Genomic DNA, 55784 nt, shown 5'->3' on the forward strand with positions numbered 1-55784 from the left:
GACGAGATCGGCATGGGCGACAACATCTGGCTCGGCGACCGGGACGCCGTCCGCACCCCCATGCAGTGGACGCCCGACCGCAACGCCGGCTTCTCCACGTGCGACCCGGGACGCCTCTACCTCCCCACGATCATGGACCCGGTCTACGGCTACCAGGTCACCAACGTGGAAGCCTCCATGTCCTCCCCGTCCAGCCTGCTGCACTGGACCCGCCGCATGATCGAGATCCGCAAGCAGAACCCGGCCTTCGGACTGGGGTCGTTCACGGAACTGACCTCCTCCAACCCGGCGGTCCTCGCCTTCCTGCGCGAGTACGGCGACGACCTCGTGCTGTGCGTCAACAACTTCTCCCGGTTCGCCCAGCCCACCGAACTCGACCTCAGGGCCTATGACGGACGGCACCCGGTCGAGCTGATCGGCGGGGTCCGCTTCCCCGCCATCGGTGAACTGCCGTACCTGCTCACCCTGCAGGGTCACGGCTTCTACTGGTTCCGGCTCACCCGAGTCGCATCCCGCATCGGCCGCCGCCGCTGACCCGCCCGGCGCCGAGGAAAGGACGCGTCACCATGCCGAAGACCATCACCCCCCGACCGCGCACCGCGGCCGGCCTCGACGGGCCCCTCGCCTCGCTGGGCGGGCTGCTGCGCGACTGGCTGCCGAGGCAACGCTGGTTCGCGGGCAAGGACCGGCCCGTCACCGATCTGACGGTGCTGTCCGTGACGGAACTGTTCCCGGGGTGTCTGCACCTGCTGGTCCACGCCTCGCACGTGCCGGTGCCCACCCCCGGCGGCACCGCCCCGTCCGGGGACTGCTACCAGCTGCTGCTGGGGCTGCGCCCGCACCTCGCGCCACGGCTGGAGCGGGCGTTCATCGGGCGCGCCGTGGAGGGTCCGCTGGCCGGGCTCGCGGTGTACGACGCGCTGCACGACCCGCGGTCGGCGCATCTGCTGCTGGAGCGGCTGCGGCACCCCGGCGCGGCGGGTCCGCTGCGCTTCGAGGCGGATCCCGGTGCCCTCGTGCCCGGCGGCCTGCCGCCGCGGCTGCTGGACGCCGAGCAGTCCAACTCCTCGATCGTGTACGGCGACGCGTACATCCTGAAGCTGTTCCGCCGGATCCAGCCGGGTGTCAACCCGGACCTGGAGGTGCCGGCGGCGCTGGCCGCGCAGGGCTGCGCCCGGGTACCGGCGCCGGTGGCGTGGTTCAGCACGACCGCCCCCCGCCCGGCGACCCTCGGGGTGCTGCAGCCGTTCCTGCCGGACGCCACCGACGGCTGGACGCTGGCGCTGCGCGCGCTCGCCGCGGGCGACCACTTCACCGCCGAGGCCCGCGCGCTGGGCCGGGCCATGGCCGAGGTGCACCTGGCGCTGGCCGAGGCCTTCCCGCCGGCCGGGCCGGGCGAGAACGGCCGTACCGCCGAGGCGATGTGCGCCCGGCTGGACGCCGCCGCGCACGCCGTACCCGGGCTGCTGCCCTTCGTGCCCGGGCTGCGGGCCGCGTTCGGGGCGCTCGCCACGTGCGACACCGGGCCGCCCGCCCAGCGCATCCACGGCGATCTGCACCTGGGGCAGGTGCTGCGGGCCGGCCGCGACTGGTTCGTGATCGACTTCGAGGGCGAGCCGTCCCGTCCGCTCGCCGAGCGGTGCGCCCCGCAGTCCCCGGTGCGGGACGTCGCCGGGATGCTGCGCTCCTTCGACTACGCGGCCCGGCAGCGCCGCCCCTGGCGACCCGAGTGGGCGCGCCGCTGCCGGGAGGCGTTCTGCGCGGGCTACGCGGCCCGCGCCGGCTGGGACCCACGCAAGAAGCACGCGCTGCTGCGCGCGCACGAGACGGACAGGGCGGTCTACGAGGTGCTGTACGAAGCGAGACACCGGCCGGACTGGCTTCCGGTTCCGATGGCGGCGATCAAGCGGCTCGCGGTGTGGGGAGGCTGACCCATGGCACTGCGCACCACGCGCCCCGAGGCCGCGGGCCCCAGGCCGCCCGCGGACCTGGCCCTGGACCCCACCGACCGCGGCCGGCTGCTGGCCGGCGCGCACCATGATCCGCACGCCCTGCTGGGCGCCCACCCGGTGCAGGGCGGGACGCTCTTCCGGGCGCTGCGCCCGAACGCCCGCGCGGTGAGCGTCGTGGTCGACGGGACGCGCACCGAGCTGCGCCCGGAGGGCGACGGTCTCTTCGCCGGCGTGCTGCCGTGCGCGGAGATCCCGTCGTACACCCTGCTGGTGGCGTACGACGACACCGAGCAGGAGGTACACGACCCGTACCGGTTCCTGCCCGCCCTCGGCGAGCTGGACCTGCATCTGATCCGGGAGGGCCGGCACGAGCAGTTGTGGCGGGCGCTCGGGGCCGAGCCGATGGTCCACGAGGGTGTGGCCGGCACCCGCTTCACCGTGTGGGCGCCCAACGCCCAGGGGGTGCGGGTGGCCGGGGACTTCACCTTCTGGGACGGCACCCAGTACCCGATGCGCTCGCTCGGCGCGTCCGGGGTGTGGGAGCTGTTCCTGCCCGGGATCGGCGAGGGCACCCGGTACAAGTTCGAGATCACCTCCCGGTACGGCCACCGGTTCCTGAAGGCCGACCCGATGGCCCGGTGCACGCAGGTGCCGCCGGACACGGCGTCGGTCGTGACGGCCTCGCGGTACGCGTGGGGGGACGCGCAGTGGATGGCGCACCGGGGTGACACCCCCGTGCACCAGGCGCCGTTCTCGGTGTACGAGGTGCACCTGCCGTCCTGGCGTCCGGGGGCGACCTACCGCGAGCTGGCGGAGGAGCTGCCGGCGTACGTGAAGGGGATGGGCTTCACGCACGTGGAGCTGATGCCGGTGGCCGGACATCCCTTCAGCGGTTCGTGGGGCTACCAGGTCACCTCCTACTACGCGCCGATGCCCCGGCTCGGCTCCCCGGACGACTTCCGGTACTTCGTGGACGCCTGCCACCGGGCCGGCCTCGGGGTGATCATGGACTGGGTGCCGGCGCACTTCCCCAAGGACGACTGGGCGCTGGCCCGGTTCGACGGGGACCCGCTGTACGAGCCCGGGAACGCCCTGCGGGCGGAGCACCCGGACTGGGGGACGTACGAGTTCGACTACGGCCGGACCGAGGTGCGCAACTTCCTCGTCGCCAACGCGGTCTACTGGTGCGAGGAGTTCCACATCGACGGGCTGCGGGTGGACGCGGTCGCCTCGATGCTCTACCTGGACTACTCGCGGGACTCCGGACAGTGGGAGCCGAACGTGTTCGGCGGCCGGGAGGACCTGGACGCGGTGGCCTTCCTGCAGGAGATGAACGCCACCGTGTACCGGCGCTGCCCGGGCGTGGTGACCATCGCCGAGGAGTCCACCGCGTGGGACGGGGTGACCCGGCCGACGGACAGCGGCGGGCTCGGGTTCGGGCTGAAGTGGAACATGGGCTGGATGCACGACTCGCTGGAGTACATCCAGAAGGAGCCGGTGCACCGCAAGTACCACCACAACGAGATGACCTTCTCGATGGTGTACGCCTACAGCGAGAACTACGTGCTGCCGATCTCCCACGACGAGGTGGTGCACGGCAAGCAGGCGCTGGTGTCGAAGATGCCCGGCGACTGGTGGCAGCGGCGGGCCAACCACCGGGCCTACCTCGGCTTCATGTGGGCGCACCCCGGCAAGCAGCTGTTGTTCATGGGGCAGGAGTTCGCCCAGGGGGCGGAGTGGTCCCACACGCACGGGCCGGAGTGGTGGCTGCTTAGCGACGACTACCACTCGGCCGGCGACCACCGGGGCGTGCAGGAGCTGGTGCGGGAGCTGAACACCGTCTACCGGGCGACCCCGGCGCTGTGGCAGCGGGACACCGACCCGGGCGGTTTCCGGTGGGTGCTGTGCGACGCGGCGGACGACAACGTGCTGGCGTTCCTGCGGTTCGCCGCCGACGGCGGCCCGCTGCTGGCCGTGTCGAACTTCTCCCCCGTCGTCCGGCCCGACTACCGGCTGTGGGTGCCGGACGGGATCACCGCCTGGCGCGAGGAGCTGAACACCGACGACGTCCGCTACGGCGGCGGGGGCGTGCGCACCGAGGGGCCGGTCAAGCCCGAGGAGGGGGCGCTGCGTCTCACCCTGCCGCCGCTCGCCACCGTCTGGTTCGTGCCGGAGAGCTGAAAGCCGCAGGTGTCGGCGACCGTGCCGGGGGCAGTCGGGGTCGTACAGACCCACGACTGCCCCCAGCGGCACGGACAGAAGGGCGGGACCAGGTGCGCACCGTCGGAGTGGAGGAAGAACTCCTTCTGGTCGATCCGGACACCGGCGACCCGAAGGCGCTGGCGGCGGCCGTCCTCGCCCGTGCCGCCCAGGACGATCCCGGGCAGGACGTGTTCGAGAAGGAACTGTTCGGGCAGATGCTGGAGTTCGCCACGCATCCGCAGTCGGACATGGCGGCCCTCGGCGACGAGATCGTGCGCTGCCGCAAGGAGGCGGCCCGGCACGCCGGGCAGATCGGCTGCGGGGTCGCGGCGCTGGCCAGCTCGCCCCTGCCGACCAGCCCCGCCCTCAGCGTGAACGAGCGGTACCAGTGGCTCGCCGAGCGGTTCGGGATTCCCACCTGGGACCAACTGGTGTGCGGCTGTCATGTGCATGTAGCAGTGGAGTCGGACGAGGAGGGCGTCGCGGTCCTCGACCGGATCGCTCCGTGGCTGCCGGTGCTGCGGGCGATCAGCGGCAACTCCCCGTTCTGGCAGGGCCGGGACTCCGGTTACGCCAGCTACCGCAGCCGGGTGTGGAACCGGTGGCCGTCGGCCGGGCCGACCGAGCCGTTCGGGTCCGCGGAGCGGTACCACCGGCGGGTGGCCGACATGGTGGCCACCGGCGTCATCCTGGACGAGGCGATGGCCTACTTCGACGCGCGGCTGTCGGCGAACTATCCCACGGTGGAGATCCGGGTCTCGGACGTGTGCCTGTCCGCGGAGAGCGCCCTGCTGATCGCCACGCTCTGCCGGGCCCTCGTGGAGACGACCGCCCGGGAGTGGCGGGCGGGCCGTCCGGCACCCGACCCCGGGGTGAGCCTGCTGCGGCTGGCCGACTGGCAGGCCGCCCGGTTCGGCCTGGAGGAGGACCTCCTCGACCCGGTCACCCTGCGGCCCCGGCCCGCCCCGCACGTGCTGCGCTCCCTGCTGGAGTACGTCGGGGAGGCGCTCGACGAGAGCGGTGACGCGGCCCGCGCCGAGCGGACCGTCGCGGAGCTGCTGCGGACGGGCAACGGCGCACGGGAGCAGCGCGGGCTGCTGGAGCGCACCGGCAGCCTGCGGGACGTCGTCACCGAGTGCGTGCGCCGCACGCAGGCCTGAGCGGGCCGGTCAGAGGATCAGCACCAGGGCGTACACCAGGAAGAAGGCCGCGATCAGCACGACCAGCAGCAGGATGAGGGTCATCGGTGCCTTGGCCCAGCCCCTGCGCTGGGCGTGCGGCTCACGGGGGCCGGCCTCGGGCAGACTGCTCTCGGCCGGCGGGGTCTCGCCGGGCGGAACTCCCCCGCCTGGTTCCAGGCCGGTCGTACGCTCGGGGTCCGGATCGGGATTCACATAGCTCATGCCCCCCGAGTCCCCAGGACACGGCCACATCATCAGCCGATCACGATTCTCCGTTCCCGTCACCGAACGCGGCTGCCTGGGCTACATTCGAGCACCGCCGACACCGAGCCGATCGGCGGAGTGGCCCTCCGTACCCCAGGAGCAGCGCATGCGGGACGTCGCCCTCGCTCCAGCCGTTCTCCCGCCGCTCACCGGCGGCCTCGCCGACAGCGTCTTCGAGCGGGCCGAGCGCGATCCGGCGCTGCCGGTGCTGGCGCGCCGGGCCCGTCCGCCCGCGGCCGGGTGGCAGGAGGTGACGGCGGTCGAGCTGCGGGACGAGGTGGCCGACCTGGCCAAGGGCCTGGTCGCCGCCGGGATCTCGCCCGGCCACCGGGTCGCCGTGATGGCCCGGACCCGCTACGAGTGGACGGTGCTCGCCCTCGCGCTGTGGGCCGTGGGCGCCGAGGTCGTACCGATCCATCCGGCCTCCTCGCGCGAGCAGGTCGAGTGGATCCTGCGGGACGCCGGCTGTGTGGCCGTGGTCGTGGAGGACGAGCAGGGCGTGATGACCGTCGGCACCGTGTGCACCCGGCTGCCGCGGCTGCGGCACGTCTGGCAGCTCGACGCGGGCGCGCTGCCCGACCTCGTGGAGCGGGGCGCGGAGGTCTCGCCCACCACCGTGGAGTCGCTGCGGCGGATCGTGCTGCCGGACGCCACGGCGGCCGTCGTCTACACCTCCGGCACCTCCGGCCGGCCGATGGGCTGCGCGCTCAGCCACCGGAACCTGGCCTACCCGTGCGACACCCTGCTGGCCGGCTGGGCGCACACGGCGGCACCGGCGGGCGAACAGCCGTCCGTCCTGGCCTTCCTCCCGTTCTCCCACGTGTACGGCATCATGATCATGCTGATGTGTGTGCGCGGCGGAGTGCTCATGGCGCACGAGCCGGAGCTGACCGGGACGGCCCTGGCCTCGGCCCTGACCACGTTCCGGCCGACGTACCTGTACGGCGTGCCGTCGGTGTTCGAGCGGCTCTACAAGACTTTCCTGCGCACCGCCCAACAGACGGGCCGGGGCGCGCTGTTCGAGCGGGCCGCGCAGACCGCGCGGGAGTTCGCCGCGGCCGAGGAACGCCGCCGGCTGGGCACCGGACCGGGCCCCGGGCTCGAACTGAGGCTGCAGCACGCCGTGTACGAGCGGACGGTGTACCGCAGGCTGCGGGCCGCGCTCGGCGGCCGGGTGGTGCGCGGCACCTCCGGCGGCAGTGCGCTCAACCGCGAACTGTGCCTGTTCTACGAGGGCATCGGCGTGCTCGTGCACGACGGCTACGGACTCACCGAGGCCTCCGGCGGGATCACCATGCAGCCGCTGGGCCGGGAGAAGTCCGGGACCGTGGGACTGCCGCTGTCGGGCACCGAGGTCCGGGTGGCCGACGACGGGGAGATCCTGGTGCGCGGGCCGTCGGTGTTCCAGGGCTACGTCAGCGACGAGCGGGCGACCCGGGCCGCGCTGCGCGGCGGCTGGCTGGCCACCGGGGACATCGGGCGGCTGGACGCCGAGGGCTATCTGACGATCACCGGGCGCAAGAAGGACATCATCGTCACCAGCGGCGGCAAGAGCGTGGCGCCGGCCCTGCTGGAGCATCGGCTGCGCATGCACCCGCTCGTCCACCAGGCGGTGGTGCTCGGCGACGACCGGCCCTGCGTCGGTGCCCTGCTCACCCTGGACCCGGAGTTCCTCGCGCACTGGCGGGGCACCCTGGCCCTGCCGGGCGACTCCCGCGCCCGGGAGACCCGGGAGGAGAACGCGCTGCGCGAGGAGATCGCGCGGGCGGTGGCCTCCGCCAACAGCGCGGTGTCCCGCGCCGAGTCCATCAGGGTCTACCGTGTTCTGCAGGAACCGTTCGCGCCGGACAACGGGCTGCTCACCCCCTCCATGAAACTGCGCCGGGACGCCGTCGTCCGGCACTACGCGGCCGAGATCGAGGCGATGTACCAGGCGCGGTCGCGGTCGCGTCCGGTGGTGCGGGAACCGGTCGAGTGGGACGAACCGGACGATGTCTTCCGCTGAGGAGACGCGCCGTCGGCACGGCCGGTCCGAGGGGGGACGGATAGCCTGCGCCGCTGGGGGAACCCGCACGCAGCGAGAGAGATCAGCAACGACGACCGTCCTGGTCGCGGGGACCGCACCGGTCCCTCGCCGGCCGGGGCCCGGGGAATGCGAGATGGTGACGGAGCCGCGCTGGGACGACACACCGCCCTCGGAGGAGAAGTACGAGCGTACGTTCTCCTTCCCCGGGGAGCTGCGCAACGTCACGGGGGCGCGGCTCGCCGCGGAGGAGTTCCTCTGCGCGCTCGCCCGGGACGCACCGCCGGGCGCGCACGAGTACTGGGACGACATCCTGCTGGTCGTGACCGAGCTGGCCGCGAACGCGATCCAGTACGCGCCCGGGCCGTTCGACCTGCGGATGCGCCGCACCTTCGACGGGGTGCACGTGACGATGCGGGACACGAACACGACCAGGCCGGAACCGCGGCCGTTCCACCCGCGTACGGGCGGAGGCGGTATCGGCTGGCATCTGGTGCACACGCTGTGCACCCAGGTCAGCGTCGTCGTGCACGAGCGCGGCAAGGACATCCACGCGTTCCTGCCCTGGTGAGCATGTACGACGGACGGACGCGCGGCGACCGGTCGGTCCGCGCGGGCGCGGGGGCCTGCCGGTCCCCGCGTGTTCGTCTGCCTGCCGTACCCGGCTGGCGCAACGGCCGGCGACGCGGTGGGATCGGAGTCGGCACAGCGATCCGGGGCAGGCGAACGGCGTGGAGTCGGACCGCCTGGAGCCGCAGAAAGGGATGGACACCGTGACACGACCCAGGATCCTCGTGGTGGGCGCCGGTTTCGCCGGAGTGGAGTGCGTCCGCCGCCTGGAGCGGAAACTCGCCCCGGACGAGGCCGACGTCACGCTGGTGACGCCGTTCGCCTATCAGCTCTATCTGCCGCTGCTGCCCCAGGTCGCCTCCGGCGTGCTCACGCCGCAGTCGATCGCCCTGTCGCTGCGCCGCAGCAGGAGGTACCGCACGCGGATCATCCCGGGCGGCGCGATCGGCGTCGACCTGAAGGCGAAGGTGTGCGTCGTCCGCACCATCACCGACAAGATCGTCAACGAGCGCTACGACTACATCGTGCTGGCACCGGGCAGCGTGACCCGCACCTTCGACATCCCGGGCCTGACCGAGCACGCCTTCGGGATGAAGACCCTGGCCGAGGCCGCCTACATCCGCGACCACGTCATCTCGCAGCTCGACCTGGCGGACGCCAGCGACGACCCGGCCGAGCGGGCCGCGCGGCTGCAGTTCGTGGTGGTCGGCGGCGGCTACGCGGGCACCGAGACGGCGGCCTGCCTGCAGCGGCTGACGCACGCGGCCGTGCAGCGCTACCCGCGGCTGGACCCGGGCCTGATCAAGTGGCATCTGATCGACGTCGCGCCCAAGCTCATGCCGGAGCTGGGCGACAAGCTCGGCCGCAGCGCGCAGGAGATCCTGAAGCGGCGGGGCATCGAGGTCTCGCTGGGGGTGTCGATCGACAAGGCCGGCCCGGAGGAGGTCACCTTCACCGACGGCCGGGTGGTGCCGACGCACACCCTGATCTGGACGGCCGGTGTGGTCGCCAGCCCGCTCATCGCCACGCTCGGCGCGGAGACCGTCAAGGGCCGGCTGGCCGTCACCCCGGAGATGTGCCTGCCGGGCCAGGACGGGGTGTTCGCGCTCGGCGACTCGGCGGCCGTGCCGGACCTGGCCAAGGGCCAGCAGGGCGCGGTCTGCCCGCCCACCGCGCAGCACGCCATGCGGCAGGGCAGGAAGGTCGCCGAGAACGTCATCGCGGCGCTGCGGGGGCAGCCGATGCAGCCGTACGTGCACAAGGACCTGGGACTCGTCGTCGACCTCGGCGGCAAGGACGCCGTGTCCAAGCCGCTGGGGGTCGAGCTGCGCGGGGTGCCCGCGCAGGCGGTGGCCCGTGGCTACCACTGGTCGGCGCTGCGCACCAATGTCGCCAAGGCCCGGGTGATGACCAACTGGCTGCTGAACGCGGTCGCGGGCGACGATTTCGTCCGCACCGGCTTCCAGGCCCGCAAGCCGGCCCGGCTGAAGGACTTCGAGTTCACGGACGCGTACCTGACGCCGGAACAGGTACGGGCCCGGGTCGAGGGCGCGGACGCTCCCTCGTGATGTGACGTGGATCACCGGAAGACCGCCGATCATTCCGTGCCCGACCGGCGGTCTTCTCCTGTGACCATCGAACGTCACACGGAGGGACACCCGGCATGACCGAGAAGGCCGTGAAGGGCCCGGCGAGCTACTTCCCGTCGATCGAGAAGAAGTACGGCCGCCCGGTCGGCGAGTGGCAGGAGCTGATCCGCTCCTCGCCGCTGACGAAGCACATGGAACTCGTCGCCTGGCTCAAGTCCGAGCACGGGCTCGGCCACGGGCACGCGAACGCGCTGGTGGCCGCCACCCTGGCCGGGAGCCGATAGTCCGGACCCGCGTGCGATGCTGGGTCGGAGATCGATTTCCGACACGGGAGAGAGCACGGCGGCGTGAGGACAGCGGGACGGTCGGGACGGGTACGGATGTGGGACCGCCTCGCGGCGTCGGACCCCGGGCTGCTCCGGCTCGCCGCGGGGCTGCGCACGGTCACCGCGATCGCCCTGACCCTCGCCGTCCTGGCCGCGCTGCGCGTCCCGGTGCCCCAGCTGGTCGCCGGGGCCATGGCGGCGATGGTCGCCACGTTCGCCATCCGGGAGAAGCAGCGCGGCCCGCAGGCCGTCACCCTCGCGCTCGGCCTGCCGGTGGCGCTGGCCTCGGTGTCACTGGGCACGCTACTCAACCAGCGGGTGGTCGTCGGCGACCTGTTCTTCGTCGTCCTCATCTTCTGCGCCGTCTACGGCCGCCGGTTCGGCGACCGCGGTACGGCGCTGGGGCTGATCGGCTTCCAGGTCTACTTCCTGTCACTGTTCGTGGGCGCGGCCCCGTCGGCGCTGCCCGCGCTGTACGGCGTGATCTGCGTGGCGTTCGCGTGCAGCGCCACCGCCCGGTTCGCGCTGCTGCCGCAGACCCCGGCGGGCACGCTCGACCGGCTGCGGCGGGCCTTCCGCGCCCGGCTCGCCCAGTTGCTCGCCACCCAGGCCGAGTTGCTGGACGCCGGCCCCGAGGACGCCGAGAAGGTGCTGGAGGAGCTGCGCGAAGGCACCGCTCGGCTGCACGAGGCGGCGCTGATGATCCAGGGCCGCCTGGAGGACGGTGTCCTGGATCCGGCGGTGGCCCGGCTGCTCCAGCGCCGCGTCGCGGACGCCGAGATCGCCGCCGAGCGGCTCGGTCTGCTGCTGCTCACCGCGCGCACCGCCCAGCGCACCGACACCCTCACCCTGCATCTGCCCGGCGCACCGCTGCCCTCCGCGGTGGAGCTGCCGGTGCGGGACGAGGCGGCGGACGCGCTGCGCCGGGATCTGGGGGCGCTGCGGCTGCTGATGCTGCGGCCTGCCGGGGAGGCGTCGGGCACCGCACTCGCCCAGGTGCGCAACCGGCTCCTCGGCTACCGCGAGGAGGAGAACCTGCCCCCGGCCTCCCCGGCCGTGCAGGACGTCTTCCGGGGCCTCGGCGAGGCCGCCCGGGCCTCGCTCGGTCTGCGGGTCGCCCTGGAGGGGCCGCAGGACGAGTCCGACGACACCCCGGCCACCGCCCGCTCACGGGAGGAGCTGGAGGCGGAGAACGCCGCGATCGAGAGCAGCGAGGAGCGTGAGCAGGAGGAGCCGGAGCCGGCCGGCCTGCGGCGGCCCACCACCCGGGCGGCCGTCCAGGTCGCCGTCGGCTCCTCGCTGGCCATCGCCGGCGGCGAGCTGCTGTCCAGCCAGCGCTGGTACTGGGCGGTGCTGACCTGCTGGATCGTCTTCCTGAACACCGCCTCCACCGGCGAGATCCTGGTGAAGGGCTACCGGCGGCTGCTGGGCACGGTGCTGGGCGTGGTGGCCGGCATCGGGCTGGCCGCGCTGGTCGGGCACCACACGTGGACGGCGTTCGCGCTGGTGCTGCTGCTCATCTTCGCGATGTTCTACACCGCTCCCCTGTCGTACACGCTGATGTCGTTCTTCGTGACGGCCATGCTCGGGCTGCTGTACACCCTGCTGAACACCTACAGCATGTCGGTGCTGGTGCTGCGGATCGAGGAGACGGCGCTCGGCGCGGCCTGCGGGGTGTTCGCGGCGGCCGTCGTGCTGCCGATCCACACCGACCGCCGGACCAACGACCTCCTCGTGGCGGTCCTCGACCGGCTCGCCGAGGTGACACGGGGCGCCGTCGACCAGCTGAGCGGCGGGACGGGCGGCGACCTGGTGGAGCAGGCGCGCGAGCTGGACCAGGCGCTGGCCGACCTGCGCGCGGCGACCCAGCCGCTGACCCATCCGATCACGCCACTGCGCTCACGCCGGGACACGGCCCGGTACGTGCTGGCGCTGCTGGAGACCTGCGCGTACCACGGGCGGTCCCTCGCGGCCACGGCCGAGCTGCTGCCGACGCATCCGTCGATCGCGGCGGATCCGCGACTGCGCGGGGCGTGCGGGCGGATCGTGCACAACATCGAGGCGATCGCCGCGCACGTCACGGACCCGAGGGCCGCCGCGGAAATCGAAACCGGCTCCAGCATCGCGTCGATGCTGGAGCCGGGAACCCTGCGCACCCCGCGCTACGGCCGCGTGACCGACCGGGTACTGCGTCATCTGCAGCGGCTCGACGAGGCCGTCTCCGGCCTGGCCCGGCCGCTGGGCGTCGCCGGCGGACCGGCGCAGCCGCGCGGATGACCGTTCACCGCGGGTCGGCGGAGCCGGGGCGACGGCTGCCGAGCACCTCGTCGCGGACCCGCGCGCAGCTGCGGCTGATCAGCCGGGAGACGTGCATCTGGGAGATGCCGAGCCGGTCGGCGATGCGGCTCTGGGTCATGTCCTCGAAGAAGCGCATGTAGAGGATGGCCCGCTCGCGCTCGGGCAGCCGGCGCAGTCCCTCCTTGGCGGCCTCGCGGTCGACCACGACGTCGAAGGAGGTGTCCGTGGCACCGAGGGTGTCGGCGAGGCTGTAGCCGTCGTCCCCGGCGGAGAGTTCGGCGTCCAGCGAGAGGGTGCTGAAGCTCTCCAGCGCCTCCAGGCCGGCCGTCACCTCCTCCTCGCTGAGGCCTGTGTGCGCGGCGATGTCGGCGACGGTGGGTTCGGGACTGCCGGGGTTCTGGGTGAGTTCCCGCCGGGCCACCCGGACCCGGTTGCGCAGTTCCTGCACCCGGCGCGGCACCCTGAGGGCCCACATCCGGTCGCGGAAGTGCCGCTTGACCTCTCCGGTGATGGTCGGCACGGCGTAGCTCTCGAAAGCCCCGCGGGAGGGGTCGAAGCGGTCGATGGCCTTGACCAGACCGAGCGCGGCCACCTGGCGCAGGTCCTCGACGGACTCGCCGCGGTCGCGGAACCGGCCGGCGATCCGGTGGGCCATGGGCAGCCAGGCGGTGACGAGTTCGTCGCGTACGGCGTCCCGCTCGGGACCGTCCTCCAGCTCCGCCAGCCGGACGAACAGCTCCGCGGTGTCGGGAGCGTCGTCGTGGTTCCGCCGGGTGGGTGCCGCGGCGGCGGTGGCGGCCGCGCCGGGACGGCTTGTCGACATGTCGGTCAGCATGCGGAATCGCTCCTGAACGTGGTTTCAGGGCACGGCCGGAACGTGGGTTCCGGGTCCTGGCCCGAACGGTGGTGTCAGGGTTGGCCGCGGGTGAGCTGCCGTGGCCCGCCGGAAGGGGGGCCGAGGCAGCGGTGGTTTCCCCGCTGGGCGCGCGCCTCCGGTCCGAAGCACGAAATTCCGTCTGCCCCTCGGCCCGACGGGCAAACGCCGCTGAGCGGAACTTCGAAAACCGCTTCAACGCCACGGTACGACGGCCGTGATGCGCTTGCCTCCGCAGGGCAGCTCGGCCACCCGGACGTCCCGGGCCAGCCGGCAGACGATGGGCCAGCCCCGGCCGCCGGGCCGGGCGCCGCGCTCGTCGGCGGGCCGGTGGGTCACGGGGAGTGCGTCGCTGCGGTCGCTGACCGAGACGCGGACGCCCCCGGAGTCGACGTCGACGTCGAACCCGGTGATGCCGCCGCCGTGCAGCAGCGCGTTGGTGGTGAGTTCCGAGATCACCAGCATGGCGTCCTCGACGGCTTCGGCCGGGCACGGCAGGGCGCGGGCCCGGCACCGTTCGGTCATGACCCGCTCGACCGTTCGGCGGGCCTCGGCCGGCCGGCTGGGTATCCGGCAGCAGGCTTCCGGCAGGGTCGTGGCGGAGCGGGTCCGGTGCTGTTCGAGCATCCCTTCCTCCCTGAGCGCGGCCCGGATTGCGGGGTTCTCTCCTGGTCCGGCTGACCCTTTCGGGCGTTGTCAAACACCCTCGGTGCCGGTGTCATCACGGCGGACCGACCGGGTACCCGACGGGCATGACCGATGTCGTGGACGCGGACGAGTTGTTGCGGAGGATCCGGCGGGGCCAGGAGCGCGCGGCTCACGAGGAGCGGGCCTGGCGGCAGCGTGCCCTGAGCCTGTCGGCGACGGATCCGGAGGGCGCCCGGGAGGCGGCGGACCGGGCCCGGGCGTTCGAGGCCGTGCTGCGGGTACTGGAGGAGATCGTGTGCCCCGGCCGGGGCCCGGTGCAGACGGAAGGAGTGAAACAGGTCACTTGACCTGGTTTCTGGTTACCGAACGTGCGACAGATGGTTTATCGTTCATCCATACGTGATGCCGGAGCGGCGCGGAACCGTCCTTCCCCCTCCCCGCGTCACCGCAATACGGCCCTGGCTGGTTTCCCCCGTCCAGCCAGGGCTTTTTGCTGCCCCGAGCGCGACACGCGGACGGACGACCACCCGCCTCGACGTGCTCCAGGCGGTCACAGCGGCTGAAATGGGCTGGAGAGCACAGCACCCGAACCGCAACCGCCGCCGGCGAGGAGCCATGCGCCATGACCAAAGCGATCAAACTGCTCACCGCCCTGCCCCAGGCGCAGCGCGAGCGCCTGATGGAGCTGGCGAAGGAGGTCTCCTTCCCCGAGGACACCCGCATCTTCGAGGCGGGCGGCACCGCCGACCGGTTCTGGGTGATCCGCTCGGGCGCTGTCCACCTCGACACCCAGGTCACCTCCCGGCAGCGGGTCACCGTGGCCACGCTGGGCGCGGGCGACATGCTCGGCTGGTCCTGGCTGTTCCCGCCGTACGAGTGGGACTTCGGCGCGGTCGCCTTCAGCAACGTACGGGCCTACGAGTTCGACGGGCCGTCGGTGCTCGGGCTGAGCGTGGAGGACCCGCTGCTCGGGCTCTCACTGGTACGGACGGTGGCCGAGGTCCTCGCAAACCGCCTGGAGACGACCCGCGGAAAGCTGATGGAGCAGTACACGATGCGGCGGCGCAGCGGCCCGCTCTAGGGGATCTTTTCGAAGGTGCCGGGCGCCGCGGACCCTGGCCGGCACCGGCCCCCGTGGGCCGGTGCCTCGGAGCCGGTGGCGCCCCCCGTGGGCCGGCATCTCAGATCCGGTAGCGGCGCAGAGCGGGGACGGCGGCGGCCAGGGCCAGCATCACCACGACGACCAGGACGCCGCCTCCCGCGACGGCGGTCCGCGGGCCGAACACCGAGCCGGCGGTGCCGTGCAGCACGTCCGCCAGGCGCGGCCCGCCCGCGACGACCACCGTGAACACCCCCTGCATCCGTCCGCGCATGTCGTCCGTCGCGGCCGACAGCAGGATGGCCCCGCGGAAGACCATCGAGACCATGTCGGCGACGCCGGCCGCGGCGAGGAAGGCCATGGCGACCCACAGGTTCCCGCTCAGTCCGAACCCGGCGACGGCCGCCCCCCAGCCCACGACCGCACCGATCACCATCCAGCCGTGCCGGCGGGCCCGTGAGAACACACCGGAGAACAGGCCGCCGAGTACCGCGCCCACCGGGATGCCCGCGAACAGCACGCCGAGCGCCAGCCCCTCGCCCCAGGAGCCGTACGTGTCCGCGGCCAGCTCGGGGAAGAGCGCGCGGGGCATGCCGAACACCATGGCGACGATGTCGGCGAGGAAGGACAGCAGCAGCACCTTGTGCCGGGAGATGTACCGGAAGCCCGCCGCTATCTCGCGCAGACCGGCCCGGCGCGCGGCCGCGCCGAGCGGCGGCAGCGCGGGCAGCCGGAAGACGGCCCACACGGTCACGCACAGCGCCAGCGCGTCGATCAGATACAGCTCGGGCAGCCCGATGACCGGGATGAGCGCACCGGCCAGCAGCGGGCCTGCCACCAGACCGGTCTGCATCACCGTCGACCCGAGGGCGTTGGCGGCCGGCAGCTGCTCGGCGGGGACCAGCCGCGCGATGGAGGCGGTGCGGGCGGGCGAGTTGAGCCCGAAGAACGCCTGCTGCAGCGCGAGCAGCACCATGAGGACGACGACCGAGCCCACGCCGGCGGCGGCCTGCGCCCAGAACAGCAGCGAGGTGAGCGCGATACCGCTGTTGGTGACCAGCAGCAGCTTGCGCCGGTCCACGGTGTCGGCGACCGCCCCGCCCCACAGCGCGAAGGCCACCATCGGCAGCAGTCCGGCGAGGCTCGCGTAGCCGACCCAGGCCGAGGAGTGCGTGATGTCGTAGATCTGCTTCGGCACGGCGACGGCGGTGAGCTGACTGCCGACGGCGGTGACGATGGTCGACGACCACAGGCGCCGGTAGGCGGGGATGCGCAGCGGGCGGGTGTCCATCGCCCAGCGGCGCCAGCCGCGCCGCCGACGGTCCTCGGCCGCCGGTGCGTCGGCGGCGGTTTCGGTGCTACTGCTCTCGGTCGCGTCCACGGATGTCCTGGTTGCTCGATACATCTTTTCGGTTTGAGAGCCTAACTATTCCAGGAGCGCCGGTGCACACCGAACGGGTTCGGCTCAGGAGCCGGCGATCAGCGTCGCGCCCAGAGCGAGCATGGTGAGGGCGACCAGGCCGTCCAGCGCGCGCCAGGCGCTCGGGCGGGCCAGATGACGGCCGAGCAGCCGGGCGCCGAAACCGAGGGCGGCGAACCAGCACAGGCTGGCGAGCGCGGCGCCGAGCCCGAAGGTCCAGCGCAGCGGGCCCCGGTCGGCGGCCAGGGAGCCGAGCAGGAACACGGTGTCCAGGTAGACGGACGGGTTCAGCCAGGTCATCGCCAGGCAGGTGAGCACCGCCCGGCGGCGCGACCCCGTCGCCTCCCCCTCCGCGCGCAGCCCGGTGCCGGGCCTGAGCACCCGGCGGGCGGCCAGGGCTCCGTAGCAGAGGAGGTAGGCGCCGCCGACGATCCCGACCGCCCGCAGCGCACCCGGCCAGGCCACCACCACGGCGCCGACCCCGCCGACGCCCAGCGCGATGAGGACCGCGTCGGAGAGGGCACAGATGCCGACGACCGCGAGCACCGCGTCCCGGCGCACACCCTGCCGGAGGACGAAGGCGTTCTGCGCACCGATGGCGACGATCAGGGAGAGGCCGGTGCCGAATCCGGCGGCCGCGGCGGTCAGGGCGTGGTTCATGCCGCCGACGCTAGGAAGGGGGCCGTTCTCAAGTACAGCTAAAGATTTTTACGTACCCTTAGTACTCGTGATGTCAGAGCTCCCCCTGGAACAGGTCCGGACGCTGCTGGCCGTCGTCGACGAGGGCACGTTCGACGCGGCCGCCGCCGCGCTGCACGTGACGCCGTCCGCGGTCAGCCAGCGGGTCAAGGCGCTCGAACAGCGCACCGGCCGGGTGCTGCTCCAGCGCACCAAACCGGTGCGGCCGACGGAGTCCGGCGCGGTGCTGGTCCGGTACGCCCGGCAGCTCGCCCGGCTGGAGCGGGACGCCTGGGGCGAGCTGGGGCTGAGCGGCGGCGGGGAGCCCACGCGGGTCTCGGTCTCGGTGAACGCGGACTCGCTGGCGACCTGGTTCCTGCCGGCGCTCGCGCTCGTCCCGGGCCTCTGCTTCGAACTGCACCGGGAGGACGAGGACCACACGGCGGCGCTGCTGCGCGAGGGCCTGGTGATGGCGGCCGTGACCTCCTCGCCCGAGCCGGTGCCGGGCTGCACGGTCCGTGCCCTCGGCCGGATGCGGTATCTGCCGGTGGCCGCACCCGAGTTCGCCGCGGTCCATGTGGACGGGCAGCCCCTGCCGGAGGCGCTGTCCCGGGCTCCCGTGGTGGTCTTCGACCGCAAGGACGACTTCCAGGACGCCTTCGTGCACCGGCTGAACCGCGGATCCGCCGGCCCGTTCCGGCACCACGTGCCCACGTCGGAGGGGTTCCTGGACACGATCGCCGCCGGACTGGGGTGGGGCATGGTCCCGGAGGTACAGGCCGGCCCGCTGCTGGACCGGGGGCGGCTGGTCGTGCTCGCGCCGGGCGCGTGGATGGACGTCACGCTCCACTGGCAGCAGTGGAAATTGGACTCCCCCGCACTGGCGGCCCTGGCGGACGCGGTGGCGGCGACGGCGCAACGGGCGTTGCGCGGCTGATCCGAAGAACCGCAGTTCAGAACGCCGGCCATCGGGCGGGACTGCCGTCCGATTCAACTCCGGTTCGCACGGGTCCAGTTGGGTGACACCGTGGCCTTCGTGGCACATCCGCCGGTCCGTTGGGAGGGCGCGGTCCCGTACATGTCGTCCGATTCCCCACCGCTTCCGCCGTTTCACGCCGTCCCGACCGGTCACCCGAACCTCTGGACCACGTCCGGGAACGCAAGCGGAACGCGTTTCGGCGGGGCACTGACGACTTCCGATCCGAGCAGGAGACTCCGATGGAGAACTGGCGCGACCATGCCGCGTGCCGTCACGAGGACCCCGATCTGTTCTTCCCGATCGGCACCACCGGACCGGCACAGGTGCAGAGCGAGCAGGCGAAGGCGGTGTGCCGGGACTGCCCGGTACGGGAACAGTGCCTGGAGTGGGCACTGGACACGGACCAGAGCATCGGCATCTGGGGTGGTACGACGGAGCTGGAACGCCGGACGCTACGGCGCCGCGCCCGCTCCCGACCGCGCTCGGGCTGACCGGCGGACGGGGGGGCTGAGCACCGCGCGGGCTCAGCCCCCGGCCGGCTCGGCGCCGCTCAGTGCCCGGCAGGGTGCCCAACGCCCCCCCCGGCTCAGCGGCCGCCCCGGCGCAGGGTCCCCCACTCCCGCTCCTGCCGGGCCACTTCCTTCCTGGCCGCGTCGATCACGTCGTCGGTGATCCAGCACAGCGGCTCGACGTCGACCACCAACGGCTCGTTGTCCGGGCCCCGGCCGGTCTCCCGGCCCCGCAGGACCCAGGGGCGGACGCCGGGGCCCTTGTCGTGCGGCAGGTGCGCGTAGTCGTAGAGCCGGCGCGCCACCCACAGCTCGACCGACCGGTCCTGCCACCAGTCCTCCACGTCGAGCGGATTGGCGGACAGCCCCGGCATCCGTACGCCGGTCAGCTCGTCGATGCTGGAGACCTTCTGGAGGTCGGTGCCCGGTCCCTTGGACCAGCGCACGTACAGGCCACGCTGCCGTTCGACCAGACGGGCCGCGTCCGCGAGCGTCGTGACGGCCGGCAGTTCCTCCGGTGCGCTCATGGCATGACCTCCCTTTGCTGCCCCTTCTGCTGCGCGTCGCGCGACCGGAGTACCCCCGGCGCGCGCCGGAAATCGGATCCCGGTGTTCCGCTCGCCGGACTCCCCCGGCGCTCAGGACTCTCCGGGTGCCCGCCCCCGGTTCGCCCGGCGCGCCGAAGCGCGTCGGAGACCAGGGTCCCCAGGGCCTGCCGCGTCCGCACCGGGTCGGCGTCCAGCCAGGCGGCGCCGTCGGCCCCGGTGTGCAGGGCGTCCCCGGCCGGCGCGGCGCCGGGTCGGGGTCGACGGCACCGTCCCGGGCGTCCCGCACAGGGCTCCGGCCGGGCGCGGCGGATCAGTGCGGCCTGCTTCTCGTCGTCCTCGGCGACCAGCACACGTGCGCACACGACTGTGGATCCCACGCTGCTCAGTGCGCGAGCCAGTCGGCGTGGCCCATGACGACGACCGGGTGCCGGCCGGGGTCCAGGGTGCGCAGGAGGTCCTTCATGTGCGCCTTGGCGACGCTGACGCAGCCGTGGGTGGGTCCGCCGTGGTCGACGTGGAGCCACACGCCGCCGCCGCGCTCCGGGCCGAGCGGCCGGGTCCAGTCCAGGGGCGAGGTGCCGGGCCTGCGGTTGTAGTCGATGGCGATGACGTAGTCGAAGGAGCCTTCCAGCGGCTCGCCCTCGAAGCCGGTGCCGGGCGAGTGGAACCCGCCGGAGTGGTGGTACGGGAGCCTGCTGCCCGGGTCGGGGAGGAGTCCGCCGGCGTCGGAGAGGGTGTAGACGCCGAGCGGGGAGCGCAGGTCGCCGATCACGTGGTGGGCGCTCCAGCCGCGCAGGGCGTTGTGAGCGGGCCAGGTGGGGCCCGCCTGCCAGCCGGTGGCGGTGCGCTGGTGCGGGACCACCGTGCAGAGCGGGGAGTTCTCACCGCGTCCGGTGACGACGACGGCCTGCGTGCAGCGCCCGGGTATCGCCGCCGACCGCCGGGGCCCCAGCCCGGGTATGCCGTGCGGGGCCGGCGGAGCGGCGGCCCCGGAGGCGGATGCCGGGGGCCGGCCCCCGGTCGCCTCGGCTCCGCCGCCGCAGCCGGTGAGCAGCGGCGGGGAGGCGAGGAGGGCGACAGCGGTTCTGCGTCGGATCATGGGCCGATCGTGGCGGATGGTCGTGTGGAACTCGTGAGTGGTCAGGCGCTGTTCGGCTTGCCTCGCGTGTACAGCCAGGTGTGGAACAGCCCTTTCAGCTGCTTCCCCGACTTCTCCTCGGCAAGCCTCACGAACTGTGCGGTCGTCCCGTGGCCGCCGCGGTGCCCGGTCGCCCAGGCACGCAGGATACGGACGAAGTCCCGGTCGCCGACGGCCCGGCGCAGCTCGTGCAGGGCCATGGCGCCGCGGGCGTAGACGGGCGTGCCGAAGAGGCGCTTGCCGCTGCCGGGGTCGCCGGGCGGGTAGGCCCACAACGCGTCGCTCGCGGGCCGGGCGTAGAGGGCGTCGAAGCTCTTCTGGGCGTTTGGGCCGCCGTGCTGCTCGGCGTAGAGCCACTCGGCGTAGGTGGCGAAGCCCTCGTTGAGCCAGATGTCCTTCCAGGCGGTGAGGGAGACGGAGTCGCCGAACCACTGGTGGGCGCTCTCGTGGACGAGGGTGTCGAGGTCGGGTGCGGAGTCGTAGAGCGGCCGGGTCTGGGTCTCCAGGGCGTAGCCGACGTCCGGGGCGTGGTCGACGACCGAGCCGGCGGCCCGGAACGGGTACGGCCCGAACAGCGTGCTCTCCCACTCCAGGACGGAGGGCAGCTTCTTCAGGACGGGTGCGGCGGCGCGCGCCTCGCGGGCGTCCACGGCGTTGTACACCTGGAGGCCGTCGCGGGTGGTGTACCGCTCGACCCGGAACTTCCCGATGGTGGCGGTGGCGAGGTAGGCGGCCATGGGCTGGGTCTCGCGCCAGCGGAAGGTGGTCCGCCCGTGGGCGGTGCGCTCGCCGAGCAGGACGCCGTTGGCGACGGCGGTGCGCCCCTTCGGGACGGTGATCGTGAAGTCGTACGACGCCTTGTCCCGGGGGTGGCCGTTGGCGGGGAACCAGGTCATGGCGCCCTGCGGCTCACACGCGACGAAAACGCCGTCGTCGGTGGGGATCCAGCCGTCCGCCGAGCCGTCGGGGTCGGTGACCGGTTCCGGGGTGCCGTGGTAGGCGACGGTGACGAGGAACTCCCGTCCCCGGCGCAGGGCGTGGCGCGGGGTGACGACGAGTTCCCGGCCGTCGCGCCGGAAGGCCGCCTTCGTGCGGTCGACGGTGACGGCGGTGACCGTCAGGCCCTTCAGGTCGAGGTCGAACCGGGTGAGGTTCCGCGTGGCGCGGGCGGTGAGCACGGCGGTGCCGTCCAGGTGACGTGAGCCGGTGTCGTAACCCAGTGTCAGGTCGTAGTGGCGGACGTCGTAGCCGCCGTTGCCGCTGAGCGGGAAGTAGGGGTCGCCCGCGCCGGGCGCGCCGGTGGTGGCCGGCGCGGTGGGTCCGGCGGCGCCGAGGAGCGCCGCCACGGCGACGGGGACGGTGGCGTAGGTGGCGGTACGGCGTCGCGCGGGCTGTCTGCGGGATGGCGTCACGTGCGCTCCTTGGGGCCGGCCGGTGATCGACTGGCCGTCAGACTAGGGGCCGCGCGATCCCGTTCTCCCCCTTGTTCCGGTCAAGTCGTGTGGTCCGGTCGTGTCGTGCCGCGTCGCCGCCGGGTGGGCACGGGCCGGCGCAGTACGCTCGCGGGACCGTCCACGACCCGAGAGGGGCCCCACCGTGAGCGTGCGTGTGCGCCGCGTCTACGAACCGCCCGAGCCCGACGACGGCCTGCGGGTGCTGGTCGACCGGCTGTGGCCGCGCGGCCTCGCCAAGGACGCGGCCCGGGTGGACGAGTGGCCGAAGGATCTGACCCCGTCGAGCGAGTTGCGCACGTGGTACCACGGCGGCGGCTCCTACGAGGAGTTCAGGAGCCGGTACGAGCAGGAGCTGGAGGCCCCGCAGGCCGCCGAGGTGCTCGACCGCCTCAGGACCTCGGTCCGCGAGGGCCGGGTGACCCTCCTCACGGCCTCGAAGAAGGCGGAGGAGAGCCACGCGCACGTCCTCGCGGAGCTGCTGCGGGACTGAGGTCAGCCGGTGTGCCGGGCCGCGTGCCGGCCCGCGGCCCGCCCCGAGAACAGGCAGCCGCCGAGGAAGGTGCCCTCCAGGGCGTTGTAGCCGTGGACCCCGCCGCCGCCGAACCCGGCGACCTCGCCGGCCGCGTACAGCCCCTCGACGGGGGTGCCGTCGGCGCCGAGGGCGCGGGAATCCAGGTCGGTCTGGATGCCGCCGAGGGTCTTGCGGGTCAGCACGTGCAGCCGGACCCCGATCAGGGGGCCCGCGGACGGGTCGAGGATGCGGTGCGGGGCGGCGACGCGGCCGAGGCGGTCGCCGATGTAGCGGCGGGCGTTGCGGATGCCCTGCACCTGGGCGTCCTTGCTGTAGGGGTTGGCGATCTGCAGGTCGCGGGCCTCGATCTGGCGGCGCACCTCGGCCGCCTGCAGCAGCGGTGTGCCGGTGAGGGCGTTCATCTTCTCGACCAGTTGCTCCAGCGTGCCGGCGGTGACGAAGTCGGCGCCGTGGTCGAGGAAGGCCTGCACCGGGCCGGGGGCGCCCTTGCCGAGCAGCCGGTCGCGCAGCACGGCCCCCCGGTCCCTGGCGGTGATGTCGGGGTTCTGCTCGGAGCCGGAGAGCGCGAACTCCTTCTCGATGATCTTCCGGGTGAGGACGAACCAGGAGTGGTCGTACCCGGCGATGTCCTCGGTGGTGCGCAGGTACTTCAGGGTGCCGAGGGTGTCGTAGCCCGGCAGGCAGGGGTCGGGCAGGCGGCGGCCGAGGGCGTCGAGCCAGATGGAGGACGGGCCCGGCAGGACGCGGATGCCGTGGCCGGGCCATATCGGGTCCCAGTTCCGCAGGCCCTCGGTGTAGTGCCACATGCGGTCGCGGTTGACGAGGCGTACGCCGGCCCGGGCGCTGATGTCGAGCATGCGGCCGTCGACGTAGGCGGGGACGCCGGTGACCATCTCGGCGGGGGGCGTGCCCAGCCGCTCGGGCCAGTGGCGGCGGACGATGTCGTGGTCGGCGCCGATGCCGCCGGTGGTGACGACGACGGCCTGCGCGGTGAGTTCGAAGTCGCCGGCGCGGTCGCGGCTGGAGGCGACACCGCGCGGGGAGTCGTCGGGGGCGAGGACGGTGCCGCGAACGCCGCGTGCCGTGCCGTCCTCGACGACCAGCTCGTCCACCCGGTGGCGGTGGTGGAAGGTCAGCAGCCCGTCCCGGGCGGCCTGCCGGGCGTACCGGACGAACGGTTCGACCACGCCGGTGCCGGTGCCCCAGGCGACGTGGAAGCGGGGCACGGAGTTGCCGTGGCCGTCCGCGCGCAGGTCGCCGCGCTCGGCCCAGCCGACGGTGGGCAGCAGCTCGATGCCGTGGCCCTGGAGCCAGGACCGCTTCTCGCCGGCGGCCCACTCGACGTAGGCGCGGGCCCAGCGGACCGCCCAGGAGTCCTCGTCGGCGAGCCGGTCGAACCGGGCGCTGCCCTGCCAGTCGCTCCAGGCGAGGGCGAAGGAGTCCTTGACGCCGAGACGCCGCTGCTCGGGCGAGTCGACGAGGAAGAGGCCGCCGAAGGACCAGAACGCCTGGCCGCCGAGGTTGGCGGCGTTCTCCTGGTCGACCAGGGCGACCCTGCGGCCCCGGCTGGTGAGCTCGTGCGCCGCGACGAGGCCGGCGAGTCCGGCTCCTACGACGATGACGTCCGCGTCCATGGCGGGGGTGTCCTTCCTGAGGGTGCGGGGAGGGGGCGTGCCGGTGCTCAGGCGGGGGTGCGGCCACCGTCCGTGAGCAGCGCCGTGAGCAGTTGCCTGAGCCAGGCCCGGGCGGCCTCCACGTCCCGGTCCAGCAGCAGTTGGGTGGTGACCCCGTCGTACGCGGCGACCACGGCGTGCGCGGCGGCGTCCGCGTCGCCGAGCACGGCGGGCAGTGCGGTGTGGCCGCGGGCACGGGAGAGCCGGTCGGCGACGGCCCGGCGCAGCCGCGCGCGGTGGTCGAGGAGGGCCCGGGCGACGGCCGGGTCCCGGGCGGCGTGCACCAGGAAGTCGGTCTTCACCAGCAGCCAGTCGACGTCGAGCAGCAGCACCTCGGTGACCCGGTCCACGGAGGCGGGCACGTCCAGGTCGGGTCCGTCCTGGGCGAGGGCGTCGGCGACCTGGCCGGCGATGAGGTCGGCGCGCTCCTGGTAGAGGGCGAAGAACAGCTCGTCCAGGGTGGCGAAGTTGGAGTAGAAGGCGCCCCGGCTGAAGCCGGCCGCCTCGCAGACCTCCTCGATGGAGACCCGCCCGAAGCCCTTGGCCGCGAACACCGAGAACGCGGCGTCGAGCAACCGGGCGCGGGTGCGGACCCGACGCCGGGTGACGCGCTTGGTCGTGTCCATGGCGGCCCCCTCCGGTCGATTCGATACGCGAATGTATCGGATACACCGATGTATCGAAAGGCTCCATGGACACCGAAGCGACTCCACGATCGAAGGGAACATGCTTTCGATTAAGGAGTACGCTGGACCCATGTCCACGCACCTCCAGGGCTCCCTGTTCGACCAGACCGACCAGTTGCGGCTCGGCCCGCTCGACGGGCTGCGCCGGACCCCGCTGGGCTCGGACGCCTGGATCGACGTACTCCCGGGCTGGCTGGGCGGGGCCGACGCCCTGTTCGAACACCTCGCGGCCGAGGTCCCCTGGCGGGCCGAGCAGCGCAAGATGTACGACAACGTGGTGACCGTCCCACGCCTGCTCGCCTTCTACCGGGCCCGGGACCCGCTCCCCCACCCGGTCCTCGACGAGGCCCGCACCGCCCTGTCCCGGCACTACGCCGACGAACTGGGCGAGCCGTTCACCACCGCCGGGCTGTGCTACTACCGCGACGGCCGGGACAGTGTCGCCTGGCACGGCGACCGCACGGGCCGGGGCTCCCGGGAGGACACGATGGTCGCGATCCTCTCCGTCGGCGAGCCCCGCGACCTGCTGCTGCGCCCGGCCGGCGGAGGCGGCACGACGGTCCGGCGCCCGCTCGGCCACGGCGACCTCATCGTGATGGGCGGCTCCTGCCAGCGCACCTGGGAGCACTGCGTCCCGAAGACGAGCCGGGCCACGGGACCGCGCATCAGCATCCAGTTCCGCCCGCAGGGCGTGCGCTGACACGGCCCGCCGGTGCGGGGCACCGACCCATCTGGTTGGCTGTCCCCGACGGTCAGCCGCACAGGGCTCGGGGAGATCATGCGGGCAGAGGTACACCAAGTCGCCGACGGCACCTTTCTGGTGCACGGCAACCACGTCAACTGGGTGATCCTGAAGGACGGCGACGCCGTCACCCTGGTGGACACCGGGTATCCGGGAGACCGCCGGGGAGTCCTGGAATCCCTGGCCGAGGTGGGCAGTTCACCCGAGGCGGTCGCCGCCGTGCTGATCACCCACGCGCACAACGACCACCTGGGCTCGGCCGAGTACCTGCGCGCCCGCTACGGCACCCCCGTGTACCTGCACCCGGCCGAGGTACCGCACGCCCGGCGTGCGTTCCTGCAGCAGGCCACCATCGGCGACGTGGTCCGCAACCTGTGGCGGCCGGGTGTCCTGCCGTGGGCGGTGCACGTGATCCGGGCGGGCGGCGCCGACCACAACCCCGTCACCGCGCCCGAGCCGTTCCCGAACGAGGGACCGCTGGACCTGCCGGGCCGTCCCGTGCCCGTGCACACCCCCGGCCACACCGACGGCCACTGCGCCTACCACCTCCCCGGGTCGGGCATCGTCATCTCCGGTGACGCCCTGGTCAGCGGGCACGCGACCTCGCGCGTCAAGGGCCCGCAGATCCTGCCCGACTTCTTCCACCACGAGCGCGCCCGGGTCGTGGCCTCGCTGGACCTGATCGGCGCGCTCGACGGCGACACCCTCCTGCCCGGACACGGGCCGGTCCACCGCGGCCCGGTGCGGACCGCGGCCGAGCAGGCCCGGGACCGGGCCTCCTAGAACACCCGGGCGGGGCCTTAGGGTTCCGCCATGGCCTTGCAGATCAGCGCCACGAACCCGGAGCACCCCGCACTCCTGCTCGCACTGCCCTGGGACACCCCGCTGGAGGAGTGGCCCGAGCACCACCTCGTGCCGCTCCCCCGCGGCATCTCCCGGCACGTGGTGCGCTACGCGCACGCCGGCGACGAGGTGATCGCGGTCAAGGAGCTGGCCGAACGGCCCGCGCTGCGCGAGTACGAGCTGCTGCGCGACCTGGACCGGATCGGCATCCCCGCCGTCGACCCGCTCGCCGTGGTCACCGGCCGCACCGACCCCTCCGGCGCGCCGCTGGAGCCCGTCCTCGTCACCCGTCACCTGCGCGGCTCGATGCCGTACCGGTCGATGTTCGAGACGACCATGCGCCCGGCGACGATGCACCGGCTGATGGACGCCCTCGCCGTGCTGCTGGTCCGGCTCCACCTGGCCGGGTTCGCCTGGGGCGACTGCTCGCTGTCCAACACCCTGTTCCGGCGGGACGCGGGCGCCTACGCGGCCTATCTGGTCGACGCCGAGACCGGCGACCTGCATCCCCGGCTCAGCCCCGGGCAGCGGGACTACGACCTGGAGCTCGCCCGCGTCAACATCAGCGGCGAGCTGCTGGACCTGGAGGCGTCCGGCGCGCTGCACCCGTCGGTCGACCCGGTCGAGTTCGGCCACGAGATCCGCACCCGCTACCAGGGGCTGTGGCAGGAACTGACCCGCACCTCGGTGTACCCGGCGGGCAAGTACCACTACATCGAGCGCCGGATCCGCCGCCTGAACGACCTCGGGTTCGACGTCGCCGAGATGCAGATCGAGCACTCCTCCAACGGCGACACGGTCACCTTCGTGCCGAAGGTGGTCGACGCCGGCCACCACCAGCGCCAGCTGCTCCGGCTGACCGGTCTGGACGCCGAGGAGAACCAGGCCCGGCGGCTGCTGAACGACCTGGAGAGCTGGATGGCCACCCAGGACGACTACGCGCCGGGCGCCCCCTCCCCGAGCTCGCGGCTCCGCTCGGACAGGGGGGACCCCCATGCCGCCCGTCCCGAGGTGCTGGCGCACCGCTGGGTGCGGGACGTGTTCCGGCCGGCCGTGCGGGCGGTGCCGCCGGAGCTGCGCGGCTCCATGGATCCGGCCGAGATCTACCACGAGCTCCTCGAACACCGCTGGTACCTGTCCGAGCGCGCCCAGCACGACATAGGCCTCGACACCGCCGTCGAGGACTACGTCGAGAAGGTCCTGCCCAAGGCCCGGACCACGCTGGAGCCGACCGAGGCGCAGTAGCTCACTCGTGCGGGACGACGGCCACCGGGCAGTCGGCGTGGTGCAGCACCCCGTGCGCGACCGAGCCGATCCGGGCGCCGACCGCCGTACGGCGCGCCCGGCGCCCGACCACCATCAGCTGGGCCCGGCCGGCCGTCGACAGCAGCACCTGGCCGGCGCTGCCCATCTCCACGTGTTCGGCGACGGGCACCTCCGGGAACCGCTCCCGCCACGGCCGGAGGGCCTCGGCCAGCGCCTGCCTCTCGTACGGTTCGAGGCCGCCGGCGTCGTCCAGGAGCTTGAGGGAACCGGGGCTGTAGGCGAAGACCGGGGGCAGTGTCCAGGCCCGGACCGCGCGGACGGCCGCGCCGCGGGACGCCGCCGTCTCGAACGCGAACCGCAGCGCCGCCGCGCTGTCCTCCGGGTCGCCGTGCTGGCCGACCACGACGTCCCGGCCGGCCGCCTCGGCCGCGGCCTGGTCCCCGGCACGCACCAGGACCACGGGCCGGGCCGCCTCCGCGATGACCTGCCGGCCGACCGAGCCCAGCAGGAAGCCGACGACGGGCCCGTGGCCGCGCGAGCCGAGCACCAGCATCTCCGCCCCGGCCGCCGCCTCGGCCAGCGCGTGCGCGGCGGCGCCCTCGACCACGTCGGTGGTCACCGTCAGCCCCGGGTGCCGCTCGGACACGGTCCGCACGGCCTCCGCCACGCCCTCCGACACCCATCGATGCTGGGTGTCCCGGTCGGCTGCGGCGAGCGCCTCGGCGTACCGCCAGGCGTGCACCACGCGCAGCGGCAGCCGCCGGCGTACGGCCTCCCGGGCCGCCCAGTCCAGCGCGGCCAGACTCTCCTCCGTACCGTCCACCCCTGCCGTGATCGGGCGTGTCATCCGCGGGCCTCCTCGTCGTCGCCGGGTCCTGAGGCTGCTGGTGCCCGCTGACGGGCACCGATCACGATGATCTCTCCTCCACCGTGCTCCGACGGCTCCCCGGGCCGGAGGCGCGCCCGCCGCTGTGGGGCAAGCGGGTGGGCTCGGACAGGCAAGCGGAACCCGCGGAGGCGAACATACGATGGCCTGGTACCGGTGCGGTGGTCCCCACGACACCGATCCGGTGGATCCGGCACTCGGGTGGGGAGACGTATGGCACAGGCCGCCGACACCGCGCGGACCGTCATCCTGACCGTGGACGACGACCCGGGGGTCTCCCGTGCCGTCGCCCGCGACCTCAGGCGGCGCTACGGCGAGTCGTACCGGATCGTGCGCGCGGAGTCCGGCGAGTCCGCCCTGGACGCGCTGCGCGAACTGAAGCTGCGCGGTGACCTGGTCGCCGTGATCCTGGCGGACTACCGCATGCCGCAGATGAACGGCATCGAGTTCCTGGAACAGGCCCTCGACGTGTACCCGGGGGCACGGCGGGTGCTGCTGACCGCGTACGCGGACACCAACGCGGCGATCGACGCGATCAACGTGGTCGATCTGGACCACTACCTGCTCAAGCCGTGGGACCCGCCGGAGGAGAAGCTCTACCCGGTCGTGGACGACCTGCTGCAGGCCTGGCGCACCAGCGCCTACAAGCCGGTGCCCAGCACCAAGGTCGTGGGACACCGCTGGTCGGCGCGCTCCTCGGACGTCCGCGAGTTCCTGGCCCGCAACCAGGTGCCGTACCGCTGGTACTCGGTGGAGGAGCCGGAGGGTCGGCGGCTGCTGGCGGCGGCCGGACAGGACGGACAGCGGCTGCCGCTGGTGATCACCCCGGAGTGCACGGTCCTGGTCGAACCGGAGGCGCCCGAGCTGGCCGCGCACGTGGGGCTGGCGACGACGCCGACGGCCGACTTCTACGACCTGATCGTGATCGGCGGCGGTCCGGCCGGGCTCGGCGCGGCCGTGTACGGGGCCTCGGAGGGCCTGCGGACCGTGCTGGTGGAGCGGTCGGCCACCGGCGGACAGGCCGGGCAGAGCTCACGGATCGAGAACTACCTCGGCTTCCCCGACGGCGTCTCCGGCGCCCAGCTCACCGACCGGGCGCGCCGGCAGGCGGCCAAGTTCGGCGCCGAGATCCTGACCGCGCGCGAGGTGACGGGTCTGGAGGTCAACGGCGCCGCCCGCGTCGTACGGTTCGCGGACGGCTCGGCGATCGCCGCGCACAGCGTGATCCTCGCGACCGGCGTGCAGTACCGGGAGCTGGAGGCCGCCGGCTGCTCCGACCTGACCGGGTGCGGGGTGTTCTACGGCTCGGCGCTGACCGAGGCCGCCTCCTGCCAGGGCCAGGACGTGTACATCGTCGGCGGCGCCAACTCGGCGGGCCAGGCGGCGATGTACCTGTCCCGGGGCGCGAAGTCGGTGACGCTGCTGGTGCGCGGCCCGGACCTGTCGGCGTCCATGTCGCACTACCTGATCCAGCAGATCGACGAGGCGCCGAACGTCTCGGTCCGCTGTCACACGGTCGTGGAGCGGGCGCACGGCTCGGACCGCCTGGAGCGGCTGACGCTGCGTGACGCGGTGACCGGGGAGACCGAACAGGTCGACGCGCAGTGGATGTTCGTGTTCATCGGCGCCGCCCCGCTGACGGACTGGCTCGGCGACAGCGTGCTGCGCGACGGGCGGGGCTTCATCCTGGCCGGGCCCGACCTGACCGCCGACGGACGGCCGCCGGCCGGCTGGGAGCTGGACCGGGCGCCGTACCACCTGGAGACCAGTACCCCCGGGGTGTTCGTGGCGGGCGACGCGCGCGCCGAGTCCGCCAAGCGGGTCGCGTCCGCCGTCGGAGAGGGAGCCATGGCCGTGATGCTCGTCCACCGGTACCTGGAGCAGTCATGAGCGGGCAGGTCGTGGCGTGCAGCCCGCAGGAGATCGGCTCGCTGTTCCTCTTCGAGAAGCTGAGCGCCGAGCAGCTGGGCCGGCTGTGCGCCCAGGGACGGGTGGAGCTGTTCCAGCCCGGCCCGGTGTACACCGAGGGCGACCCGGCGACCTGCTTCTTCGTGATGATCGAGGGCACGGTCCTGCTGTCCCGCCGGGTCGGCGGCGACGACGTTGAGGTCACCCGGACCTCGCAGCCCGGGGTGTACGCGGGCGCGATGCAGGCCTACCTCGGCGACCGGGTGCGGCAGGTCTACAACAACTCCATGCGGGTCACGGTGCCGACGCGGTTCTTCGTGCTGCCGGCCGACCTCTTCGCGGACGTGATGCGCGAGTGGTTCCCGATGGCCGTGCACCTGCTGGAGGGACTGTTCTTCGGCACGAAGAACACCCAGGCGATGATCGGCCAGCGGGAACGGCTGCTGGCGCTCGGCTCGTTGTCGGCGGGGCTCACGCACGAACTGAACAACCCCGCGGCGGCCGCGGTCCGGGCCACCGCGACCCTGCGGGAGCGGGTCGCGAAGATGCGGCGCAAGCTCGGCCTGATCGCCGAAGGGCCCTTCTCCCGCGAGGTGCTGGCGAGCCTGGTCGAGATCCAGGAGCGCACCGCGGAACGGGTGGCCAAGGCCCCGGTGCTCAGCCCGCTGGAGGCCAGCGACCGGGAGGACACGCTCACCGACTGGCTGGAGGACCACGGCATCGACCACGGCTGGCAGCTGGCGCCCACCTTCGTGCAGGCCGGATTCGACGTGGACTGGCTGGAGCGGGTCGCGGCGGCGGTGGACGAGGAGATCCTGCCGAACGCGGTCGGCTGGCTGAACTACACCGTCGAGACCGAGCTGCTGATGGACGAGATCGAGGACTCCACCACCCGGATCTCGCACCTGGTCGACGCCGCCAAGCAGTACTCCCAGCTGGACCGGGCGCCGTACCGGGAGGTGGACGTGCACGAACTCCTCGACAGCACGCTGCTGATGCTCTCGGGGAAGACCGGTCCGGGCATCGAGGTCGTCAAGGAGTACGACCGCACGCTCCCGCCGGTGCCCGCCTACCCGGCCGAGCTGAACCAGGTGTGGACCAACCTGGTGGACAACGCCGTGTCGGCCATGAACGGCGCGGGCGGCCAGGGCACGCTGACCGTGCGGACGGCACTCCACCACGACCGGCTGCTGGTCGAGTTCCGGGACACCGGTCCGGGCGTGCCGCCGGAGATCAGGGACCGGATCTTCGACCCGTTCTTCACGACCAAGCCGGTCGGCGAGGGCACCGGCCTCGGCCTGGACATCTCCTGGCGGATCGTCGTCAACAAGCACCACGGGGCCCTGCGGGTCGAGTCGGTGCCCGGCGACACCCGTTTCCAGGTGCTGCTGCCCCTGACCGCACAGACGCCCGACGAGGAGCCGGTATGAACGACGTCGACGGAATCGACCCCAGCGTCCCGCCCAGCGGCACGGGCTGTGTGGAGTGCGAGGAGGCGGGCGGCTGGTGGTTCCACCTGCGCCGGTGCGCGCGGTGCGGGCACATCGGCTGCTGCGACGACTCCCCCGCGAAGCACGCCACCGCCCACTACCGGGCCACCGGGCACCCGGTGATCCAGAGTTTCGAGCCGGGCGAGGGCTGGTTCTGGAACTACGCCACCGACGAGTTGTTCACCTCCGGCCCCGAACTCGCCCCGCCGGACAGCCGTCCCGCCGACCAGCCGGCGCCGGGTCCCGCGGGCCGGGTGCCGGAGAACTGGGCGCAGACGCTGCGTTGAGGCCGCGGCGGGTACGGCGGTCCGCCTCGCCGTCGGTGCCGGGGCGTCGTCGGGTGCCGGGACGTTCTCGGTGCGGCGGCCTCGTGGGTGCCGGGGTGATGTCGGTCCCGGGGGTGTTGTCGGTACCGGGGGTGTTGTCGGTACCGGGGGTGTTGTCGGTCCCGGGGGTGTTGTCGGTACCGGGGGTGTTGTCGGTGCCGCGTGGCAGGATGAGGGCGTGTCGCAGACCGCCTTCACCACAGCCCCGCTGATCGGCCGGGACGAGGAACTGGCCCGGCTCACGGGCGTGCTGGAGCGTGCCCGGGGTGGTGCCGCGGGAGCGGTGCTGCTCGCCGGGGACGCCGGGGTCGGCAAGACCCGGCTGCTGGACGAGGCCGCCGGGCGGGCGGCGCGGGCCGGGGCCACCGTGGTGACCGGGCACTGCGTGGACCTCGGCGACGTCGGTCTGCCGTACCTGCCGTTCACCGAGATCCTCGGCGCGCTCGCCGCCGACGAGCGGTTCACGGCCGTCATGGCCGCGCATCCCGCGGCGGACCGGCTGCTGGGCGCCGGCCCGGACGCGGGCGGCGGGCCCGACGAGCGGCTGCGGCTCTTCGAGGACGTCGCCGGTCTGCTGGCCGGTCTGGCCGGGGTGGCCCCGCTGCTGCTCGTCCTGGAGGACCTGCACTGGGCCGACCAGTCCTCACGGGACCTGCTGCGCTTCCTGCTCAGCCGGGGCCTGCCGCACCGGCCGGGCGGCGCCCGGGACCGGCGGCTCGCGATCCTCGCCTCCTACCGCACCGACGACCTGCACCGCCGCCACCCGCTGCGCCCCCTGCTCGCCGAACTGGTCCGGCTGCCCGCCGTGGAGCGGCTGGAGCTGCGGCCGCTGCCCGATCCCGAGGTCGCCCGGCTGGTGCGGACCCTGGAGGACCGCCCGCTGCCCGACGCCGTCGTGCGCGGGATCGTGGCCCGCGCCGAGGGGAACGCGTTCTACGCGCAGGAGCTGCTCGCGGCGTCCGGCGCGGACGGCGTGCCCAGCGGCCTCGCCGACCTGCTGCTCATCCGGGTCGAGCAGCTGTCCGAGACCGCGCAGCAGGTGCTGCGGACCGCGGCCGTGGCCGGGCGGCGGGTGCGGCACGGGCTGTTGCGCGAGGCGGCCGGGCTGCCCGAGGAGGAGTTGGAGGCCGCGCTCAGGGAGGCCGTCGGGCACCAGCTGCTGCTCGCCCAGGACGACGGCACGTACGCGTTCCGGCACGCCCTCACCCGGGAGGCGGTCTACGCCGATCTGCTGCCCGGCGAGCGGTCCCGGCTGCACGGCGCCTACGCCCGGCTACTCGCGGACGGCGGAGTCCCGCAGACGGCGGCGGAACGCGCCCACCACTCCCGGGAGAGCCACGACCTGCCCGCGGCGCTCGCGGCCTGTCTGGAGGCCGCCGACCACGCCCGGCGGCTCGGCGCGCCCGCCGAGGAGCTGCGGCACCTGGAGACCGCCCTGGACCTGTGGCCGTCGGTGCCCGCGTCCGTCCGGCCCGCCGGGGAGGGCCTGGACCGGGTCATCCTGACGCTGCGCGCCTCGGCCGCCGCGGCCCACGCCGGCGCCTTCCACCGGGCGGTCGCGCTGAACCGGGCGGCGCTCGCCGGGGTCGGCGAGGACACCGACGGCGAGCTGGCCGCCCGGGTCCGCTACACGCTGGCCGGGAACCTGCTGGCGGTGGACAGCCTGACGGCGGCGTTCCGCTACAGCAGCGAGGCGCTGGCGATGATCCCCGCCGAGCCGCCGTCGCGGACGTGGGTGTGGGCCGCGGCCACGCATGTCGCGGCGGCCCGCCACGTCGGCGAGGACGAGACCGCGCTGCGGATCGGCCGGCAGGCCCTGCGGGTCGCCGAGGAACTGGGCGTGCGGGGCGCCCAGGCCGATCTGCTGATCTCCCTGGCGGTGGTCGAGGGCGGTGGCCGGCGCTCCCCGGAGGGCCGGAAGACGCTGCGGCGGGCAATGGAGCTGGCCCGCGCCGCCGGGAACGCTCAGGTGGAGACGCGTGCGCTGTTCAACCTGGCGCTCGGCGCCGTGGAGGCCGGGGACCTGACGGAGTGCCTGCCCCTGCTGGCCGACGGCCTGGAGCGGGCCCGCCGGGCCGGTCTGCTGTCCTCGGTGTACCCGTTGGAGCTGCGTTACCTCCAGCTGCTGGTGCTGTACACGCTGGGCCGCTGGGACGAGTGCCTGCGCCTGGCGGCCGAGGCCGCGCCCGGGCTGCCCGCGCCCGGTGGCGCCTTCGCGACGAGCCCCGCGCTGTACGTGGCGCTGGCCCGGGGTGACCGCGGCGCGGTGGACCGGGCCCGGGTCCTGCTCGAGGGGCCGTTCGACTGGATGGGCACGCTGGTCGCCGGGATCGTGCTCACCGACGCCGCCACGCGGGACGGCGACGCGGAGGGCGCCGTCGCACGGATGCGGGAGACGGTCACGGCCCTCGGTGACGTGACGGGACGGCGACCGGGCGTCGCGGTGCGGCTGGCCGCGCTCTGCCTGGCGGCGGTCGCCGACCGGGTCACGGAGCTGCGGCGCGGGGGCGGCGCGGACACGGAACTCGCCCGCTGGGCGCAGACGGCGGCCGAGTTGGCGGAGGCGGCGCGCGACGGAGCCGGGCAGGGCGAGGAGGGCCTCGCGCAGGGCCCCGAGGGGCGGGCCTGGCTGGCCCGGGCGGAGGCGGAGTGGGCGACGGTCGTGTCCGGTCCGGATCCGGCGGCCTGGGGGAGGGCGGTCGCCGCGTTCGGCTACGGCGACGGGTACGAGCAGGCGCGCTGCCGGCTGCGGTACGCGCGGGCGCTGCTCGCGGTGGAGCGGCGGGCGGAGGCGGCGGAACAGGCGCGGCTGGCCGGGGAGACGGCGGCCGGACTGGGTGCCGCGCCGCTGTCGGAGGACGTCGACGCGCTGGTCCGCCGGGGCCGCCTCGGGGCCGGGGCCCCGGCCGCCGGTCATGTTCCGCTGACCGCGCGGGAGCGGGACGTCCTGCGGCTCCTCGCGCGGGGCCGCAGCAACCGGCAGATCGGCGAGGAACTGTTCATCACCGGCAAGACGGCCAGCGTGCACGTCTCCAACATCCTCGCCAAGCTGGGCGCGGCGAGCCGTACGGAGGCGGTGGCGGTGGCCTACCGCCGGGGTCTGATCGCTCCGGAGCCGGCCGGGACGGGGTGACGGCAGGCGGGGCCGCCCCCGGACATGCGGATGCCCCGCGCGGGGCGGGGCATCCGGTGGTGCGGGTGTGCTGCAGCGTCCGTCAGTGGTGGGCGCGCGGCGTGTTGGCGGCGGTGACGTTGACCGCGGCCCACGACTTGTCCACCGTCTTGTACTCGGTGCTGTTCGCGCCGTACAGGTCCTTGGCCGCCTTCAGCGTCGCGACGCGCGCCTGGTGGAAGTCGGTTGAGGAGACCATGTAGCGGGTCAGCGCCCGGTAGTAGATGGCCGTCGCCTTGGTGCGGCCGATGCCCTTGACCGCGATGTTGTGGTACGTCGGCGAGTTGTACTTCACGCCGCTGATCGTCTTCTTCCCGCTGCCCTCGGCGAGGAGGTAGTAGGCGTGGGACGAGACACCGGAACCGGCGTGCACCTCGGTGTAGTAGGTGTCCGCCGACCAGTAGTCGATGGTGCCCTCGAGCTTGTCGAGCGAGGGGTGGTCCAGGCGGCGCAGGAACTTCTGCGACAGGCCCAGCTTCTCGCCGACCAGGTAGTCCGGGGTGTCCTTCGTGTTCTTGGCGTAGAACTCGACGTTGGAGCCGAAGATGTCCGCGAGCGACTCGTTCAGCGAGCCGGGCTCGCCGTACTGGTTGCCGTCGGAGTCGACGAAGGTCGGCTGCAGGTTGGCGGTCGCCTCGACCACGCCGTGGGTCAGCTCGTGACCGGTGACGTCGAGGACCACGAGCGGTTTCTTGAACATGTCGCCGTCGCCGTCGCCGTACAGCATGCAGTTGCAGGTCGGGTCCCAGAAGGCGTTGGCGATCTTCTTGCCCCAGTGCACCATCGCCTGCGCGGGCTTGCTGTTGTTCGCGATGCCCTTGCGCTTGAAGGTGCTCTTGTAGAAGTCGAGCGTCTTCGTGATGCCGTACTGGGCGTCGGCCGCGGCGCTGACCCGGCTGGTGGTCTTGCCGTTGCCCCACACGTTGGTGGTGTTGGTCAGCTTGGAACCGGCGCTGAACTTCTCCGTGTACGAGCCCTTGGCGTCCCGCGTCTCGGTGCCGTACCGGTTCGGGTCCTTGAGCTGGTAGTGGCCGCGCGAGGTCTGCGTGGTGGTGAGACCGACGGTGCCCACGAAGAGGGTCTTGCCGGTGCCCTTGGCGGCCGACGGGTAGGCCGCGGCACCGGTGCCGCGGGAGCCGACCAGACCGGAGACGTCAGTGCCGGAGCCGGAGCCGGTGGCCGGGTCGAGGGTCTCGCCGCGCTCGCGCAGGGCGTTGAGCAGCTTCGGCGACAGGAACTCGTCCCGGGTCGGCGTGTTGCTGCGCACCTTGCCGGTGACCGCGTCCACGACGACCGTGCGGGCGCTGTCCTCGTCGGTGACGGTGACCTGGTAGGCGAGCGCGGAGACGCCGTCGCGGGCGTCCACCACGAGCTGGGCACTGCCGGCGTCGCCCTTGGCCGCCTTGGCGGCCTTGGCGGCGGCCTGGCCGGCGGTCAGCTTGGCGTGGGCGGCGGCGGGCTTGACCGTGTGGTCGGCCGCGCGGGTCACGCCCGTGTACCGAAGACCGTGGTCGAGGTGGACGACGAGGTCGCCACCGAGCACCGGAAGGTCGTTGTGGGTGCGGACGAAACGGACGTGACGAGCGCCCTCGGGGTCGATCATGACGTCCTGGGCGTGCAGTTCGTCGCCCTTGGAGACGCCGGTCGCCGAGGCGTGCGAGAAGGCCGCGGTGCGCGCCGCCTCCACCACCGCCGTGGCGTTCGACGCGGCGGAGGCGGCGGACCGCTCCACCCCGGTGGAGGGAGCCGCGAAGGCCGTACCGGCCAGGCCCGTGGCAGCCGTCGTCACCGCGACGGCGACCGCCACGGTGCGTATGTGCGGTCTACGCAATCTGATCAGGGTTCCTTCGTTCGAAGGCGGCAGGGATCCCCAACCGCCTTGAGGCATGGCGCCGTTGCGCACCAAGGGGGCTGATCCGCCCCGAGCGCCACCCTTGCGGATCATTCATGGACACGTAAAGCCGGAATGATCCATTTCGCGAACTTCTATGGCAATCCTTTGCAAATGGGCGCCACAGAGTGATCGCGGGATGACCAACTGTGTGTCGGCTGTGGAGACGACGGCCTGATCCCCTAGGTTCCCAGGGCGGAATGTGACCGATATCGCATCAGAAACCGAACCGAGGAAGAGGGTACGGGATGGTCTCAGCAACGGTGGGGCGGGGAGCGGTTCTCGGAGCGGTCGCGCTGTCCCTGCTCGCGGTCCCGGCGCGGGCCGCGACCGGAGGGCCGGACACCGAGGAGCCGGGCAGCCGGGCGGCGGCGGCGCCGCCGGCACACGGCAGCGCGGCACTGCCGGCGCCCGACACCGCGGGGGTGGCCGCGGTGCTGAAGTCGGCGGTGGCGCAGGGCGCGCCGGGCGCGCTGGCCCGGATCGACGACCACGGCCGGACCTACCGGGTCACGCACGGTGTCGCCGACCGCGCCACGCGGCGGCCCATCAGCACCGACGACCGGTTCCGGATCGGCAGCGTCACCAAGACCTTCTCGACGGTCGTACTGCTCCAGCTCGTCGACGAGCACCGCCTCTCGCTCGACGCGCCGGTCAACCGGTACCTGCCGGGGCTGCTGCCGGACGACCGGATCACGGTCCGGCACGTGCTGAGCCACCGCAGCGGGCTGTACGACTACAGCAACGACATGTTCGCCAGCAGCGTCTCCGGCTTCGAGGCCGTCCGGAGGAAGGTCTTCACCTACCGTGAGCTGGTCGCCCTGTCCCTGAGGAAGCCGCGCACCAACGCCCCGGGCGCCGCCTACTCCTACTCCAACACCAACTTCGTCGTCGCCGGACTGCTCATCGAGAAACTCACCGGGCAGCCGGTGGGGACGGCGTACCAGGACCGCGTCATCGGGCCGCTGAAGCTGCACGACACCTTCTACGTCCATCCGGACACCGCGATCCCCGGCCGGCACGCCCGCGGGTACCTGACGCCGGACACGGCGGGCGCGCCGTTGGTCGACGCGACGGCGCAGACGGTGTCGTGGGCACAGAGCGCGGGGGCGATCATCTCCAGCGCGCACGACCTCGACGTCTTCTACGGCGCCCTGCTCAAGGGGAGGCTGATGTCCGCGGCACGGCTGGCCGAGATGGAGCGGTTCACCAAGGTGAACAGCACGACGGCGTACGGGCTCGGGCTGCGGCGGCGTGACCTGACCTGCGGGGTGTCGGTGTACGGGCACACAGGGGCGGTGCAGGGCTACTACACGTACGCGTTCAGCACGAAGGACGGCGGGCGGAGTCTCACGGCCGTGGCCAACACGTCGAACAACGGCAAGGTGCTGGACACCCTGGCCGGTGCCCTGGAATCGGCGTTCTGCGGCAAGGGGAAGGCGGCCGGGGGCTAGCCACCGCGTCACGGCGCCGTCTGCCCGGACGTTCCGGACGCCCCGGGCCCCCCGGATGTTCCGGACGCTCTGGTGGGGCGTGCGGGGCGTCCGGGCGGACGGCGGTCCCCGGGGGTCAGCCGCTCACTGCCGCTGCCACAGCGCGGGGGGGTTCGGCGGCTCCCAGCCCGGCTGGGCCTGATGGGTCTGCAGACAGCGGTAGGTGGCGCCGCCGTAGGTCACCGTGGCGCCCGCCTGGTAGACGGTGCCCGCCGCCCAGGTGCCGCCCGGGTCGCCCGGGTCACCGGGGTCGCCCGGGTCACCGGGGTCGCCCGGGTCACCGGGGTCGCCCGGGTCACCGGGACCGGTCGCGGTCGTCTTCAGCGTCAGGCCGTACGACTGGAGGATCGGGTTGACCGGCTGGAAGTACGTCGTTCCGCCGCTCGTGCAGTTGCCCGTGCCGCCCGAGGTGACGCCCTGTGCCTGGCTGCCGGAGATGAACGAGCCGCCCGAGTCGCCCGGTTCGGCGCACACCGAGGTGCGGGTGACCCCGGTGACCGTGCCCTCCTGGTAGGTGACGCTGCTGTTGAGCTGCTGCACCGTGCCGCAGTGCCAGCCCGTGGTCGAGCCGGAGCGGCACACCGAGGAGCCCACCGTCGCCTGGGTGGAACCGGTGACCTGCGCGCTGGAACCGTTGACGTACGGCGTCGCCGTCCAGTTGGCGTTGGCGGCCACCCACGCCATGTCGTTGCCGGGGAAGACGGAGGCCTGGAAGGTGCCCTGCGGGACCTGGCTGGCGCCGGTGGTGGTGCTGCCGGCCCGGCCGCAGTGGCCGGCCGTGGCGAAGCCCTGCCGGGTGCCCCGGGTCACCGGGAAGCCGATCGAGCAGCGGGTGCTGTTGTCTATGTAGTACGCGTCACCGCCGCGCAGATCGTAGAGCGGACGGGGGTGCTCGGCCGACTTCACCGTGCGGGCGAGGGAGGCGTCGACGTGGGCCGCCGCCAGCAGGGAGCGCGCGGCGTCCGTGCGTACCGCCCGCACCACGAGCGCGTTGGACGGGACGTCGACGTACCAGACCGGGGTGTCGGTGGTGGCGCGCCGCGCGGCGGCCCGGTCCAGGCGTGCCTTGGCCGCGTCGAGCGCGGCCAGGGAGTGGACGACCACGCGCGCGGTGGCGCCCCGGGCCCGGATCGCCGGCACGTCGGCCGGGTCCGTGGTGGCGACGGTCAGGGTCTCCGACTCCGCGCCGCGCACCCAGGCGCCCGCGAAGTGCGTGCCCAGTGCGGCCCGCAGCCGGCCGGAGGTGGCGCCCGCCTCCGCCTCGTTGGCCAGGCGGCGTTCGGCCTGCTGCCGGTTCAGGCCCAGGTCCCGTTGGAGCGCCCGCAGGAGGGCGGGCGGGGCCGCGTCGGTGTGCAGGGTCCGGGCCGCCGTGGGGGCGGCCGGGGAGTCGGACGGGAGGGCGCTCGCGGAGCCGCTGAGCCCGGCCACGAGCAGGGCACCCGCCGCCGCGGCGGCGGCGCACGCGGCTCTGAGGTGTCGTTGGAGCATGGGGAGGTCTCCTCGGATTCGGTGGGGTGCCGGAAACCGTACGGAGCACCCGGCCGCGCCCGTAAGACGTCAGCCGACCCCCTGCCCCGGTGTTATGGCAGCCACGCGCCGTCAGTCCGCACGCCCCGCCCGCACGCCGTCAGTCCGCACGCTCCGCTCACGCGCCGTCAGGACGCGCGTCCCGTACGGTGGTGCGCCGTGGTCGCCGGTCCCCCGCGGTGCGCGAGCCAGCGGGTGTAACCGTCGCTGCGCGCCGCCGCGTCCTCGTGCGCCTTGCGGCTCTGCGCGAGCACCGTGGCCGCGGTGCCCGGTCGCTGGCCGGCCGGGCGCCAGCCCAGCAGGTGCCGCCAGACCAGCGGGGTGCCGGTGAGCGGGCGGGTGGTGAGGCCGGGTGTCGACGGGAAGGTGGCCCGGCACAGGCCCACGGCCCGGCCGACCTGCACCAGGTGGACGCAGGAGGCGGTGTCCGTCTCGTACATGCGGCGGGGGGTGAAGCCGGCCCGGGCGCAGGCCGCGGTGAAACAGTCGCCGAAGCAGCCGTCGCCCGGGACGCAGGCCCACGCCTCGTCCGCGAGCGCGGCCAGGTCGATCTCCCGTCCCCGGGCGAGCGGATGGGCGTCGGCGAGCATGACGAACACCGGGTCGACGGCGATCTCCTCCCAGACCAGGTGCGTGGTGTCGGGCGGGGGTGCGGAGCCGCAGGCACCGGCGACGGCGAAGTCCAGGCGCCCCTCGGCGAGCAGCCCGGCCAGTTCCCGTTCCGACCAGGAGGCGCGGGTGCTCAGGCTGGTTCCGGGGGCGGCGTCGGCGAGCCGGTCGACCAGCGCGCCGAGCAGCGGCCCGTGGGTGCCGCCGAGCCGCAGCCGTTCCCCCTCCCGGTGCCCGCGGGCGAAGTCGGCCGCCTCCTGCTGCAGTTCGCTGACGGCGGGGAGCACGATCCGGGTGCGTTCCAGGACCAGTTCACCGAGCGCGGTGGCCCGCACCCCGTGCCGCCCCCGTTCGAAGAGGGTGCCGCCCAAGGCCCGCTCGATGCGCCTGAGCTGCGCGCTCAGTGCGGGCTGTGCGAGCCCGAGCACCGTTGCCGCCCTGGTCAGACTGCCTGCCTCCGCGATGGTGCGAAGGGTCCTGAGATGCCGCAACTCCAGCTCCATAAGGGGAGCTTGCGGTGCCGGAGGGCGAGGGGCAAGAGGTTGGTCCAGACCAGAGTGCGGTATGTGATCCCTGCGCGTGAGAAGCGGCGAGTCCGTCCGGCTCGCCTGGAGAGGGGAGCACGAGCGATGCGCGGCACCACCGTCCCGCCGGGAACGCCCGGCCTGCCGACCGCTGCCGGGGACGTACCCCTGCACCGGCTGGAGGTGGCCGGGCCCGGGGACCCGCCGTTCGCCGCCGGCTCCTTCGAGGCGGTGGGGCCGCTGTCCCGCTGGGACCGGCCGCACCGGCACACGTTCTACGAGGTCATCCACGTCAGCGCCGGTTCCGGCACACACGTCGTCGACCTGGTGCGGTGGCCGGTCCGGCCCCCGCACCTGGCGGTGGTCCTGCCCGGGCAGGTGCACCACTGGGAAGGCGGCCGGGGTCCGGAGGGGACGCTGGCGCTGTTCACCGACGACTTCCTGGTCGACCACCCCGGCGACCGCGAGGTGCTGCGGCGGCTCGGGGAACGGGGCTGGTTCGCGCTGGACGCCGAACACGACCGGTCCGTGGGGCGGTTGATGGCCGAACTCGTCGCGGAGCACCGGCAGCGCGCCCCGGGGCACGAGAGCGTCCTGCGCTCGCTGCTGCACGTGCTCGTGGTACGCGCCGCCCGGTTGCCACGGCACGGCGAGGCCGGCCGCGATCCACGGGTGCTGGGGCGACCAGCGGCGGTTTCCGAGGAGTTCACCCGGCTGATCGCCCGCCCGGAGGCCGCCGGGTGGACCGTACGGGAGTGCGCGGGCCGGCTCGGCGTGACACCCGGCTACCTCGCCCAGGCGGTCCGGGCCGCCACCGGCCGTCCGCCGGGACGGCTGCTGATCGAGGCCCGGGTGTACCAGGCACAGCAGTTGCTCGCCCACACCCGGCTGTCGGTACGGCAGGTAGCCGCCCGCACCGGCTTCGCCGACCCCGCCTACTTCAGCCGGTTCTTCCGGCGGGAGACCGGCAGCAGCCCCGGTGACTTCCGAAAACACCACAGCCGCCACGACCAGTCCATCGAACTCCCGTCCACGCGCCCCTAGTTTCGTTGCGCATCCGATCCCCCACGAGGAGGAGACATGGACGGAGCAGGCAGCAGCGGCGCCGGGGCGCAGGAGGAGCCGAGGTCCGAGCGGCTCGTCCACCGCAAGACGGTGCTGCGCGCGGCGCTCGCCGCCACCGCAGCGGTGCCCGTCGCCCTGATCGGCGGCCCGGCGCTCGCCCGCACGTTCGTCGCGGGCGGCACGGCGCCCGGGCTCACCCCGCCGTGCGACGACGGCGACGACCCCACTCCGGAGCAGATCGAGGGCCCCTACTTCAAATCGAACTCGCCGGAGCGCACGAGCCTGCTGGAACCGGGCCTGCCGGGCACCCGGCTCACGGTGACCGGCTACGTCTTCGGGCGGGCCTGCCTGCCCCTGCCGGGCGTCCTGCTGGACTTCTGGCAGGCCGACACCGACGGCGCGTACGACAACACGGGTTTCCGGCTGCGCGGCCACCAGTTCACCGACTCCCGTGGCTCCTTCGCGCTGACCACGATCGTGCCGGGCCTGTACCCGGGCCGGACCCGCCACCTCCACGTCAAGGTGCAGGCGCCGCACCGTCCGGTCCTGACCACGCAGCTGTACTTCCCGAACGAACCGCGCAACAACACCGACACCCTCTTCGACCCCCGCCTGCTGATGACGGTGCGCGACGGGGGCGGCGGCCGGGAGGCGGCGTTCGACTTCGTCCTGGACGTCCCGCAGGACCCCGGCCCGGGGCCCGGTCCCTCCTCGCCGGAGAACACCTGGACCCCGGGGACGGCGTACCGGGCGGGCGACTGGGTCACGTACGCGGCGCGTGCGTACGTCTGCCTCCAGCCGCACACGTCCCAGCCGGGCTGGGAACCCCCGGCGGTACCGGCGCTGTGGCAGGCCGCCTGACGGAGGAGGGGGCCGTCAGGAAGGGCCGTCCCGGAAGGAACGGTCGCGGAAGGACCCGTTCGATCCGTGATCTTGGCGGAATGCCACCTTCCGGGACACCATGCCCCGCATGAAGGGTGATCTCTTTTCCAGTCAGCACGTGGTGCGGCCGGCCGTGGCTCCGGGGATGTCCGTCGAGAACGCCAAGTGCATCAGGTACACGGTGAGCGGCGAGATGTACGCCCGGCAGGGCGCGATGGTCGCCTACCGCGGCGACCTGAAGTTCGAGCGCAAGGGGCAGGGCGTCGGTGGCATGCTCAAGCGTGCGGTCACCGGTGAGGGACTGCCCCTCATGGCGGTGCGCGGGCAGGGCGAGGCCTGGTTCGCGCACGAGGCGCAGAACTGCTTCATCGTGGAGGTGGAGGCCGGTGACCAGTTCACCGTCAACGGCCGCAACGTGCTGTGCTTCGACGCCTCGCTGTCGTACGACATCAAGACGGTGAAGGGCTCCGGCATCGCCGGCGGCGGCCTGTTCAACAGCGTCTTCAGCGGGCAGGGCCGGCTCGGTCTGGTCTGTGACGGCAACCCGCTGGTCATCCCGGTGTCCGCGCAGGCGCCGGTGTACGTCGACACGGACGCGGTGGTCGGCTGGACCGCGCACCTGCAGACCTCGCTGCACCGCTCGCAGTCCATCGGCTCGATGCTGCGCGGCGGTTCCGGCGAGGCCGTGCAGCTGATGCTCCAGGGCGAGGGTTACGTGGTGGTGCGCCCCAGCGAGGTGACGCCCCAGAAGGAGCAGCACTGAACCTTCACAGGTGATCCGTGGCGGCCGGGCAACCCCGGCCGCCCCACCCGCGTCTTGATCCACAACAGACCGAGCCCCGGCCCCCGGCCGAGGCACCTTTTCGAGACGCTATACACGCTATGTATACGCACCGTGTATACATAGCGTGTATAGAAGGGTACACATGTACGGCAAGGCTTTCGCCCCGGAGTACCAGGGCGCCCTGACCACCCTCTCCGTGAACTCCTCGCTGGCCGACGTACTGGCCGAGGGCACCGAGCGGCTGCGCGAGGCCGAGCGGGCCGGACGCCCCGGCGAGGCGGCGCGCTGCGGGCTCGCCGTCGCCGAGGCGCACCGGCGGCTCGGCCATGTCGAGGACGCCGACCGGGCCTGGAAGGCGAGCTACCGCGCCGCCCGCGAGGCCGGCGACACCGCCGCCATGGCCTGGGCGCTGTGGAGCGGGGGCACCCTGGCCCGGCAGCGCGGGGCTTTCCCGCTGGCCTGGCGGCTGCTGGGACTGGCGGCCGAACTCGGCGAGCATGGCGGGGACGTCGTCGTCCGCGGCTACTCGCTGGCCGGCCTCGCCGAGACCGGCCGCATCCAGGGCGATTACGCGGCGGTCGGCCGGCTGCACGAGCAACTGCTGGCCGAGGCCCGCAAGCGGGGCGAGGCCCGGCACACCGTGTGGGCCCTGGAGGGCATCGCCCAGATGCACCGCAACACCGGCGACCACGACCGGGCCCACGCCCTGTTCCAGGAGGCGGCGGAGATAGCCGAGCGGGCCGACGACCGGCGCGGGCACGCCTGGGCTCTGCGCGGGCTCGCGGACGTCCTCTCGGCGCGCGACGGCGCCACCGGGCGTGCGCTGGAGCTGCTGGCCGAGGCGGAGGCCACCTGCCGGGAGATGAACCTCTCCAGCGCGCTCGCCTACAACCACAAGATGCAGGGCAACGTCCTGTACCGGGCGGGCCGTTACGCCGAGGCCCGCGACCGCTACGAGCTGGCGCTGACCGAGTTCCGGACGATGAGCGAGCCGCGCGGCGAGGCCCTCTCCCGGCTGGGCCTCGCCAAGTCCCGCGCCCGGCTCGGCCGCGACCACGCCGAGACCGCCGCCGAACTGGCCGACCTGGCCCGCACCCTGGAGCGCAGCGGCCTGCGGCACGCGCGGGAGATGGTGGCCCGGGCCCAGCGGGAGTTCGCCCTCGACGCGGAGGCCGTACGGTGACGGCGCCCGTCTCGCCGGTACGGGAGTCCGCCCGGCACGTCCTCGACCGGTGCCGGGAGCTGGTCCGGCCGGAGCTGCGGGCGGCGGTGGCGCGGCTGCAGCCCTGGACGGCCGAGATGGCCGCGTACTCCTTCGGCTGGTGCGAGGTCGGCGGGGCGCCCGCCGGCGCACCGGGCGGCAAGGGCGTACGGCAGGCCCTCGCGGTCCTCGGCGCCGAGGCGGCGGGCGCCGACGCCCGGGCCGGGATCCCGGCGGCGGTCGCCGTGGAACTGGTGCACGCCTTCTCGCTGCTGCACGACGACATCATGGACGGCGACGCGACCCGGCGCGGCCGCCCCGCCGTCTGGCGGGCGTACGGCACGGGTCCGGCCGTGCTGGCCGGGGACGCCCTGTTCGCACTGGCGGTGGACACCCTCGCCGCCGCGCCGGAGGGACCCGGCGCGGTGCGGCTGCTCTCCGCGGCCCTCGCCGACCTGGTGCGCGGGCAGGCCGACGACCTGCTGTTCGCGACCCGGCCCTGGACCGGCCCGGAACGGGTGACACCCGAGGAGTACCGGACGATGGCGGAGGGCAAGACCGGCGCGCTGCTGGGCTGCGCCGTGGCGCTCGGTGCCACGCTCGGCGGAGCGTCCCGGCACACGGCCGTCGTGCTGGACCGGGCCGGACGGCACCTCGGGGTCGCCTTCCAGCTGGTGGACGACGTGCTCGGCATCTGGGGCGATCCGGCCGTCACCGGCAAACCGGTGGGCGGCGACCTCCGGGAGCGGAAGAAGACGTTCCCGGTACTGGCGGCGCTCGGTTCCCCGGCGGCCCGGCGGCTGCCGGCGCTGCTCGGCTCGGCGGAGCACGCCGAGGAGGCCGCCGCGCTGGTCGAGGCGGTGGGGGGCCGTACGGCGGCCCTGGCCGAGGCCCGGGTCCACACGGCCGCCGCGCGGGAGCTGCTCACCGCCGTGCCCCTGGCCGGCGGGGCCGCCGGGGAGCTGGCGGAGCTGCTGGAGTCGCTGGTGGGCCGCGCGCTGTAGCAGTGCCCGGAAGGCGGCGTTGACCTGGCGTGTCCCGGCGGTCCAAGGTGCGAACGGCGCGGTTCCCGACCCGCGCCGGAAGGGTGAGGCACCGTGACCGGCATCTCGGACCTTTCGGATCGCTCGCACGCCCCTGACGTCTCCGACATCGAAACCGCCGCGCAGCGGATCGCCGGACACGTCGTCCGGACGCCGACGGTGCCGAGCCCCGGCCTGGGCGCGCTGCTCGGCGTCCCGGTCACCGCCAAGCTCGAACTGCTTCAGCGCACCGGCTCGTTCAAGGCCCGCGGGGCCACCGCGAAGCTGCTGTCGCTGAGCGGGGCCGAGCGGGCGGCCGGCGTGGTCGCCGTCAGCGGCGGCAACCACGGGATCGCGCTCGCGGTGATGGCCGCGGCCCTCGACGTGAAGGCGACCGTGGTCATGCCGCGCACCGCGCCCGCGCGTTCCATCGCGCTCGCCGAGGACGCCGGGGCGTCGGTGCGGCTGACCGACGGCATGGACAGCGCCTTCCGGCTGGTGAACCGGTTGCGGGACGAGGGACTGACCCTGGTCCACCCCTTCGACGATCCGGTGGTGATCGCCGGACAGGGCACGGTGGGGCTGGAACTGGCCGAGGACGCCGGGGAACTGACGGACGTCGTCGTGAGCGTGGGCGGCGGCGGTCTGATCGCCGGTGTCGCGGCTGCCCTGCGCGCCCGGCGCCCGGGGGTGCGCGTGTGGGGCGTGGAGACCGAGGGCGCGGAGGCGATGTCCGGCGCGCTGAAGGCCGGCGGCCCGGTTCCGGTTCCCCTGTCGTCCCTGGTCAGCACGTTGAGCGCGCCATCGGTCTCACAGCTGACGTACGACCGGGTCTCGGCGCTCGTGGAGGAGGTGCTGGTGGTGCCGGACCGGGACGCGGTGCGGGGGTGCCTGGACCTCGCCGAACACGCCAAGGTGTGGGCGGAGCCGGCCGCGGGCTGTCTGCTGCCGGCGGCCCGGCAGGTGGTCGAGCGGGCCGGTGACGGGGCCCGGCTGGGGCTCGTGGTGTGCGGGGGCAACACGACACCCCGGGAACTGGCCGGCTGGACCGACCGCTTCGGGATTCTTTGAACGCTCCCCCGCGCGCCCCGCGTACCTCTGGGAAAGACGAGGCAGGGGTTCCAGCGAGGGATGACCATGGTCAAGGCGCACGTCTCCGCACACGAGTTGGTCGCCGGCCGGTACCGGCTCCTGGAGGTCTTCGCCCGCGAGACGAACCGCCTGTGGTGGTACGCCGAGGACGTGACGGCGCACCAGCCCCGCCTGGTGGCGCAGACCGCCCTGCCGGGCCCCGCCGCCGAGGACACCGCGCGCCGGGTCACCGCGCGGGTCGTGCGCACGTCGGAGACCATGCGGCTGCTGCGTCCGGGCCAGGTCGCCGCGGTCGTCGACGCCGTGGTGGAGGCGGGGACGCTGTGGACGGTCACCGAGTGGATCGACGGCACGCCGCTCGGTGAACTCCTCGCCCGGGAGGGCTCGTTCCACCCGATGCGGGCGGCCCGGCTCGGTCTGGAGCTGCTGGACGTGCTGCAGGCCGCGCACGACGAGGGCATCACGCACGGCGAACTGAGCCCCGGGCAGGTCTTCGTACGCGACGGCGGCCCGGTCGTCGTCACCGGGTTCGGGCTGGCGGGCGCGACCCTGGTCCCCCGGCTCACCGCACCGTCGTACGCCTCCCCGGAGCAGGCCCGCGACGAGCGCATCGGACCGGCCGCCGACCTGTGGGCGCTGGGCGCGTTGCTCTACACGACGGTCGAGGGCCGGCCGCCGTTCCGGGACCGCGGCCGGCCGGACGCCACGCTGAAGGCGGTGGACCGGCTGCCGCTGCGCACCCCGCTGCGCACCGGCCCGCTCACCCAGGCCGTGCAGGGGCTGCTGCGCAAAGACCCGCGGGAGCGGCTGACCCGGCCGGTGGTCCGGGAGGCGCTGGCGCGGGCGCTGGCCGAGGAGACGGACGCGGACCGGCAGCCGGCCCCCGCGCCGCGGCTGCGCGGCGCCTACGCGGGGGTGGGCCCGGCCGGGCCGCTGCGCGGCAGGTGGGTCCTGACCGCAGCGGCCGTGCTGGCCCTGGTCACGGCGGCCGTGGCGGCGCTGGCCGCGACCGGCGTGCTCACCGGCACCGACACGGCCGGGGCACCGCCCCGGGCCACCGCCGCGGCCACGCCCTCCGGCCGGCACACCGGTGGCGCCACCCGGCCCACCGCCGCCCCGGCCGGCACGCCGAGCGCCCCGCCCTCCCCCGCCCTCCCTGCCGGTTACCGCCGCTACAGCGCGCCCGAGGGGTTCTCGGTGGCGCTGCCCGACGGCTGGAAGCGGCTGGCCACCTCCCGGGTGTCCGACCTCGCCTACCGCGTCACCTTCGGCCGGGGCGGCGACTCGCCCACCCTCGCCGTCACCTACAGCGAGCGCGTCGGCCCCGACCCCGTCGCCGTCTGGCGGGACGACGTCGAGCCCGGGCTGGCGCGGCTGCCCGGCTACCACCGGGTCGGCGCCGTCCGGGCCACCACCTACCAGGGTCACCGGGCCGCCGACCTGGAGTGGCTCGCCGGTCCGGGGGACGCGCGCACCCACACGCTCGGGCGGGGCTTCCTGCTGGGCGGGACGCGGGGTTTCTCCCTGCGTTTCACCACTCCCGCCACGGCCTGGGGCGACGGGGCGAACCGGCTGGCCCTGACGACGTTCCTGGGCACGTTCCGCACGCCGCGGGAGTGACCCCGGCCCGATGCCTGTTTTCCGTCCGCCGAGCCGGGGACTCGATGGTTATGGTGCAAATCGGATACACGATGATGACCGAGCAGACGGGTCCCCGGGACCTGGTGGACCACGTGGTGCGGGCCGAGGAGGGCGGTTTCGACTTCTCGGTGATCTCCGACCACTACTTCCCCTGGCTGCGCTCGCAGGGCCACTCCTCGTACGCGTGGAGCGTGCTGGGCGCCGCCGCCCAGGCCACCTCGCGGATCCCCCTGATGACGTACGTCACCTGCCCCATCCTGCGCTACCACCCGGCGGTCGTGGCACAGAAGGCAGCGACCGTGCAGCTGCTGTCCGAGGGCCGCTTCCGGCTCGGACTGGGTGCCGGAGAGAACCTCAACGAGCATGTGGTGGGCGGCGGCTGGCCGCCGGCGGACGTACGCCACGAGATGCTCGAAGAGGCCGTGCAGATCATCCGCGCGCTGTTCGAGGGCGGCCATGTCACCCACCACGGCCAGCACTTCGACGTCGAGTCGGCGCGGCTGTGGGACCTGCCGGAACAGGCTCCGCCGATCGGCATCGCCGTCTCCGGCGACCAGTCCTGCAAGCTCGCCGGGCACCTCGCCGACCTGGTGATCGCGACCGAGCCGAAGGCGGGCCTGCTGGAGGCGTTCGACCGGCACGGCGGCAGCGGCAAGCCCCGGGTGGGCCAGCTGCCCGTCTGCTACGACCCCGACCGGGACACGGCGGTCAAGCGCGCCCATTCCCAGTTCCGCTGGTTCGGCCTGGGCTGGAAGGTGAACGCCGAACTGCCGCACCCCGACTCCTTCGAGGCCGCGACCCAGTTCGTCACCGAGGACGACGTCGCCTCCGCCATCCCGTGCGGTGACGACCCGGACGCCTTCGTGGAGGCCGTACGGCCCTACGTGGAGGCGGGTTTCGGGGAGGTCGCCCTGGTGCAGATCGGCGGCGACGCACAGCACGAGTTCCTGGACTGGTCGGCCAAGACCCTGCTGCCGGCGCTGCGGGAGGCCTTCGCCTGACGCCGGCTGCTCCGCCGAGCGGGTCGTACGCGACCGCGGGGCCTCGGAGTTGCGGTACGAGTCCGTCGTCGGCGGCCCGGTCCCCGGCCCGGCGGCCGGGCCGGGAGACGGACCCCGGCCGCCGACGTGCGGATGAGCTCCTACGTCTCCCGCCCCAGAATCATGCTCACGGGTGAGCATCCCGGGCGATACGGGGGTACTAGAGGGCCCTACGCCGATTGTTGCCGGAGGCCCCCCGCGTGAACCCGTTCGTGCACAAGACCCTGGTGGTGCAGCTCCTCGCCCACGGCACCGGCCGGTGTCCGGTGCTCGCCCACCTCAGCTACGACGCCGACGACCCGTTCGCCGTCACCGCCGTCTTCGCCCACGACGGCCGGGTGCTGGCCCGCTGGCGGCTGGACCGGCAGATGCTCTGCGACGGCCTGGAGCGGCCGGTCGGCGTCGGTGACGTGCGGATGCGGCCGGAGGCCGCGGGGCTGTGGCAGGAGCTGCGCCTGGAGTTCCTGGGGGACACCCGGCCGGACGGCGGCCGGCACCACGCGGTGGTGCTCGCCTGGGCGCCGGCGGTCGCCGCGTTCCTGCGCGAGACCCACCACGTCGTCCCGCCGGGGCACGAACGCCTCCCGATGGACGAGCTGCTGGCGGAGATCCTCTCCACGGCTGAGTAGCCGTACTCATGCCCGCCGGCCGGGCGGGCGCCACGATGGGGCTCCTACGACACCCGCGACACCGCCCTCTGGCAAGGAGCCCCCCGTGACCGCAGTGCACCCCGCCCCGCTCCGCGCGCCGCGCCGGGTGCCGCCCACCCTCTTCGCCGGTGTGGTGGCCGTCGGGCTGGCCGCGTCCGCGTGGGGCGCCCGCGACCGCGCCACCTGGTTCCTGGAGACGGTGTGGGCGCTGGTGGGCCTGCCCCTGGTGGTGCTGGCCTGGCGGCGCTTCCCGCTGACCGGGCTGCTGTGCGGGCTGCTCGCCGCGCACGCGCTGGTCCTGGCGGTCGGCGGACACTACACCTACGCCGAGGTCCCGGCGGGTGACTGGGTGCGTGACACCTTCGGCCTGGACCGCAATCCGTACGACCGCTTCGGGCACCTGATGCAGGGCTTCGTACCGGCCGTGCTGGTCCGCGAACTGCTCAGCCGCACCTCGCCGTTGCGCGGCAGCCGCTGGCTGGCGCCGCTCACGGTCTGTGCCTGTCTGGCCTTCAGCGCCTGTTTCGAGCTGCTGGAGTGGCTGGCGGCGGAGATCGGGGGGCACGGCGCGGACGCGTTCCTCGCCATCCAGGGCGATGTGTGGGACACCCAGTGGGACATGTTCTGCGCCCTGATCGGGGCGGTGCTGTCCCTGCTGCTGCTCAGCCGGCCGCACGACCGCCAGTTGCTCGCGCTGAGGGGCGTTGCACCGGCTCACCATGATCAGTAAAGTCACCCGGGTGACTGCCGGGTCGGCCATGGGCCACACACGAGTGAGGGTCCCGGCCTCCGCGTGAGCGCGAGGCGGGCGAGAGGCCCGCCGTCGTCTTCGAGTTCCAGCCGTCGCCCGCTTCGGGCGCCCTTCCCGCGGACCTCACGAACCGGAGACACACCCACCCATGCAGACCACCGCGCGGCCCGCGCCGACGCACGCCCCGACCGCCGCGGTCAGGCTCGACCACACCGCCGTCCTCGCCCGGGACCGGCGGCTGTCGGCGGAGTTCCTCGCCGCCGTCCTGGGCCTGACCGTCGCCGCCCCGTTCGGCCCGTTCCTGCCCGTCGACCTCGGCAACGGCGTGACGCTCGACTTCTACGAGCAGCGTGCGGAACCGATCCAGTCGCAGCACTACGCGTTCCTCGTGCCGGAGGAGGGCTTCGACGGCGTGATCGCCCGGCTGGAGGCGCTCGACGTCACCTACTACGCCGACCCGCACCACACCGAACCCGGCCGGACCAACCGTCTCTTCGGGGGCCGCGGCGTCTACTTCACCGATCCTTCCGGGCACAACATGGAGGTCATGACCCGGCCCTACGTCCGCCCCTAGTCGGGCGAGCGCGGCAGCCGCGGGCGCTCCGCCTGGTCGTCCGGCCGGGAGGAGTACCTGCGGCGGGCCCAGAGGGGCAGGCCGTACCAGCCCACCAGGTACCAGGCGACGACGGCCGCCACCAGGTAGGGCACGTAGCCGTCGTGCGTGGCCACCCGGAGGATCAGCAGCAGCGACGACGTCATCGTCGCGAGCAGCAGCGCCAGGCCGACCAGGGTCATCCGGGAGGCCAGCCGCACCGCCTGCGGCTTGACCCGGCGGCCGGAGACCAGCCGGTGCAGGGAGACCGGGCCGATGAGGGCGCCGGTCGCGCAGGCGCCGAGGACCACGGTGACGATGTAGATGGCGTGGTCCGTGGAGGTGAGCCGCCCGTACTTGGGCTGGAAGACGACGGTCAGCAGGAAGCCGAACAGGATCTGCACGCCCGTCTGGGCCACCCGGACCTCTTGGATGAGTTCACCCCACATCCGGTCGGCCCGCTCCTCCTCGGTCTCGTCGCGCCCTCTGCGCCGTCCTTCCTCCGTCATGCGGTGCGTGTAACCGCCCGCCCGATCGTTCAAACGGTGCGCGTGATGGCGCCTACCAGCGGGACTCCACCTGGTCCCCGATCCGCCGCTCGTACAGCTCACGGATCGCGGCGAACGTCTCCCGCGGCAGCGGCGGCAGCTTGGCCGCCGCGGCGTTGGCGCGGGCCTGCTCCGGGTTGCGGGCGCCGGGGATCACCGTGGTCACGCCCTCCTGCTCGACGATCCAGCGCAGCGCCAGCTGGGCCGGGGTGTACCCCTCCGGGGTGAGCGCGGCGAACTCGGCGGCGGCCTCGACCCCGGTGGCGTAGTCCACGCCGGAGAAGGTCTCGCCCTGGTCGAAGGCCTCACCGTGCCGGTTGAAGGTGCGGTGGTCGTCGGGGGCGAACACGGTGTCCTGGGTGTACTTGCCGGACAGCAGTCCGGAGGCGAGCGGCACGCGCGCGATGATGCCGACGCCGGCCTCGCGGGCGGCGGGCAGCACCTCCCGCAGGGGCTTCATCCGGAAGGGGTTGAGGATGATCTGCACGCTCGCGACGTTCGGCCGGGCGATCGCGGTGAGCGCCTGCGCGCAGGTCTCCACGCTCACCCCGTACGCGGCGACGCGTTCCTCCTCGACCAGGGTGTCCAGGGCGTCGAACACCGCGTCCGAGGAGTAGACCGGGGTGGGCGGGCAGTGCAGCTGCACCAGGTCGATCCGGTCGACGCCGAGGTTGCGGCGCGAGCGGTCGTTCCAGGCACGGAAGTTGTCCAGGACGTAGTTCTCGGGGACCTGCTCCGCCCGGCGGCCCATCTTGGTGGCCACGAGCACGTGCAGATCGGGCCGGCCGCGCAGGAACGAGGCGATCGTCGACTCGCTGCGCCCGTCGCCGTACACGTCGGCGGTGTCGAAGAAGGTGACCCCGGCCTCGGCCGCCGCCTCCAGGACGGAGAGGGCCTCCTTGTCGTCCACGGCGCCCCAGTCGGCGCCCAGCTGCCATGTGCCGAGGCCAACCACCGACGCCCACTGACCCGACCTGCCGATTACGCGTTCGTCCATGGCCTCAGTCTGTCACCCGGTACGGCTCCGTCGCGGCCCGCGGGGCTCACCGTCCGGGGGTGAGCTGTGCCTGTACGGCGGGCCCGTAGCGGTCGGCGAGGGCGTCGGGGTCGGTTTCGCGCAGGTGCGGGCCGCGGGCGATGCCGTACATGACGCCGAGGCCGACCAGGGCGGCGACGGCGAGTTCGGCGCGCAGGCCCGCGTCGGGGCCGGTGAGGCGGGCGGCGAGGCGCTCGGTCACCTGGGCGCGGAAGTTGGCGCGCAGCACCTCGCCGTGGTCGCCGTGCAGCGGGGCGAAGGCGATGCGCAGCAGCGGGTCGGCGCCCCGCTCGCGCTGGCTGGAGACCACGTGCCGGACCATGTGCCGGCCGAGGTCGTCCAGCGGGGCGTCCAGCAGGTCGTCGGCGTCGGTGTCGAAGGACATCACGCGGGCGAACAGGGCGTCCTTGTTGCCGAAGTACTTCAGGATCAGCGGCGGGCTGACGCCGGCCCGCTCGGCGACGGCCCTCAGGGTGATGTCGGCGTGCGCGTGCCGGGCCAGCAGGTGACGTGCGGCCCTCAGGATGGCGGCCTTGGTGGCCTCGGCGTCCCGGCGTGCGGGGGCGGGCGCCTGACCGGGTGGCGTGGTCATGGTCCTCATGCTCCCTCCATCGCCCCGTCCCGGGCGCCCCGGGGGGCGCCGCGGTGCCGCCGGGTGCCCCGGGCGGGGCCGTCGCCGGGGATGGACAGGGCCGCCGCGCAGGCCGCGAGGGCGACGGTGCCGGCCAGGGCGAAGGCGAGCAGGTAGCCGTGCAGGGTGGGCACGGGGACGCCGCCGAGGGGGCTGCTGTGGTGGACGAGGACGGCGGCGACGGCCGCGCTGGAGACGGCCTGGCCGATGGTCCGCATGAGGACGTTGACGCCGTTGGCGGAGGCGGTCTGGGCGGCCGGTACGGCCCGCAGGATCAGGGTCGGCAGCGCGGAGTAGGCGAGCGTGGTGCCGGTCGCGACCACGGTGGCGCCCAGGATGATCATCCACAGGTCGCGGCTGTCGGCGATGCGCAGCGCGTACCCGCAGGCGATGACGGCGGCGCCGAGCGCGAGGGTGATCCGCGGGCCGCGCGCGGCCGAGATGCGGGCCGACAGCGGGGAGAACAGCAGCATGGTGACGCCGCCGGGCAGCAGGCAGAGCCCGGTGGCGACGATGGACAGGCCGAGGCCGTACCCGGTGGCCTTCGGCGCCTGCACGAGCTGGGCGGTGACCAGCGAGTTGGCGTAGAAGGCGAATCCGGTCAGCAGGGCCGCCACATGGGACAGGCCCACCCGCGGCCGGGTGGCCAGCCGCAGGTCGACCAGCGGCCGGGCGGCGCGCAGCTGCTGCCGGCACCACAGGACGAGGACGGCGACGGCCGCGAGGAACAGGGCGAGGACCCGGGCGCTGCCCCAGCCCCAGGTGCCGCCCTGGGAGACGCCCAGCAGCAGGCAGACCAGCCCGGCGGCGAGGCCGAGCGCGCCGGCGACGTCGAAGCGGCCGGGCTCGCGCAGCGGTGACTCCCGTACCGCCCACCAGGTCGCCGTGACACCCAGTGCGCCGAGGGCGCTGGTGAGCCAGAACATGGTGTGCCAGTCGGCGTACTGCACGACCAGCGCGGCGAGCGGCAGGCCGAGCGCGGCGCCGATGCCGACGGTGGAACTCATCAGGGCGACCGCCGAGCCACGGCGCTCGGGCGGGAGTTCGTCGCGCAGGATGCTGATGGAGAGCGGGACCACGGAGGCGGCGGCACCCTGGAGCGCGCGGGCGGCGATGAGCACCCCGATGTCGGAGGAGAGCGCGCACATCACGGAGCCGACGGTCATCAGGGCGAGCGCGGCGGTGAGCACCCGGCGCTTGCCGTACATGTCGCCGGCCCGGCCGAGTACGGGGGTGAGGACGGCGCCGGAGAGGAGGGTCGCGGTGACCGTCCAGGAGACGGCGGCGGCCGACGCTCCGGTGAGCCGGGGCAGGTCGGGCAGGAGCGGGACGACCACGGTCTGCATGACCGCCATGAGGATGCCGCCCGACGCCAGGACCGGCACGGTGAGCCGGTCGCGCAGCCGGGGCCGCGGGGGTATGGGCTCTGGCTGGTCCATCGGCGCTCCTGCGGGCGGCACGGTGACGAGGTGAATACGTATTCACCATATCGAGTGAATGGGCATTCACCAACGTTTCCTCGCCCGAAC

At 73.6% G+C, this 55784-nt stretch carries 51 protein-coding genes; 33 read left to right on the forward strand and 18 right to left on the reverse strand.

Annotation, left to right across the window (positions count from 1 at the left end):
- The 4 genes from ACZ7N4_RS30685 to ACZ7N4_RS30700 form a co-directional block, all read left to right on the forward strand.
- The coding region (locus ACZ7N4_RS30685) for an alpha-glucosidase C-terminal domain-containing protein (RefSeq protein ID WP_356155791.1) at positions 1-534 on the forward strand (534 nt) is incomplete at its 5' end.
- Positions 535-566: 32 nt separating this feature from the next.
- On the forward strand, positions 567-1931 hold the full coding sequence (locus ACZ7N4_RS30690; RefSeq protein WP_471364528.1) for a maltokinase N-terminal cap-like domain-containing protein: 1365 nt from the start codon (positions 567-569) through the stop codon (positions 1929-1931).
- Positions 1932-1934: 3 nt separating this feature from the next.
- A complete protein-coding gene (glgB, locus tag ACZ7N4_RS30695) occupies positions 1935-4133 on the forward strand; it encodes a 1,4-alpha-glucan branching enzyme (protein WP_471364531.1) in 2199 nt (732 codons plus the stop codon).
- Positions 4134-4225: 92 nt separating this feature from the next.
- Positions 4226-5314, forward strand: a complete 1089-nt coding sequence (locus tag ACZ7N4_RS30700) for a glutamate--cysteine ligase 2 (RefSeq protein ID WP_471364534.1) — start codon at positions 4226-4228, stop codon at positions 5312-5314.
- 9 nt (positions 5315-5323) lie between these two features.
- Here the strand turns inward: ACZ7N4_RS30700 and ACZ7N4_RS30705 are convergent, their stop codons facing one another.
- Positions 5324-5557 (reverse strand): DUF6480 family protein, encoded by a 234-nt coding sequence (locus tag ACZ7N4_RS30705; RefSeq protein WP_471364537.1) that lies wholly within the window; start codon positions 5555-5557, stop codon positions 5324-5326.
- Positions 5558-5705: 148 nt separating this feature from the next.
- Here ACZ7N4_RS30705 and ACZ7N4_RS30710 point away from each other — a divergent pair, with 148 nt between their 5' ends.
- The 5 genes from ACZ7N4_RS30710 to ACZ7N4_RS30730 all read left to right on the forward strand — a co-directional run bounded on the left by ACZ7N4_RS30710 (position 5706) and on the right by ACZ7N4_RS30730 (position 12384).
- Positions 5706-7604, forward strand: a complete 1899-nt coding sequence (locus tag ACZ7N4_RS30710) for an AMP-dependent synthetase/ligase (protein WP_471364540.1) — start codon at positions 5706-5708, stop codon at positions 7602-7604.
- A gap of 154 nt (positions 7605-7758) precedes the next feature.
- Complete coding sequence (locus tag ACZ7N4_RS30715; RefSeq protein WP_471364543.1) at positions 7759-8193, forward strand: ATP-binding protein; 435 nt, start codon at positions 7759-7761, stop codon at positions 8191-8193.
- A gap of 193 nt (positions 8194-8386) precedes the next feature.
- Positions 8387-9760 carry an NAD(P)/FAD-dependent oxidoreductase gene (locus tag ACZ7N4_RS30720; RefSeq protein WP_471364546.1) on the forward strand — a complete coding sequence of 458 codons (1374 nt, stop codon included), beginning with the start codon at positions 8387-8389 and terminating at the stop codon, positions 9758-9760.
- 95 nt (positions 9761-9855) lie between these two features.
- Positions 9856-10065 (forward strand): DUF4287 domain-containing protein, encoded by a 210-nt coding sequence (locus ACZ7N4_RS30725; RefSeq protein ID WP_471364549.1) that lies wholly within the window; start codon positions 9856-9858, stop codon positions 10063-10065.
- A gap of 96 nt (positions 10066-10161) precedes the next feature.
- On the forward strand, positions 10162-12384 hold the full coding sequence (locus ACZ7N4_RS30730) for an FUSC family protein (RefSeq protein WP_471364552.1): 2223 nt from the start codon (positions 10162-10164) through the stop codon (positions 12382-12384).
- Between the two features lie 4 nt (positions 12385-12388).
- On the opposite strand, the gene ACZ7N4_RS30735 is transcribed toward ACZ7N4_RS30730, so the two are convergent.
- Together ACZ7N4_RS30735 and ACZ7N4_RS30740 are read right to left on the reverse strand one after the other, a co-directional pair.
- Positions 12389-13240, reverse strand: a complete 852-nt coding sequence (locus ACZ7N4_RS30735; protein ID WP_471364556.1) for a SigB/SigF/SigG family RNA polymerase sigma factor — start codon at positions 13238-13240, stop codon at positions 12389-12391.
- Positions 13241-13474: 234 nt separating this feature from the next.
- Positions 13475-13906, reverse strand: coding sequence for an ATP-binding protein (locus tag ACZ7N4_RS30740; protein ID WP_471364559.1), 432 nt, complete (start codon positions 13904-13906; stop codon positions 13475-13477).
- A gap of 125 nt (positions 13907-14031) precedes the next feature.
- Between ACZ7N4_RS30740 and ACZ7N4_RS30745 the strand changes: the two genes are divergently transcribed.
- Positions 14032-14274 (forward strand): hypothetical protein, encoded by a 243-nt coding sequence (locus tag ACZ7N4_RS30745; RefSeq protein WP_471364563.1) that lies wholly within the window; start codon positions 14032-14034, stop codon positions 14272-14274.
- Between the two features lie 275 nt (positions 14275-14549).
- The gene (locus ACZ7N4_RS30750) at positions 14550-15008 is read left to right on the forward strand and encodes a cyclic nucleotide-binding domain-containing protein (protein ID WP_471364566.1); all 459 of its coding nucleotides are present in this window, start codon (positions 14550-14552) and stop codon (positions 15006-15008) included.
- A 100-nt stretch (positions 15009-15108) separates the two neighbouring features.
- Here the strand turns inward: ACZ7N4_RS30750 and ACZ7N4_RS30755 are convergent, their stop codons facing one another.
- Positions 15109-16431: an MFS transporter gene (locus ACZ7N4_RS30755; RefSeq protein WP_471364570.1), complete on the reverse strand. Its 1323-nt coding sequence runs from the start codon at positions 16429-16431 to the stop codon at positions 15109-15111.
- Between the two features lie 60 nt (positions 16432-16491).
- Complete coding sequence (locus ACZ7N4_RS30760; protein WP_471364573.1) at positions 16492-17106, reverse strand: LysE/ArgO family amino acid transporter; 615 nt, start codon at positions 17104-17106, stop codon at positions 16492-16494.
- A gap of 67 nt (positions 17107-17173) precedes the next feature.
- On the opposite strand from ACZ7N4_RS30760, the gene ACZ7N4_RS30765 reads away from it, so the two are divergent.
- Positions 17174-18061, forward strand: a complete 888-nt coding sequence (locus ACZ7N4_RS30765) for a LysR family transcriptional regulator ArgP (RefSeq protein WP_471364576.1) — start codon at positions 17174-17176, stop codon at positions 18059-18061.
- Between the two features lie 281 nt (positions 18062-18342).
- Positions 18343-18594, forward strand: coding sequence for a WhiB family transcriptional regulator (locus tag ACZ7N4_RS30770; RefSeq protein ID WP_471364579.1), 252 nt, complete (start codon positions 18343-18345; stop codon positions 18592-18594).
- Positions 18595-18689: 95 nt separating this feature from the next.
- Here the strand turns inward: ACZ7N4_RS30770 and ACZ7N4_RS30775 are convergent, their stop codons facing one another.
- The 3 genes from ACZ7N4_RS30775 to ACZ7N4_RS30785 all read right to left on the reverse strand — a co-directional run bounded on the left by ACZ7N4_RS30775 (position 18690) and on the right by ACZ7N4_RS30785 (position 21710).
- Positions 18690-19139, reverse strand: a complete 450-nt coding sequence (locus ACZ7N4_RS30775) for a DUF6098 family protein (protein WP_471364582.1) — start codon at positions 19137-19139, stop codon at positions 18690-18692.
- Between the two features lie 403 nt (positions 19140-19542).
- Positions 19543-20259: a L,D-transpeptidase family protein gene (locus ACZ7N4_RS30780; RefSeq protein ID WP_471364585.1), complete on the reverse strand. Its 717-nt coding sequence runs from the start codon at positions 20257-20259 to the stop codon at positions 19543-19545.
- Between the two features lie 41 nt (positions 20260-20300).
- Positions 20301-21710: a M1 family metallopeptidase gene (locus ACZ7N4_RS30785; protein WP_471364588.1), complete on the reverse strand. Its 1410-nt coding sequence runs from the start codon at positions 21708-21710 to the stop codon at positions 20301-20303.
- Between the two features lie 184 nt (positions 21711-21894).
- On the opposite strand from ACZ7N4_RS30785, the gene ACZ7N4_RS30790 reads away from it, so the two are divergent.
- Entirely contained in the window at positions 21895-22242 is a 348-nt protein-coding gene (locus ACZ7N4_RS30790) for a DUF488 domain-containing protein (protein WP_471364590.1), read from the forward strand.
- 2 nt (positions 22243-22244) lie between these two features.
- Here ACZ7N4_RS30790 and ACZ7N4_RS30795 read toward each other — a convergent pair whose 3' ends face one another.
- Positions 22245-23918, reverse strand: coding sequence for an FAD-binding dehydrogenase (locus tag ACZ7N4_RS30795; protein ID WP_471364593.1), 1674 nt, complete (start codon positions 23916-23918; stop codon positions 22245-22247).
- Positions 23919-23965: 47 nt separating this feature from the next.
- Positions 23966-24583, reverse strand: a complete 618-nt coding sequence (locus ACZ7N4_RS30800; RefSeq protein ID WP_471364597.1) for a TetR/AcrR family transcriptional regulator — start codon at positions 24581-24583, stop codon at positions 23966-23968.
- Between the two features lie 130 nt (positions 24584-24713).
- Here ACZ7N4_RS30800 and ACZ7N4_RS30805 point away from each other — a divergent pair, with 130 nt between their 5' ends.
- From ACZ7N4_RS30805 to ACZ7N4_RS30815, 3 genes are all read left to right on the forward strand, one after another.
- On the forward strand, positions 24714-25343 hold the full coding sequence (locus ACZ7N4_RS30805) for an alpha-ketoglutarate-dependent dioxygenase AlkB (protein ID WP_471364599.1): 630 nt from the start codon (positions 24714-24716) through the stop codon (positions 25341-25343).
- Between the two features lie 78 nt (positions 25344-25421).
- On the forward strand, positions 25422-26168 hold the full coding sequence (locus ACZ7N4_RS30810) for an MBL fold metallo-hydrolase (protein ID WP_471364602.1): 747 nt from the start codon (positions 25422-25424) through the stop codon (positions 26166-26168).
- A 30-nt stretch (positions 26169-26198) separates the two neighbouring features.
- Entirely contained in the window at positions 26199-27473 is a 1275-nt protein-coding gene (locus ACZ7N4_RS30815; RefSeq protein ID WP_471364605.1) for a DUF4032 domain-containing protein, read from the forward strand.
- A 1-nt stretch (position 27474) separates the two neighbouring features.
- On the opposite strand, the gene ACZ7N4_RS30820 is transcribed toward ACZ7N4_RS30815, so the two are convergent.
- On the reverse strand, positions 27475-28341 hold the full coding sequence (locus ACZ7N4_RS30820) for a universal stress protein (RefSeq protein ID WP_471364608.1): 867 nt from the start codon (positions 28339-28341) through the stop codon (positions 27475-27477).
- A gap of 252 nt (positions 28342-28593) precedes the next feature.
- Here ACZ7N4_RS30820 and ACZ7N4_RS30825 point away from each other — a divergent pair, with 252 nt between their 5' ends.
- The 4 genes from ACZ7N4_RS30825 (at position 28594) to ACZ7N4_RS30840 (ending at position 35237) form a co-directional block, all read left to right on the forward strand.
- Complete coding sequence (locus ACZ7N4_RS30825) at positions 28594-30270, forward strand: NAD(P)/FAD-dependent oxidoreductase (protein WP_471364612.1); 1677 nt, start codon at positions 28594-28596, stop codon at positions 30268-30270.
- Positions 30267-31718, forward strand: coding sequence for an ATP-binding protein (locus tag ACZ7N4_RS30830; RefSeq protein ID WP_471364615.1), 1452 nt, complete (start codon positions 30267-30269; stop codon positions 31716-31718). Before ACZ7N4_RS30825 ends, ACZ7N4_RS30830 begins: the two co-directional genes overlap by 4 nt.
- Positions 31715-32065 carry a UBP-type zinc finger domain-containing protein gene (locus ACZ7N4_RS30835; RefSeq protein ID WP_471364618.1) on the forward strand — a complete coding sequence of 117 codons (351 nt, stop codon included), beginning with the start codon at positions 31715-31717 and terminating at the stop codon, positions 32063-32065. Before ACZ7N4_RS30830 ends, ACZ7N4_RS30835 begins: the two co-directional genes overlap by 4 nt.
- Positions 32066-32282: 217 nt before the next feature.
- A complete protein-coding gene (locus ACZ7N4_RS30840) occupies positions 32283-35237 on the forward strand; it encodes a helix-turn-helix transcriptional regulator (RefSeq protein ID WP_471364623.1) in 2955 nt (984 codons plus the stop codon).
- An 82-nt stretch (positions 35238-35319) separates the two neighbouring features.
- Here the strand turns inward: ACZ7N4_RS30840 and ACZ7N4_RS30845 are convergent, their stop codons facing one another.
- Positions 35320-37107 carry a M4 family metallopeptidase gene (locus tag ACZ7N4_RS30845; protein ID WP_471364625.1) on the reverse strand — a complete coding sequence of 596 codons (1788 nt, stop codon included), beginning with the start codon at positions 37105-37107 and terminating at the stop codon, positions 35320-35322.
- A gap of 308 nt (positions 37108-37415) precedes the next feature.
- Here ACZ7N4_RS30845 and ACZ7N4_RS30850 point away from each other — a divergent pair, with 308 nt between their 5' ends.
- On the forward strand, positions 37416-38621 hold the full coding sequence (locus ACZ7N4_RS30850) for a serine hydrolase domain-containing protein (RefSeq protein ID WP_471364629.1): 1206 nt from the start codon (positions 37416-37418) through the stop codon (positions 38619-38621).
- 123 nt (positions 38622-38744) lie between these two features.
- Here the strand turns inward: ACZ7N4_RS30850 and ACZ7N4_RS30855 are convergent, their stop codons facing one another.
- Positions 38745-40148, reverse strand: a complete 1404-nt coding sequence (locus ACZ7N4_RS30855; protein WP_471364632.1) for an alpha-lytic protease prodomain-containing protein — start codon at positions 40146-40148, stop codon at positions 38745-38747.
- Between the two features lie 167 nt (positions 40149-40315).
- On the reverse strand, positions 40316-41299 hold the full coding sequence (locus ACZ7N4_RS30860; RefSeq protein ID WP_471364636.1) for a LysR family transcriptional regulator: 984 nt from the start codon (positions 41297-41299) through the stop codon (positions 40316-40318).
- A 126-nt stretch (positions 41300-41425) separates the two neighbouring features.
- Here ACZ7N4_RS30860 and ACZ7N4_RS30865 point away from each other — a divergent pair, with 126 nt between their 5' ends.
- The 11 genes from ACZ7N4_RS30865 (at position 41426) to ACZ7N4_RS30915 (ending at position 52022) form a co-directional block, all read left to right on the forward strand.
- A complete protein-coding gene (locus tag ACZ7N4_RS30865; RefSeq protein ID WP_471364640.1) occupies positions 41426-42364 on the forward strand; it encodes an AraC family transcriptional regulator in 939 nt (312 codons plus the stop codon).
- Positions 42365-42400: 36 nt separating this feature from the next.
- Complete coding sequence (locus tag ACZ7N4_RS30870; protein ID WP_471364644.1) at positions 42401-43246, forward strand: dioxygenase family protein; 846 nt, start codon at positions 42401-42403, stop codon at positions 43244-43246.
- Between the two features lie 109 nt (positions 43247-43355).
- Positions 43356-44030, forward strand: a complete 675-nt coding sequence (locus tag ACZ7N4_RS30875; RefSeq protein WP_471364649.1) for an AIM24 family protein — start codon at positions 43356-43358, stop codon at positions 44028-44030.
- A 163-nt stretch (positions 44031-44193) separates the two neighbouring features.
- Entirely contained in the window at positions 44194-45234 is a 1041-nt protein-coding gene (locus tag ACZ7N4_RS30880) for a tetratricopeptide repeat protein (RefSeq protein WP_471364652.1), read from the forward strand.
- Positions 45231-46256: a polyprenyl synthetase family protein gene (locus ACZ7N4_RS30885; RefSeq protein WP_471364657.1), complete on the forward strand. Its 1026-nt coding sequence runs from the start codon at positions 45231-45233 to the stop codon at positions 46254-46256. Before ACZ7N4_RS30880 ends, ACZ7N4_RS30885 begins: the two co-directional genes overlap by 4 nt.
- 102 nt (positions 46257-46358) lie before the next feature.
- Entirely contained in the window at positions 46359-47345 is a 987-nt protein-coding gene (locus ACZ7N4_RS30890) for a threonine/serine dehydratase (protein WP_471364870.1), read from the forward strand.
- Between the two features lie 60 nt (positions 47346-47405).
- Positions 47406-48986: a serine/threonine-protein kinase gene (locus ACZ7N4_RS30895; RefSeq protein WP_471364660.1), complete on the forward strand. Its 1581-nt coding sequence runs from the start codon at positions 47406-47408 to the stop codon at positions 48984-48986.
- A gap of 50 nt (positions 48987-49036) precedes the next feature.
- The gene (locus ACZ7N4_RS30900; RefSeq protein ID WP_471364664.1) at positions 49037-50008 is read left to right on the forward strand and encodes an LLM class F420-dependent oxidoreductase; all 972 of its coding nucleotides are present in this window, start codon (positions 49037-49039) and stop codon (positions 50006-50008) included.
- A gap of 239 nt (positions 50009-50247) precedes the next feature.
- A complete protein-coding gene (locus ACZ7N4_RS30905; protein WP_471364667.1) occupies positions 50248-50676 on the forward strand; it encodes an SsgA family sporulation/cell division regulator in 429 nt (142 codons plus the stop codon).
- A gap of 85 nt (positions 50677-50761) precedes the next feature.
- Entirely contained in the window at positions 50762-51427 is a 666-nt protein-coding gene (locus ACZ7N4_RS30910; RefSeq protein WP_471364671.1) for a DUF2238 domain-containing protein, read from the forward strand.
- A 169-nt stretch (positions 51428-51596) separates the two neighbouring features.
- A complete protein-coding gene (locus ACZ7N4_RS30915) occupies positions 51597-52022 on the forward strand; it encodes a VOC family protein (protein WP_471364675.1) in 426 nt (141 codons plus the stop codon).
- On the opposite strand, the gene ACZ7N4_RS30920 is transcribed toward ACZ7N4_RS30915, so the two are convergent.
- From ACZ7N4_RS30920 to ACZ7N4_RS30935, 4 genes are read right to left on the reverse strand one after another with little or no spacing between them, the layout of a single operon-like run.
- Positions 52019-52549 carry a DUF6328 family protein gene (locus tag ACZ7N4_RS30920; protein ID WP_471364678.1) on the reverse strand — a complete coding sequence of 177 codons (531 nt, stop codon included), beginning with the start codon at positions 52547-52549 and terminating at the stop codon, positions 52019-52021. The genes ACZ7N4_RS30915 and ACZ7N4_RS30920 overlap by 4 nt on opposite strands.
- Before the next feature lie 52 nt (positions 52550-52601).
- Positions 52602-53585 (reverse strand): aldo/keto reductase, encoded by a 984-nt coding sequence (locus ACZ7N4_RS30925; RefSeq protein ID WP_471364681.1) that lies wholly within the window; start codon positions 53583-53585, stop codon positions 52602-52604.
- Between the two features lie 46 nt (positions 53586-53631).
- Positions 53632-54225, reverse strand: coding sequence for a TetR/AcrR family transcriptional regulator (locus tag ACZ7N4_RS30930; RefSeq protein WP_471364684.1), 594 nt, complete (start codon positions 54223-54225; stop codon positions 53632-53634).
- Entirely contained in the window at positions 54222-55694 is a 1473-nt protein-coding gene (locus ACZ7N4_RS30935) for an MFS transporter (protein ID WP_471364685.1), read from the reverse strand. The genes ACZ7N4_RS30930 and ACZ7N4_RS30935 overlap by 4 nt, the downstream gene beginning before the upstream one ends.
- Positions 55695-55784 lie beyond the last annotated feature (90 nt).

The organism is Streptomyces sp. NPDC107654, from assembly GCF_055639035.1.

Excerpts from the sequence above, each read along its gene's own strand:
- ACZ7N4_RS30810 (WP_471364602.1), top strand. The coding sequence starts at position 25,422 with ATGCGGGCAGAGGTACACCAAGTCGCCGACGGCACCTTTCTGGTGCAC.
- ACZ7N4_RS30690 (WP_471364528.1), top strand. The coding sequence starts at position 567 with ATGCCGAAGACCATCACCCCCCGACCGCGCACCGCGGCCGGCCTCGAC.
- ACZ7N4_RS30830 (WP_471364615.1), top strand. The coding sequence starts at position 30,267 with ATGAGCGGGCAGGTCGTGGCGTGCAGCCCGCAGGAGATCGGCTCGCTG.
- ACZ7N4_RS30760 (WP_471364573.1), bottom strand. The coding sequence starts at position 17,106 with ATGAACCACGCCCTGACCGCCGCGGCCGCCGGATTCGGCACCGGCCTC.
- ACZ7N4_RS30855 (WP_471364632.1), bottom strand. The coding sequence starts at position 40,148 with ATGCTCCAACGACACCTCAGAGCCGCGTGCGCCGCCGCCGCGGCGGCG.
- ACZ7N4_RS30825 (WP_471364612.1), top strand. The coding sequence starts at position 28,594 with ATGGCACAGGCCGCCGACACCGCGCGGACCGTCATCCTGACCGTGGAC.
- ACZ7N4_RS30875 (WP_471364649.1), top strand. The coding sequence starts at position 43,356 with ATGAAGGGTGATCTCTTTTCCAGTCAGCACGTGGTGCGGCCGGCCGTG.
- ACZ7N4_RS30715 (WP_471364543.1), top strand. The coding sequence starts at position 7,759 with ATGGTGACGGAGCCGCGCTGGGACGACACACCGCCCTCGGAGGAGAAG.
- ACZ7N4_RS30750 (WP_471364566.1), top strand. The coding sequence starts at position 14,550 with ATGACCAAAGCGATCAAACTGCTCACCGCCCTGCCCCAGGCGCAGCGC.
- glgB (WP_471364531.1), top strand. The coding sequence starts at position 1,935 with ATGGCACTGCGCACCACGCGCCCCGAGGCCGCGGGCCCCAGGCCGCCC.
- ACZ7N4_RS30820 (WP_471364608.1), bottom strand. The coding sequence starts at position 28,341 with ATGACACGCCCGATCACGGCAGGGGTGGACGGTACGGAGGAGAGTCTG.
- ACZ7N4_RS30815 (WP_471364605.1), top strand. The coding sequence starts at position 26,199 with ATGGCCTTGCAGATCAGCGCCACGAACCCGGAGCACCCCGCACTCCTG.
- ACZ7N4_RS30915 (WP_471364675.1), top strand. The coding sequence starts at position 51,597 with ATGCAGACCACCGCGCGGCCCGCGCCGACGCACGCCCCGACCGCCGCG.
- ACZ7N4_RS30800 (WP_471364597.1), bottom strand. The coding sequence starts at position 24,583 with ATGGACACGACCAAGCGCGTCACCCGGCGTCGGGTCCGCACCCGCGCC.
- ACZ7N4_RS30730 (WP_471364552.1), top strand. The coding sequence starts at position 10,162 with ATGTGGGACCGCCTCGCGGCGTCGGACCCCGGGCTGCTCCGGCTCGCC.
- ACZ7N4_RS30745 (WP_471364563.1), top strand. The coding sequence starts at position 14,032 with ATGACCGATGTCGTGGACGCGGACGAGTTGTTGCGGAGGATCCGGCGG.
- ACZ7N4_RS30935 (WP_471364685.1), bottom strand. The coding sequence starts at position 55,694 with ATGGACCAGCCAGAGCCCATACCCCCGCGGCCCCGGCTGCGCGACCGG.
- ACZ7N4_RS30835 (WP_471364618.1), top strand. The coding sequence starts at position 31,715 with ATGAACGACGTCGACGGAATCGACCCCAGCGTCCCGCCCAGCGGCACG.
- ACZ7N4_RS30725 (WP_471364549.1), top strand. The coding sequence starts at position 9,856 with ATGACCGAGAAGGCCGTGAAGGGCCCGGCGAGCTACTTCCCGTCGATC.
- ACZ7N4_RS30705 (WP_471364537.1), bottom strand. The coding sequence starts at position 5,557 with ATGAGCTATGTGAATCCCGATCCGGACCCCGAGCGTACGACCGGCCTG.
- ACZ7N4_RS30740 (WP_471364559.1), bottom strand. The coding sequence starts at position 13,906 with ATGCTCGAACAGCACCGGACCCGCTCCGCCACGACCCTGCCGGAAGCC.
- ACZ7N4_RS30895 (WP_471364660.1), top strand. The coding sequence starts at position 47,406 with ATGACCATGGTCAAGGCGCACGTCTCCGCACACGAGTTGGTCGCCGGC.
- ACZ7N4_RS30920 (WP_471364678.1), bottom strand. The coding sequence starts at position 52,549 with ATGACGGAGGAAGGACGGCGCAGAGGGCGCGACGAGACCGAGGAGGAG.
- ACZ7N4_RS30710 (WP_471364540.1), top strand. The coding sequence starts at position 5,706 with ATGCGGGACGTCGCCCTCGCTCCAGCCGTTCTCCCGCCGCTCACCGGC.
- ACZ7N4_RS30930 (WP_471364684.1), bottom strand. The coding sequence starts at position 54,225 with ATGAGGACCATGACCACGCCACCCGGTCAGGCGCCCGCCCCCGCACGC.
- ACZ7N4_RS30735 (WP_471364556.1), bottom strand. The coding sequence starts at position 13,240 with ATGCTGACCGACATGTCGACAAGCCGTCCCGGCGCGGCCGCCACCGCC.
- ACZ7N4_RS30780 (WP_471364585.1), bottom strand. The coding sequence starts at position 20,259 with ATGATCCGACGCAGAACCGCTGTCGCCCTCCTCGCCTCCCCGCCGCTG.
- ACZ7N4_RS30720 (WP_471364546.1), top strand. The coding sequence starts at position 8,387 with ATGGACACCGTGACACGACCCAGGATCCTCGTGGTGGGCGCCGGTTTC.
- ACZ7N4_RS30755 (WP_471364570.1), bottom strand. The coding sequence starts at position 16,431 with ATGTATCGAGCAACCAGGACATCCGTGGACGCGACCGAGAGCAGTAGC.
- ACZ7N4_RS30925 (WP_471364681.1), bottom strand. The coding sequence starts at position 53,585 with ATGGACGAACGCGTAATCGGCAGGTCGGGTCAGTGGGCGTCGGTGGTT.
- ACZ7N4_RS30860 (WP_471364636.1), bottom strand. The coding sequence starts at position 41,299 with ATGGAGCTGGAGTTGCGGCATCTCAGGACCCTTCGCACCATCGCGGAG.
- ACZ7N4_RS30775 (WP_471364582.1), bottom strand. The coding sequence starts at position 19,139 with ATGAGCGCACCGGAGGAACTGCCGGCCGTCACGACGCTCGCGGACGCG.
- ACZ7N4_RS30900 (WP_471364664.1), top strand. The coding sequence starts at position 49,037 with ATGGTGCAAATCGGATACACGATGATGACCGAGCAGACGGGTCCCCGG.
- ACZ7N4_RS30770 (WP_471364579.1), top strand. The coding sequence starts at position 18,343 with ATGGAGAACTGGCGCGACCATGCCGCGTGCCGTCACGAGGACCCCGAT.
- ACZ7N4_RS30805 (WP_471364599.1), top strand. The coding sequence starts at position 24,714 with ATGTCCACGCACCTCCAGGGCTCCCTGTTCGACCAGACCGACCAGTTG.
- ACZ7N4_RS30865 (WP_471364640.1), top strand. The coding sequence starts at position 41,426 with ATGCGCGGCACCACCGTCCCGCCGGGAACGCCCGGCCTGCCGACCGCT.
- ACZ7N4_RS30880 (WP_471364652.1), top strand. The coding sequence starts at position 44,194 with ATGTACGGCAAGGCTTTCGCCCCGGAGTACCAGGGCGCCCTGACCACC.
- ACZ7N4_RS30870 (WP_471364644.1), top strand. The coding sequence starts at position 42,401 with ATGGACGGAGCAGGCAGCAGCGGCGCCGGGGCGCAGGAGGAGCCGAGG.
- ACZ7N4_RS30795 (WP_471364593.1), bottom strand. The coding sequence starts at position 23,918 with ATGGACGCGGACGTCATCGTCGTAGGAGCCGGACTCGCCGGCCTCGTC.
- ACZ7N4_RS30850 (WP_471364629.1), top strand. The coding sequence starts at position 37,416 with ATGGTCTCAGCAACGGTGGGGCGGGGAGCGGTTCTCGGAGCGGTCGCG.